Here is a 42745-nt window from a genome sequence, read left to right on the forward strand (position 1 = left end):
TCAATGTACTGGGCCTGCCGGTGGTCAACCTGACCCCGGTCGGGACACTGCTGGGCGGTCTGGGCGGCGCCACCACCGGCGGCAGCTCGCACCTGACCCTGATCGGCGGCGTGACCTCGGACAGCTACATCTACAACATCAACAACGGCAAGGCGAATGGCCTGCTGGGCCTGCTGCTGCCGGATGGCTCGCCGGCCTGGTCGAACCAGTGCGTGAACCTGCTGGTCGCCACCGTCGATTGCTGGGCGGTCAACGCGGCGCAGGACTACCAGGTGCTGATGGGCGATGGCGCCTATGCAAACGGATCTCGTGAAGTGGTGATCGGCGCGAACGCGCGCCATCAGCTGCCGCTGGTCGATGCCAATGTGGCGTTCCCGGGCGCGGGTGCGAACGATGCAACCGACCCCACCGGCGTCCCCACCGCCGATTACGCCGCGCGCATGGGGCATTCGGTGGTGGTCGGCGACAGTGCCAGTGGCACCGCCAACGGTCAGGTGCTGCTGGGTGCGGAAGCCACGTCCAACCAGGCCAACAGTGTCGCGCTGGGCTTCCGCAGCGCGGCCAACCGCGGTGCACAGGCCAGCTACACCGCCTACGGCCTGACCGCTGCGCAGGTCTCCGCCGGTGAAGTGTCGGTGGGCGTGGCCGGCAGCGAGCGGCAGATCAGCAATGTGGCGGCCGGCAGTGCGGCGACCGATGCGGTGAACGTGGCCCAGCTGCAGGGTGCGATCTCGCTGGTCAACGCCGCCGACATCTTCGCCGTGTCGTATGACGACGACGGCACCGGCCAGCCAAACTATGCGCGGGTGACGCTGGGCAATGGCGGCGGCCCGACCACCATCGGCAACCTGGCCGCCGGCGCGGTCACGGCCACCAGCACCGAGGCGGTCAACGGCAGCCAGCTGTCTGCCACCAACAGCGCGGTGGTGGACTACTTCGGCGGCCTGACCGCCTTCGACCCGGCGGCCGGGACCTGGACCGCGCCGAGCTTCCAGATCAGCACCATCTCCACCGGCGGCGCGGTCGCCCAAGGCGTGTACGACAACGCCAGCGACGCGTTCGCGGCGGTCGATGGCTCCCTGGTCAATCTCAACACCCAGATCAGCAACCTGACCAATGGTGCGGCGATGCACTACCTGAAGGTCAATTCCACTGGCAGCGACGCCGCCGCGACGGGCATCGACAGCATCGCCGTCGGTGAAGGTGCCACCGCCACGGCGGACGACGCGATCGCGGTCGGCGCCGGGGCGACGGCCACCCGCAGCCGCACGGTCTCGGTCGGCGCAGCAGGCAGCGAACGCCAGGTGGTGAACGTGGCCGCCGGCACCGAGGCCACCGACGCGGTGAACATGGCACAGCTGCTGGACACCAACGAAGCGCTGGTGACCTACCTGGGCGGCACGACCGCGTTCGACAGCGCCACCGGCCTGTGGACGGCACCGACCTTCAACATCTCGGCCTTCAGCCCGACCGGAGCCGCCACCACCACCGCGTTCGGCGACGTCACCGGTGCGTTCGACGCGGTGAACAGCTCGCTCAACGTCCTCAATACCCGCATCAGCCAGGCCCAACCCGGTTCGCCCAGCCCGTTCGTGCAGGTCAACTCGACCAAGGCCGGTGCCACTGCAGGCGGCGCGGACAGCATCGCCATCGGGCCGCTCGCCAACGCCAGCGGGGCAGGGAGCACGGCTATCGGCGACGGCGCCAGCGCCAGTGCCGACAACAGCGTGGCGCTGGGCAGCGGTGCGGTGGCCAGCGTCGGCGCGCAGAGCGGCTACACCGGCGCCTACGGTGCGGCCGGCGCCAGCAGTTCGGTGGGCGAGGTCGCGGTGGGCAGCACGGGTGCCGAACGCAAGGTCACCCATGTGGCCGATGGGTCGGAACAGTACGACGCGGTCAACGTCGGCCAGCTGCAGAACGGCGTGACCTACGCCATCGACCAGTCCAAGGCCTACACCGACACGCAGATCAACAACATCAACAACGGCACGTCGGGCATGTTCCAGGTGAACAACAGCAACGCGCTGGCGGCACCTGCGGCCAGCGGTGCGAACTCGGTGGCCGGCGGTGCGGGCGCCAGCGCAGCCGGCGCCAACAGCACGGCACTGGGCAACGGTGCCAGCGTCACCGGGGGCAATGCCGTCGCATTGGGGGCGGGTTCGGTGGCCAGCCGCGACAACACGGTGTCGGTGGGCAGCGCCGGTGCAGAACGCCAGATCACCAACGTCGGCGACGGCAGCGCGGCCACCGATGCGGTCAACCTGCGCCAGCTGCAGGCATCGCAGCAGGGCACCATCCGCTACGACAGCACCGTCAACGGCGCGACCAACTTCAACAGCGTCACCCTGGGCAGCAGCGGTTCGGGCCCGACCACCGTGCACAACGTGGCGGCCGGCACGGCCGGCACCGATGCGGTCAACGTGGACCAGCTGCGCGCCGGGATGAACCAGACGCTGGACTGGTCCAAGGCCTACACGGACGAGCGCATGGACGGCTTCGACCGCGACCTGCGGCGCACCGACAACCGCGCATCAGCGGGTGTGGCGGCGGCCATGGCGGTGGCAGGTCTGCCGCAGCCCTACGAGGCCGGACGCAGCATGGCCGCGGTCGCGGCTGGCAGCTACAACGGCGAGTCGGGCGTGGCGGTCGGCATCTCGGGCGTCTCCGACGGCGGCCGCTGGATCTACAAGTTCAGCGGCTCGACCAACAGCCGCGGGGAAGGCGGCGTATCGGTCGGTGCCGGCCTCCAGTGGTGAGCCCGGGCGGTGGCCGGCCCGGCCGGCACCACTCGAACCAGAGCAGCCTTGTTCACAGGGGAACACGATGACCGCTCCACTCCCGCACGAACCCACCGCGTTGCTGCGCTCGTTGGCGCTGGGCCTGGCCGTATTGCTGTTCAGCGCCTGCGCCAGTGGCGGCGCAACGCGCGCCGCCGCCACCGACACCCCCGCGTTTCCCGATCCCGCGCGTGCCTCGGTGAAGGAAGGGATGTTCGTCGATCTCGACAACCTGCGCCTGTTCGCGCGGGGCATGAGCAAGCGCCAGTTGTACGCGCTGCTGGGCACGCCCCACTTCAATGAAGGCATGTGGGGCGTGCGCGAATGGAACTACCTGTTCAACTTCCGCAGCAGCCCCAACGGCGACTACTTCACCTGCCAGTTCCAGGTGCACTTCGACGACAAGGGCATCGCACAGGCCGGCTACTGGAAACCCCAGGCCTGCGCCGCGCTGCTGCAGCCGCCGGCCCCCGCGCCGGCGCCCACGCCGATGCCCGCCGAGCCGGTGCGCCTGGCCGCCGATGCACTGTTCGGGTTCGACAGTGCGGCGTTGACCCCTGCAGGCCGGCAGAGCGTGGACGCGCTGCTGCAGCAGGTGCGCAGCGCCAGCCAGGTGCAGACCATCCAGGTGGCCGGCTACACCGACCGCATCGGCCCCGATGCCTACAACCGGGCGCTGTCGCAGCGCCGCGCCGATGCGGTGCGCGAGGCGCTGGTGCAGGGCGGCGTGCCGGCAACGGCGATTGTTGCCGAAGGACGTGGCAGCACGCAGCCGCTGGCGCAGTGCGGCCCACTCGCGAAGCCGGCCTTGATTGCCTGCCTGGCGCCCAACCGACGCGTGGAGGTCTCCGGCGTGGCCCGAGCCCGTTGAACCGCGCTGCCGCATGCCGGCAGCGCCCCGATCCGCCCGATACCGTGGCCATCGCGCCGCGGTTTCGGCACAGCTTGACCTGGCCCGTTGCCGACTGCGGGATGTCTCCCCCGTCATCGCTCCGGTGGCGGCGGGCCAGGTCATCAGGTTTCACCGTTTACACGCGCACCCGCTGTCCGCCACGCCACTCTCTCCCGTGGCGGACAGTGCACGGCCTTGACCTGGCTCGTCGCCCGCTACGCGATGTCTCCCCCGTCATCAGTGCATGGCGGCGGGCCGGGCCATTTTTACTGCGCCGACGCGGCGCGTTCGCTGGTGATGACCGCGCCTTCGCGCATCACCAGGGTTACCGGGGTCTTCTCGACCACCTCGAGCAATCGCTGCCACTGCGCGTCGCTGAGCACTCCGCTGGCCTGCAGCACGCGGTGCACCAGCAGCTTGCCGGCCTCGTCGCGCGACGAGGACAGTTCGGCACGGAACTCGCCCAGTACCCAACCCTTCTTTTCGGCGTACATGCGCAAGGTGATGGCCGTGCACGCGGCGAGGGCGGCAAGGTAGAGCTCGAACGGCGCCATGCCGGCGCCCTGGCCGCCCAGCGTGGCCGGCTCATCGGCCAGCACGGCATGCGCGCCACTCTGGATGCGGTGCAGGTAATTGGGGCCCTCGGAAACAATCTGGACCTGTGCCATCGGTGATACCTCGTGCGTGTGGAATGCCGGCGCCGAGCATGCCACGACGACCGCCCCGGCACAGCCTATTCAACCCCGGGTATCTTCACCGCCAGCGCGGTGGTTTCGGCCTCGCAATCCTGCGCCTGCACGCCATTGCCGCGCAGCGCATTGATCTCGGCGCGGGCCGCGGCCATGTCGGCGTTGAAATCGGCATTGGCGTGCAGGCTGGCCACGGCGCCGGCCGCCACCGCGCGTCCCTGCAGGATGTCGCTCTGCCAGTGCGCGTTGCAGATGAGCCGGTTCTCGCCGAAGGCGCGGCCGCGCGCGAGCAGCGCGTTGGCCTGCCCAGGACTCAGTTCGGTGAGCAGCAGGGCCCAGGCCCAGCCGATGGCGGTATGCCCGGACGGATAGGAGCCATCGGTCCGCAGCTGGGCCTCGTCGCCGGGGAAGCAGGTGGCCTCTTTGTAGAACACGAACGGCCGCGTGCGCTTGTAGTGATCCTTGGCCGCGTAAGTGGCCAGCCCGGCATCGACCAGGCTGCGCTGCAGCAGCAGGTAGAGGCGTGGCGTATCCTGCTGGCTCACCGGCACGCCGAGCGCGCACGAGAAGGTGCTGGCCACGTGCGGAAAGCGCAGGTCGGCATCGCGGCTGGCCAGTGCATAGCGCGGGCTGCCCTTGAGCTTCTGCGAGGCGCGGCTCACCGCCTGGTCGCGGGCGAATCCAGGCGAGCCCTTGGCGGGCGGCGGCGGCAGCAGCGCGAGGCTGTCGGGAAGGGCGCGGCCGAGATAGCCCGCCGGGACGCCAGGACGCAGCTCCGGCACCGGTGCCGGGGGCAGTGCGGCGGCAGGAATCAGGGCCGGCGACGGACTGGTCAACGGCCCCGTCGCGCAGCCCGCGAGCAGAGCAGCCACGATCAGCAGCGACTTCTTCGACTCAGCAACCATGGCGGACTCCCATCCGGACGCGTTGCTGCAATCTGTCGCCCGCCGGCGCTGCGCACAACCGCCTTTCTACGTGGTGCGCGTCAGTAGTTCTACTGGGATGCGCCGCAGCGCGCGGCATCCGGCAGCGGAAAGCGTACTTCGATCCGCGTGCCGCCCAGCGGACTGGCGCCGACAAGGAGGGTGCCGCCAAGCAGGCGCGCGCGTTCTTCCATGCTGATCAGTCCCAGCCCGGGCGCCCGCGCGATGCGACCGGCGGGAATGCCGATCCCGTCGTCGTCCACCCGCAGCAGCAGGTGCTGTCCGCGCACGCAGACCAGCACGTCGGCCACGCTGGCACGTGCGTGCTTGTCCACATTGTTGAGCGCCTCCTGGACGATGCGGAACAGGCTCAGCTCCTGGTCGTCGGTGAGGCGCGGTGGATCTTCGATACTGCAACGCAGGCGCAGGCGTCCGCGCGCATTGCGCTTGATGCAGAACGCATCCAGCGCGCTGGCCAGGCCGGTGAAACGCAGGATGCTGGGATGCAGTTCGTGCGAGATCGAGCGGATGTCGTTGGACACCGCCAGCAGCTGGTCCTGCAGTTCCACCACGCTGGGCCGCTCGGCGGCCGGAATCTGGTTGCGCAGGGTACTGAGCCGGATCGATATCGCGGCCAGGGACTGGTTCACGTCATCATGCAGGTCGCGGGCGATGCGGGTCCGCTCCTCCTCCTGCACCACCAGCATGCGGCCGGTCACTTCGCCCAGGCGCTGATAGGCGCGCTTGAGCTTTATCCGGTTGGAGAGTTTCTGGTCGGACAATGCGCCAAGGAACAGCAGGGCGAAACCGGTGCACAGCGTCCACGCCTGGCCGGTAAGCAGGTTGCGCGGGACATCCCAGAAGCCGAACGGCCCGATGCCAACCACGCCCAGCTGCATGCCGAGCAACGCCACCATCAGCATGCAGATCGAGGCGCCGGCGATGCCAAACACGATCAGCGTCCAGACCAGCAGGGGAATGGGTGCCAGGGTCAGCAGCGGGGTGACCACGCCGTCCTGCCAGTTCACGGTCCACAACACCACCAGCAGCGCAAACAGCAGCAGTGCCATGGCGGCGGTGCGCCAGTGCCATCCATGCCTGCGCTCGGGTGCCTCGACGATGCGCGCCACATTGACCAGCACCGGCACCACCAGCAGGTAGCTGACGCTGCTGCTCAAGGCGACCGCGCGCATGGCCTGCGGCGCCAACAGCGCCGGGCGCCCTCCGGATGCCAGCGCATACCACCATGCACTGCACAGCGGCAGCAGCACGCAGGCCAACAGCATGAACAGGGTGAGGTCGCGGTAATCTTCCAACCCGGTGCGTTCACCGCGCCAACGCAACAACAGCCACGCCACCACCGACACCATGGCGAACTCGCCGAGGCTGGCCAGCAGGCGCGGCACGGCCGACATGGGGACCAGCAGCAGTGACAGCACGGTGCCTGCGCACGCCGCAAGGATGCAGCCGCGCCACTGCGTGCGGGGTGTCATCAGCAGCCAGCCCAGCAGCAGCGGCCCCGGAAGCCAGAGCACCTGATGATGCAGCTGGGTGACCTGGGAGATGGTCGGCAGCCATTGACCCAGCAGGCAGCCGAAGAGCAGCGGGAGCGCGTTTGTTAATAGGGTGCGCACGTCCAGTGGAGAAGATGTGAAGCGTTTGGGTCGTGGCGCAGGGAGCGGGTTGCTGGCACTGTGGGCGGCGATCGCGCCTGCCCGGTTCACCTGGCTGCTGGCCTGCACTAATCACCTCTTCGGTGGGCTGCCAGATCCTGTGTTGCGATCATGCGGCCACAAGGTGGGACGGCTTATCTGGTGAGCAACGTGCTGCGGGTGGTCATGCGGCCACCCAGCGAGTACGGCTTGTCCCCGCGCCGCATGGGCCCCACAATCGCGCCGATGAGAACAGGTTGAGCGAGTACGCGCTATCCACATTCCGACTGACGCGGGAGTTGGCAATGGACGAACCGATTTCTCCCTACAGCCGCTTCGTCGTCGATGGTTTTGACGCGGATGCATTGCTGGGGGTCGTGCGAGATACGCGTTTCGAGCAGCGGCTGCTGTCGGCCGGCCATTTTCGCGCCTGCGTCCAGCGCCTGGTGTTTCCGGAGTTCAGCCTGGACAGTGGGGCGTACACGCTGCCCATCTTCGCCAGCGGCAGCTTCGGCCAGGGCATGATCGCACTCGCACTGGCGGTGACCTGTGCGCAGCCGATGTGGGCCAACGGGCGCTGGATCGCGGCGGGCCAGGTGATGGTGTTCGCCGAGGACAGCGAATTGAATGTGCGCCCCAGTCCGGGTGGATGGCAATGGGCCGTGCTGTTGATTCCACGCGAGGTGCTGCAGCGCGAAGCGGCCGCCCGTCTGGGCCGCGAATTGCGGCTTCCCCGGGTGGGGTGGTGCAGCCGGCCGGCCGCGCCACGGGATGCGAGCAACCTGCGCGAAGGGGTGTTCAAGGTGCTGCAGGAGGCCGCGGACTGGGAAGGGCTGGTGGCCCCCGAGCAGCTGGCGGCGCAGGCCGGTCTGCTGCTGGGCGTGTTCATCGACGCGGTGGCGGCGGCCGATGGCGGGCCCGAACGGCGCGGCCTGAGCAGTTGCACCGAGCGCCGTCGTGACACGATCGTGCGCCAGGCCGAGGAATATCTGCGGACCCAACTGGAAAGCGTGTATGACAGCCGGGCGCTGTCGGCAACGCTGGGGGTCGGCGAGCGCCAGCTGGAGCGGCTGTTCCGTGACGCCTACGGTCACGGGCCCTGCCACTGGCACCAGATGGCCCGGCTCAACCTGGCTCGCAGCGCGCTGCTGCACGCGCGGGGCAGCGTCGGTGTGACCGAAATTGCCACCCGGTTCGGCTTCGCCCACCTCGGTCGGTTCTCGGTCATGTACCGCGACGTGTTCGGGGAGAGTCCGCGCGAAACCCTGCGTGCCTGAACGGTTGCGGACGGCGATCACACCTACCGCCGGCATCACGGTGCCATCACGATGGGGGAAGCATCGTCGGGCCGTTGTGCAGGGCCGGCGCCCTGCCGGTCCGCAGAGCACTTCAATCAGGGGACGATTGATGCCACGGGAGACGACGAAATGCAGGTTTCGTATTCGACGGCGGAGAGCCGGTATCGCAGGGTAGTGCTCGCTGACGACCACCGCGTGGTGGCGCAGGGCATCGAGCATCTGCTGGAAGACCAGTTCGATTCGATCGAGTTGGTGTCGTCCGGAGACGCGCTGGTAGAGGCGGTCCGTCGCGACCCGCCCGACGTGGTGGTGGCCGACATCAGCATGCCGGGGCTGAGTGGCATCCAGGCATTGCGTCGCCTGCGCGAAGAAGGCTACGTCATGCCGGTGGTGTTTTTGACCATGCACGACGAATCGAGCATGGCGGCCGAGGCGATCCGCGCCGGTGCACGCGGCTATGTGCTCAAGAGCGCGGCGGGCGATGAACTGGTGCGCGCCCTCAACGGGGTGATGGGCGGCAACACCTACGTAACGCCGTCACTGGCGGCCGACGCCATTACCAGCGCCAGCCGACACCAGTACATGCTGACCGACAAGCAGCTGCGCATCCTGGAGTACGTGGCGCGCGGGCTGCGCTCCAAGCAGATCGCGTTCGAGCTGGGCGTGTCGGTGCGCACCATCGAGTCGCACAAGTACGCCATCATGCAGGAGCTGGGCGTGCACGGCACCCTGGAACTGGTGCGCAAGGCCGAACATGAAGGGCTGATACGGCACTGACGGCGGCCGGCACACGTACCCCGGGCAAGTAGATTTACTTGCCCGGGTTCCGTTGTTTTTCCCTTGTTACGGGCTGCGCGGCGGCACACCATCAGGGCACGCGTCGACCTGGCGGGAACCATGAATGCTGTCCGTGTGCTGCTGGCCGAAGATGGCTCTGCCATGGGGCGCCAGCTGCGTGGCTTGCTGTCGGAGCAGTTCGAGGTGATCGGACTGGTGCAGGACGGCGCGTCGCTGGTCAAGGCGGCGCAGAGCATGCTGCCCGACGTGGTGGTGACCGATATCGCCATGCCCGAGATCAACGGGCTGGAGGCGGCGCGGCGGTTGCGCCTGCAGCGCCCGGTGCTGGGCGTGGTGTTCATTACCGTGCACTCCGAGCCGCAGATGGTTGACCAGGCGATGGCACTGGGGCCGTGCAGCTACGTGCTCAAATCCGATGCCGGCGACGACCTGGCGCTGGCCGTGCTGGCCGCGCTGCGCGGTGAGCCATTCGTGTCGCGCTCGCTGTAGGTCCGTCCCGGTTGCGCTCAGACCAGCATCCCGAACAGCTTGGCCACCAGTTCGTCCACTGACATGGCCAGCAGCACCAGCGGCAGCAGCGGCGCCGCGGCGGGCAGTGCGATCCACAGCAGGTTCCAGCGTGTCACCGGAATGACCGACATGGCCACGACACCCTGGTAGACCCCACTGAAATCCGCATAGGCCGAGGCGTCGTTATGGTCGAGCAGCGACTCGGCCCCGGCGGTGACCTCGCTGGCGGCCTGCCAGCGTTCCTCGAAGACGTTCGCGGCGCGGTTGCCCAGTGCGTCGAAGCGGTACAGCGCGTGGCGCCGCGCGCGGATCAGCGAGGGCGCGAGCAATAGCAGCGGTGCCACCAGCAGCAGGGTCACGCCGACCACATAACCGGCCAGCAGGTGGCGCAGGCCATACAGCGTTTCGCCCAGGTAGGTGATCTGGTTGAGGCATGCGCCGGCCAGCAACAGCCCGCCAGCGGCGCCGAGAATGCTGAAGCGTTCCTGTGCCAGCCCCAGGAACGCCAGGCCGCCGGTCCGGTCCGGGTGTTCGGCGTGCAGCACCAGCCCGACCGAGGGCAGGCGCCACAGCAGCATCGTCCACAGCACGAAGCGCCACAGCCACAGCAGGACCACCAGCCGGAACAGGGGCATGCCCACCCACGCACTCCACTGGCCGGCGGGGGTGAGGGCGTCGCCCTGCAGGCGCCAGTCGGGGATGCCAGGCAGCAGGCTGACCACGCCGCCATGGAAATAGAGCGGTGCGAGTGCGAGCACGATGCAGGCCAACTCGGGCCACCAGCTGTCGCGGCAACGGCGGACTCGCTGCAGCAACAGCTGCAGACGCGGCTGCCGATGGGCGGGCACCAGGCTGGCATGGCTGAGCTGGCGCAGCGCGTTGCGCAGCAGCGCATCGGCGCGCGGCGCGGCCAGGATCAGCAGCGGCAGTGCCAGCAGCAGCCGTGCCAGGGTGGCGTAGTCGCCCAGCAGGGCCATGGCGTGTGGGCGGGGCCAGAGCATGCCTGCGGCGTTTGCAAGCAGCAGCATCGGCAGCAGGCTGAGCGCGACCAGCGCGCCTGCCAGCCACCACGACAGCCGGCGGCCGTGCAACGCGCCGGTGGCATGCAGCAGCCGGTGTACCAGCCCGCCGCGCATCAATGAATAGCGTTCCTGGGTCATGCCGCGGCGTCGCGCAGGGAAGGGGGGCGCACCGAGCATACCCCCGGCTGCGGCGGTCCCTGGCGCAGTAAAAATACTGATGTCGGTGCAGTACCTATCCCGATGTGCGGGGTGGCGGCGGCCGCCAAGCTGGTCACCTGTCGCAAGGAACCTGGCAATGCTCCTGGTCATCGACTTTCTAAGCCGCTTCTGGACGGACATGATCGCTCGCACCGACGGTCCGATGACCTTCCGCTTTTTCCTGCAGCCCACCATGGCGCTGATCACCGCGCTCATCGACGGGCGGCGCGATGCGCGTGCCGGCAAGCCACCGTATGCGTGGCTGATGGCCCACAGCACGCCGCAGGCGCGCCTGACCGCGTGGCGCGAGGGCGTCACCGCGACCACGCGCATCCTGCTGCTGGGTGTGGTGATGGACCTGATCTACCAGATCCGGACGTTCGGCGGTTTCAAGTACCCGCTGGAGGCCTTCGTGCTCGCGGTGGTGCTGGGCCTGGTGCCGTACGTGATCCTGCGCGGGCCGTTCAACCGGCTGTTCCGGCGTTTGTTGGGGACCCCTCCATGACCGAAAAAGATCCTGCACGGGCGCTGTCGGAGCGCGCCATCACCCTCAAGCAGGCCGAGCAGACGCTGGGCAGCTCCGACGCGGCGTCGCTGGAGCTGTCGTCGCGGCGCACCGGCATGTCGTTCCAGCGCACGCGCATGAGCGCGGACCGGACGTTGATGTCGATCATCCGCACCGCGCTGTCGCTGATCGGCTTCGGCTTCACCATTTACCAGTTCTTCGGCCACATGCTGGAGGTGCCGGGTACCACGTTGCGCCCGCACGCGCCGCGCAACTTCGGCGTGGCGCTGGTAGCGCTGGGGCTGGTGCTGTTGACGCTGGGCATCGTCTACCACATCCGCTACATGCAGGGCCTGCGGGCCGAACGCCAGCTGATGATCGGGGAGGGGCTGATCCACGGTGAGAGCCACTACCCGGTGTCGCTGACCCTCATAACGGCCGGGCTGCTGTGGCTGCTCGGCGTGCTGGCGATCGCGGGAATGACCTTCAACCTGGCGCCGTTCGGATGAACGGCGCCGCCACGGAGAGGACTGCATGAGTGCCGTTGCCGACACGATGATCGAGCTGGACGGAGGCCTGTTCCTGATGGGCTCCAATGACCACTATCCGGAAGAGCGGCCCGCGCACAAAGTGCGGGTGGCACCGTTCCGGATCGATCGCTACCCGGTGACCAACCGCGAATTCTCGCGCTTTGTCCGCGCGACCGGTTACGTGACCGCTGCCGAGCGGCCGGCCGACCCGCGCGACTATCCGGGCGCGGACCCGGCGCTGCTGGTGCCCTCGTCGGTGGTGTTCGTGCAGCCGTCGCATCCGGTGGACCTGTCCAACACGCACAACTGGTGGCACTACGTCGCCGGCGCCGACTGGCGACATCCGCGCGGACCGTTCACCGGCCTGGATGGCCTGGATGACCACCCGGTGGTGCATCTCAATTACGCCGATGCGCAGGCCTACGCGGCGTGGATTGGCAAGGACCTGCCCACCGAGGCGGAGTGGGAGTTTGCCGCGCGCGGCGGCAACGACAGCGGTGAGTTCGCCTGGGGCGACACCCTGACGATTCGCGGGCGGCACCAGGCCAACACCTGGCAGGGCGAGTTCCCCTGGAACAGCCTGGACGAGGACGGCTACCGCTGGACCTCGCCGGTGGGCAGCTACGCCCCCAACGGCTATGGGCTGTACGACATGATCGGCAACGTATGGGAGTGGACCAGCGACTGGTACCAGCAGCATGACCAGCTGCCGAGCAAGCCCTGCTGCGCGATCGACAATCCGCGCGGCGGCGAACGCCAACGCAGCCATGACCCGAACGACCGCAGCGCGGTGCCGCGGCGGGTGATGAAGGGCGGTTCGCACCTGTGTGCGCCCAACTACTGCCGGCGCTACCGCCCGGCGGCGCGCATGGCCCAGCCCATTGATACCTCCACCTGCCATGTTGGCTTCCGGTGCGTGGAGCGTTGACCCCCTATGCGAGCACAGCACGAGGTGATTGCCATGCATGGACCATCGATCTCCCACTACCGCCGGCACAGCCTGGCGTGCGCCGTCCTGCTGGGCGCGCTGGCCGTGGTGGCCGCGCTGCCCGCGCACGCGGTGGAGGGCGGGCTCGGGCGCTCGATCACCGCCATGCAGATCACCTCGTATGTCGGCGTCATTCCGCCGGAACCGGGCATGCAATGGTCGCTGAGCTACGTGCAGTACGACGGCAAGATCCGCGGCAGCCGCCCGGCACCGATTGCCGGCCAAGTGTCGCTCGGGCTGGAGGCGGACGTGAGCCTGACCGCAGCCACCGGTGTTTACGTCTGGCCGACCAAGACCGGCAAGTGGAACTTCGCCTCGATGCTGACGGTGCCGTACATCACCGCCGATGTGACCGCCAACCTGCAGGGCCCGCTGGGTAACCAGGTGCGGACCACGGACAGCGCGTCCAACCTGTTCGACGTGTACTTCGCGCCGGTCATTGCCGGCTACCACATCGACCCGGTCCAGCACCTCTCGTTCGGGCTGTACGTCTATGCACCCACCGCCAAGTACACCCCGGGCAAGCTGGCCAATCCCGGCCTCAATGTCTGGACCGTGTCGCCTGCGGTCGGTTACACCCACCTGTTCCAGAAGGGCACGCTGGAGTTCAGCGTGATGGGCGGCATGGACTGGTACAGCCGCAACGACGATACCGATTACAAGAACGGCCTGGTGCTGCGTACCGACGCCCTGCTGGTCAAGCGCACCGCCAGCGGCTGGGGCTTTGGCGCGGCCGGTGGCTGGATACGGCAGGTGCAGGACGACGACGGCGATGTTGCCGACCGGCTCGGCGGGTTCAAGGGACGCTCCCTGGGCCTTGGCCCGGTGCTGACCTATGGCAAGAAGTGGTCCGGCGGCGAGCACGTCGACGTGTCGTTCCGTTACATCAGCGAGTTCAGCGTGCGCAACCGCTTCGAGGGTGACCCTTGGAGCGTGTCGATCAGCGCCGGCTTCTGACCCCCCCCTTGCGTCTTCCTGGAGACACGCTCATGGCTACACACGCACGTTTGCTGGGAGGTGGCGCCTGCCTGCTGCTGGTGCTGTACGCGGCACCCGTACTGGCCGCCGCGCCGGCAAAGGCGGTGCCGGCGGCAAGCGCTGCGGCAAGTGAACGCGACCCGGAGGCGCTGGCGGCGCTGGACCGCATGGGCGCGGCGCTGCGCGGGCTGAAGCAGTTCTCGCTGACCTCCGACGCCAGCACCGAGGTAGTGCTGCAGGATGGCCAGAAGATCGAACTCGATGGCGTGGTGACCTACAAGGTGAAGGCGCCCAACCAGCTGTTCCTGGAGCTGCGCAGCGACCGCCAGCTGCGCCAGCTGATCTATGACGGCAAGATCCTCACCGTGTACTCGCCGAGACTGAAGTACTACGCGCAGGTGGACGGGATGAGTGCCACGCTGGGCGAGCTGGTCGACAATGCCGCCACGCGCTACGGCATTGAAATGCCGCTGGCCGACATGTTCCTGTGGGGCACCGACAAGGCCCCCAAGACCGCCATCCGCAGTGCGCAGCATATCGGCGGCGGCACGGTGGACGGCGAGGCGGTGGAGCAGTACGCCTTCCAGCAGGACGAGGTGGATTGGCAGATATGGATCTCCAAGGCCACGTCGTTGCCGCGCAAGCTGATCATCAATTCGCTGGATGACCCGGCACAGCCGCAGTACCGCGCGCAGCTGCGTTGGGACACGCGGACGCCCGTGGACACCACCGCGTTCCAGTTCAGCCCGCCGGCAGATGCCGCGCGGATCAAACTGATGCCGGTCGAGGTGGCGGCGGCGGGACCCGACAATGACCAGGAGAAGTGACATGCGCGCATGGCAGAGGATTCGAAACGCAGGTCTGGTCGTGGCGGGGTGCCTGCTGCTGGTGCTGGCAACGGGCATCCAGCCGGTCAATGCCCAGCATGGCCACCGCGGCGGCGGCGCGGCGCGCGGCGGCGCGCACACCAACATCAACCGGCCGGTGCAGCGGCCGCAGGGCGGCATGGGCAATCGGGACCATAACGTGAACCACACTGTCGACCGCAACGTGAACCGGAACGTAGACCGCAACGTAAATCGCAATGTGAACGTCAACGTCGATTACCACGACCATGACGATCACTGGAACCGCTGGGACGACCACCCATTCGCCACCGCGGCCGCGGTCACCGCAGGGGTGGCGGTCACCTCGGCGGTGATCGGGTCCATCGTCAACTCGGTACCGCCCAGCTGCGTGACCACCGTGATCGACGGCATGGCGTACCAGCAATGCGGCAGCACCTGGTACGAACCCCGTTACGCCGGCACCACGGTGCAGTACGTGGTCATCAACCCGCCGCGCTGAGCATTGCGGAGGGTCCGCTGCGGGTGATCGCGTTGAAAGGGGGGTAGTCAACGGAGATTCCACATGCATGGTGTCCCGCACGAAGACAGGCCCGGGAGGCCCGAATGGTCGCGTTGAGCCGTGAGGCAGGAGAGGGCACGCGCGATGAGAAGCAGCTGCGGGCGGTGCTCAATGCATTGCCCATGGCGCTGCTGCTGATCGACCAGCAGGGCATTGTCCGGTATGCAAACTACCGTGCGGCAGCGCTGTTCGACCATGCACGCGACACTATGCCGGGAAGGGCGGTCGCAACGCTGCTGCCCGATGCCACTGGCGAAGCCTGGTCGCGGACCTGCAGGGCCGAGCCCGTCGACGGGCACCACGCCTGCCACGATGCTACGGCGCTTCGGGGCGGTGGAGCCCTGTTTCCCGTGGAGTTGTTGTTCAACACGCTGCGGCTCGATGGCGCGCTGTATGTGGTGATCGCTGTCAACGACCTGACCGGGCAGCGGCAGGCCGAGCAGGAGCTGGCGTTCGAGCGCGAGAGCATGGCGCATATGTCGCGGGTCACCCTGATCGGGGAGATCTCCGGCTCGATGGCCCATGAGCTCAACCAACCGCTCGCGGCGATCCTGAGCAATGCCCAGGCCGGGCTGCGGATCCTGCGCCGCGACCCGGGCGATGTCACGGAAATCCGCGAGATCCTGCAGGACATCGTCGACAACGACCAGCGGGCGGGCGAGGTGATCAGTCGCCTGCGTGGCCTCTTGCGCAGGGAGTGCCGCAGCTTCGGCACGTTGACGGTCAACGACCTGGTGCATGACGCAATACGGATCATCCGCAACGACCTGATCAACCGCGGCGTGGAGTACCGGCTTGACCTGGCCGTGCCATTCAGCCGCATCCACGGCGACGCGGTACAGCTGCAGCAGGTGCTGTTGAACCTGATCATAAACGCCTGCGATGCCATGGCCGACAGTCCGCGACGCGTGCTGACCGTGCGCACCGACAGGCCGGTGTCCGGGTTCATCCGCATCGAGGTGCGCGACACCGGCCCGGGAATCGCGGTAGAGCGCCTGGAAACCATCTTCGCGCCGTTTCACACCACCAAGCCCAATGGCATGGGCATGGGACTTGCCATCTGTCGCACGCTGCTGCGGGCCCATGGGGGAGATATCCATGCCGGCAACGTTCCGGATGGAGGGGGCTGCTTCCGTATCGAACTTCCTCTGCTGGAGTGATGCCATGACCGCTGTCGTACATATCGTTGACGATGACCCCGGCGTGCTGGTCGCGCTGGGACGCACGCTGAAGGCCGACGGGCTGGAAGTCGCGCTCAGCGCGTCGCCCGAAGACTTTCTTGCCCGTTACGATCCCACCCGCGCCGGGTGCGTGGTGCTGGACCTCAACATGCCGGGGATGGACGGCCTGGCGCTGCAGCGCCTGCTCGGCGATCGTGGCCAGCCACCCGTGTTGATCTTCGTCAGTGGCGAGGCCGATGTCGCCAGTTGTGCCTGCGCGATGCGTGCCGGCGCGCTCGACTTCCTGACCAAGCCTGTCGACGCCGGCCTGCTGTTGGACGCCGTGCTGCGGGGGATCGACGCCGACGCCAGTGCGCGTACCCGCCGCAGCGGCGAACAGGGGGCCGAGCAGTGTTACCTGGCCTTGACGCCGCGCGAGCGCCAGGTACTGCCGCACATCATCGCCGGCCGGTTGAACAAGCAGATTGCCGGCGACCTGGGCATTTCGCTGAAGACCACCAAAGTGCACAGGAGCCGGATCATGGTGAAGTTCGGCGTACGGTCGGTGGCCGCGCTGGTGCGTGCGGCCGAACTGGCGCACGTGGATCCCCGCAGTGGGTGAGGACCGCGGCGCGCGCCACGCTCACGCGAAGGCGAGCACCATCACCGTGCCCCACGTGGTCAGCAGCACGTGGGCGATGGCGACCGAGCCGGAATAGCCGATCACGGCGATCGAGCTGCCGGAGCGCTCCTGCAGCGCGGCCAGTGCGGCGGTGAAGGTCTGTGCGCCGGAGATCGCGCCCAGCAACAGCACCGACGGGATCTTCAGCACCTTGTGGCCGAACCAGAGGCCGCTCAGCAGCGGGGTCATGGTGACGACGATGCCGCCAAGGAACAGGCCCAGTCCATGCTCCTGCACGGCGGCGACGAAGTGCGGCCCCGCGCCCAGTCCGACCATGGCCACGAAGGCGGACAGGCCGTACGACTGCATGAGCTTGACGGCGCTGTCGGGCACCCGGCCGAACAACGGCCTGCGCGCGCGCAGGTGTCCGACCGCGATGCCACCCAGCAGTGCGCCCACGCTGCTGCCGATGCTGACCGATACCTGACCCAGCGGCACCACGGTGACGATGCCGAACACCGCGCCGAGAAAAATGGCGAGGCCCACGACCGTGAAGTCGGTTGCATCGGTTGCGTGCATGATCTCGCCCAGCTCCGCCGCAGCGCGTGCCACGGCGGGTTCGGGCCCAATCAGTTCCAGCATGTCGCCGCGTTCGATCACGGTCTGCGTGCCGATCGGCATGGACTGTCCGTTGCGCCGGATCGCGCGCAGGAACACCGCGCGCACGGCATCGGCGCGGGCGATCTCCTCCAGGCGGTGTCCCGCCCAGGTGCGCTTGTTGACCAGGACCTGGTGCGAGGCCATCGGAATGTCGAGGAGTTCGGGGTCGTCGACCTCCTCGGCGCGATCGCCGAGGACGTTCACCAGTGCCTGGCGCGGGCCTCCAATGGCAATGAGATCGCCGGCGTGGAGGCGGGTCTCGGGGCCGGCGTCGACCAGCACCTGGCCACGGCGGAGGCGGTACACGAACAGGCGCAGCCCCGGCAGCAGGCATTCGGCCTGGTCCACCCGCAGCCCGGCGATGCGGGTGCCGGCGGCGATACGGTAGGCGCGGGTGTCGAACGGCTGCCAGGCCGATGCGATGCCGGCCCGCACGCGCTCGATACCGTACTGCCGCTCCAGCGCCAGCGCCTCTTCGACCAGCCTGGCGCGCAGCAGGCGTGGGCCGATCACGTTGCAGGTCAGGATCACGCCTAGCGCACCGGCGACGTAGCACAGCGCATCGGCGACGCCGACGTGGGCCAGATAGCGGGCTTTCAGGGTCTCGTCGATGGGCAGGCGCTGGATCGCCTCGGTGGCCGTGCCCATCGCCGGCGATTCGGTCAGCGCGCCGGACATCATGCCCGCCGCAAGCCCAGGGTCCAGCTTCAGCGCGCAGGCGACCGCCAGCGCGGCGATCAGGCCCACGACCGGCATGAAGACCGCCAGCACGGCGTAGCGCCAGCCGTCGCCCTTCATCGCAGCCAGGAACCGCGGGCCGACCTCGTAGCCGATGCCGAACAGGAACAGCAGGAACACCAGCGATTTGGCCGTGGCCGCGACCGGTACATGGAAGGCCCAGCCCAGCAGCATGCCGGCCAGCAGCGAGCCGGTGACGCCGCCCAGGCTGAAGCCCTGCACCTTGACACTGCCGAGCCAATGACCCAGCGCGAGCGCAAGGTACACGGCCAGCTCCGGGTAGTGGTTCAGCAGCGATGCAATGCCATCCATGTGCGGCTCCAGAGCGGTGCGCGGATCAGAGTCCAGGCGGGTCGTAATAGACCAGCAGGCGCAGGTCGTCCAGGTTGCTGGACTGCGGACCCTTCTGGGTGACGTGCGCATAGCGCAGCCGCATCATCAGACCCTTGAGCGGCCCGTCGGCCACCGCCCACTGCGCATTGAGGTTGTACTCGTCCTTGGCGTATTCGTTGGGTGCGTCCGGATCGGAGCCGTCCACGTACAGCGCGTACAGGCTCAGTCCCTTGACCGATTGGAAGGCATAGGAGGCCCGTAGCAGCCAGGCACCTTCGCCATTGCGGTTGAAGTCCTCCACCTGCACGCTGGTATAGCCTGGATAGCCACTCCACGGGTTCTGCATGTTGGTCCCGCCGCTGGCACGGGTATAGCCGGTGGTGAACAGCGCACCCTTGTACGCCAGTTCGGCTTTTGCGCCCCACTGGTGCGCGGAGAATTCGTCGCCCTTCAGCAGGTTGTCACCGGCGCTGTCCTGGTCGGAATACTGCAGCGCCAGGTTGAGGCGGGCGGTGTCGCCGACGGGGAGGGCGTACTTACCCTCGGTGTAGAAGATGCTGATGATGTCGTTGCTGTGGTAGTAGATCGCACCGGCGCTGAGTTTGCCCTGGGTGTAGTTGGCGCCGAGGGTGTAGACGCCGCGGTCGACCCACGCAGGGGCACCGGCGTCCTTGGCCATGGAAACGAACGTATCCGAGTTTCGTTCCTTGATCTTGTCGAAGTAACCGGCGCCGAACTTCCATTGTGGCGTGCCGTCGTCGCCCCCGTAGACACCCTGCACGGCGAGCGCCTGGAAGGTATTGGGGGTCATGCGCGCATCGTTGCGGTTCACGTACGGGGTGTCGATGCCGAAGCGCCCGAGCTTGAGTCGGGTGTCCTGGTTGAGCAGGAATTCACCGTAGACCTCGCCCAGCACGGTATAGCCCTTCTGCCCGGGCTTGAGCAGCAGGGTGCCGTCCTTGTCGTCGGGGCCATACAGCCGCTGGGAGGTGTAACCGGTCGCGGCCAGTGCCAGGCGCTCGCGGAAGTAGCCGGTCTTGAACCCGGCAGAGCCGCCGAGCGCCCAGGCGCTGCTCTGGCTGTCGTCGTACTTGTCGCGGTCCAGGTAGAACGTGCGTGCCTGCACATCGAAGGTGGTGTCCTTCCACGCTTCGCGCCGGGTTTCGCGGATCCATGCGGCGCGATCGCGTGGCACGAAGGCCGCGTCGAGCGGGGTCTGGCCCTGTTCGGTGGAATCCGGCGGGGCGTCAGAGGGCGCGTCCGGGGCCGTTGCAGGCGTCTGGGCCTGCACCCCTACCGGCAGCCAAGCCGCTGCCACCGCTGCCAGCACACGTGCGATCGGCTTCATCTCGGTCTCCTAGTTCGACAGCACCATCGCGAAGTAGCCGAATACCGTGTAAAGCACACCTGATACGGCATAACCCACCGGGAAGCCCACCCACGGCACGGTGCTGTCGATCTCCTTGGCGGCCTCGCGCGCGGGACCGGAGTGCGAGCGCGAACCGGCCACGCCGCCCATCAGCACGGCCGGGTTGATCTTGAAGAAGTGGTAGCCGACGGCCCAGGTGATGAAGGGCGGGATGGTACTGGCGACGAAGCCGGCCAGGAAGATCTTGACCGCGATGGCACCGGTCAGCTGCTCCAGCAGGGTGGCGCCGGCATTGATGCCGACGATGGCAATGAAGGTCACCAGGCCCAGGTCCTCCAGGATGTTGCGCGCCGCATTGGGCGTACTGCCGAAGAAGCGCAGCCGCGACACCACCGAGGACACCAGGATGCCCGAGAGCAGCAGGCCGCCGGCGTTGCCCAGCCCGACCGAGAAGTCGCCGATCGGCACGTTGATCTTGCCGATCAGCAGGCCGAGCACCATGCCCGCCGAGAGCGTCAGCAGGTCGGTGGTGGTGCTGGGGCGGGCGATCTTGCCGAGCAGGCTGGCGGCGCGGTCCACCGCGCTCTTCAAGCCGGTGACATACACCACGTCCAACCGCTTGAGCTCGGTTTCCGCGCCCGCCGGAATGGGCTCGCCAGAGCGTTCCAGGCGGGTGACCTGGAGTTGGCCGGCGAAGTCTTCACCAGCAAGACTCTTCAACGGCTTGCCGGCGAACTCCTTTTCGGTCACCAGGATCTCGGCCTGGTCCAGCGGAATGTTCAGTGCCTTGGGGTCGTCCACTTCGGCACCGACCAGGCCGATGTTGGCCGTGAGGTCCTGCAGGCGTCCACCGAGTGCGATCACATCGCCCTGCTGCAGCACCAGGTCGGGGTCGGCGCCAAGAGTGTCGTCGCCGCGCCGCACGTTGACGATGCGGTATTGCGGGTAGCTGCGGCGGAAGTCGGCGATGCTCTGGCCGGCGGTGCTGGCGTTGTCGAGCCGATACGCGCGCAGGCCACCGCCACGGTAGCCGGAAAGCGCGGCGTCGTCGACGTTGCGCACGCCGTGTTCCTGTTCGTACTCACGGGCCGCCTTGCGCGCATCCACGCCCCACCAGCGCGGCAGGTACTTGCAGATCAGGATGATGCCGACCGTGCCCCAGATGTAGGTGACACCGTAGCCGAGCGCGATCATGCCCGACACCTGTTCGGCAGTCGTGCCGGGTGGCAGTTTGTACGCGCCTTGTTCGACGGCCATTTCGGCGGTGCCGATCGCCGCGGACATGGTCTGCGAGCCGGCCAGCACGCCACCGGCCGCGCCGGACGGCAGGTCGAGCAGTCCGGACATCAGCACCACCAGCAGCAGGCCGAGCACCGCGCAGATCACGGCCAGGATGGTGAAGGTGATGCCGTCCTTCTTCAAACTGTTGAAGAACGCGGGGCCGACCCGCAGGCCCACGCCGTACATGAACAGATAGTAGAAGAGCGACTTGGCGAAGTTGTCCAGCTGCAGCTTCACCCCGTAGGTGGAGGCCCAGGTGGCGAGCGAGCAGCCGACCACCACCGCAGCGGCGACCATGCCCAGGCCGTAGCCCTTGACGGAGAACTTGCCGACCAGCACCGCCATGCCGACCGTGAAGAACAACAGAATGTAGGGGTTGTCAGCCAGAAACTGGAAATAGCCTTGCATGATGTGTGCTCCTGTCCGGAAGACGGCGGTTCACTGCAGGGAACCGGCACGCAGGCCGGCCAGCGCATCGGGTGTGATCAGCTTGATTCCCTGCGCGGCGTGATAGCCGTGGATCTCCTTGACGTCCAGCTTGCGCATGAAGGCAATGGTGTCGGCGGTGATGACCTGGCCGGGCACCATGATCGGGAAGCCCGGCGGGTAGGGGATGACGAAGTTGGCCGACACCATCTCGGGGCCCTCGGCCAGGCGTCGGTCCACCTCCTCGCTGTGCAGCCGCACGAATTCGCAGTTGGCTTCTTCGTAGGCCATGAAGAAGGCCGGGCGCATGTGGCCTTCGTTGCTGGCCCCGTCCGGCGCCTCACGGAACGCGTCATGGAAGCGGCTGAAGTTGGGCAGGTCGGGGACGTCGGTCATCAGCGCGCGTACCCGGTCGGCGAACACCTGGCGCCCGCCGGCGCCCTCCTGCGCCAGCCGCGACTCGATCTCGCGTGACAGGTCGGCCAGCGCCTTGATCAACAGCGCGGCATCGCTGTGGGTATTGTTGATGTTGGTCTGTACCAGGATGCTGTTGCGCGAGGTCTTGTTGATCTGGATGTCGAAGCGTTCGGCGAGCAGGCCCTTGAACTGGGTGCCGTCGAAGCCGGCCGCGCCGCAGATCACGGTCAGGCGGGTGGGGTCCAGCGCGAACTCGTCTTCGTTCCATGCCTGCAGGGTGTCCACCCAGCTGGCATTGGGAGGACCGTAGTCCCGCAGCCCGGAGGCGCGATATTCGGCCGGAATCATGTCTTCCGGCGTGGCCACGTGGAAGTACGTCGAGATCAACGGATGGCTGTTGATGGTGCGGCGCAGGCGCAGCGCCAGGTCGGTCATCTTCAGGGTCAGGCCATAGCCTTCCAGCTCCATCTGCCGCCGTGCCAGGTCGAGCGATGCGATCAGCTGCAGGTTGGGCGAGGTCGAGGTGTGCGCGAAGAATGCCTCTTCGAACGGGCCTTCCACCTCATGGAAGTCCTCGTCCCACACCAGCATCATCGAACCCTGGCGGAACGCGGACATCGACTTGTGCGTGGAGTTGGTCTGGTAGACGCGGATGCGCACCCGGTCGGGGTCGGGCAGCAGGTGTTCGTCCAGCTGGGTCGGGTCGCCCGGGTCGACCTCGCCCCGGCGCGCCTTCCAGGCGTCGTACTGCTCGCGATAGGCCTTGCTGCGATAGCGTTCGGTCAATGCCGCCGCCGCACCCAGACCGGTCCGCCGACGGTGCAGCGGGCTGAACCGCGCGAAGCCGAACCAGGCCTCGTCCCACAGGAAGATCAGGTCCGGCTTGATCGCCAGGCATTCCTCCATCACCCGCTGCGGGTTGTACATGTGGCCATCGAAGGTGCAGTTGGTCATGTCGATGACCTTGACCCTGTCCAGCTTGCCGCCGGCGCGGCAGTCCAGCAGCGCCTGTTTGATGGTGCGCAGCGGCACCGCGCCGTACATCGAGTACTGCGTCAGCGGGAAGGCTTCCACGTAGTAGGGCTGTGCGCCGCTGAGCACGAAGCCGTAGTGGTGTGATTTGTGGCAGTTGCGGTCGACGATCACGATGTCGCCCGGCTTGCACACGGCCTGCACCACGATCTTGTTCGAGGTGGAGGTGCCGTTGGTGCCGAAGTAGGCACGCTTGGCGCCGAAGGCGCGGGCGGCGGCGGTCTGGGCGCGTTTGATGGTGCCGGTGGGTTCGAGCAGGCTGTCCAGGCCGCCTGTGGTGGCGGAGGACTCGGCGAACAGGATGTTGGTCCCGTAGAACTGGCCCATGTCGCGGATCCAGTTCGAGCCGAAGATCGACTTGCCGCGCGCGATCGGCAGCGCGTGGAAGGTGCCGACCGGACGCAGCGCGTATTTCTTCAGATTGTCGAAGTAGGGCGTTTCGTACCGGTCGGCGATGCCATCGAGCAGTGCCAGGTGCACCTCCATCGGCTCTTCGACATGGTGGAACACGCGGCGCAGGGGCGCGGCTTCGTCGCTGCCGGCAAGCCGCTCCGGCGAGCGGTCGGTCAGCAGGTACAGGTCCAGTTCGGGGCGGAAGCGCTTGATGGCGCCGGCCAGCGACGTCGACAGCGCACCGGCCGCGGACGGTTCGGGATCCTCGCCAAGGCTGCGGGCGAGATACTGTTTGAGATCCGGCACATCGAGCAGCGAGGCGTAGCGGAAGCCATCGACGATCACCACCGCCTGCAGGTCCGCATTGACCATGGCGGCCAGCGCGGCGTCCTCGTAACTGCCGGCGTGGGCGACGGCGTAATGGAAGGCGTCATCCCCACGGCGCAGGGCGCGCATCTCGTCGCGGGCGCGTTGCCACAGTGCCGGCTCGTTGGGCGTGACGATCAGCACTTCGAAGTAGGGCTTGTCCGGGGCACCCAGCAGGTCCGGCGGCACCGCATCGAGCAGGGTGCGGTCGCCGTCCTCGTCGGCGTTCCAGGCCTGCTCGTCGCGCCGGTAATCGCCAGACAGGATCGCTGCGGAAAGCTTGCGTGCCAGCCGCGCGAACTGCACGGCATCGTTGCCGTCCAGCGCGGCGCCCAGCGCCGCCAGCAGGCGTTCGCCCGGATACGCCCAGCACTGCTCCAGGGGGCGCAGATCGGCCAGGGAGTTGGCGCAGGCGGTGCGCCGCCCGCCGCTGTCGGTACCCCCGTCGGCCCACGCCCGCGCGTACGCATTGAGCTGGCGCCAGTGATCGGCGCGCATCGAGGCGGCGGCCAGCACCGTGGACAGTTCCGGCTGGGCGGCAGGGTCGGCATTCATGGCAAGGCTCCGGTGAGGTGACGGAAGGAATCGAGCGCGCGCCACGAGGCGGGCGCGGCGGCCACTACGGGGCGCAGGCTAGTCCCCGCCCACGTGCACTGGAATTGGCCCTTGGGGCCATGCCGGGCTATGGCCCCAAGGGCCAATTGCGGGTGCGCCGGACCGCGCCTAGCGTGGTCCACCATCCCCGTGACGGAGCCGACCCATGTCCACGCGCACCTTGCCCCGCGCCACTGCCTGCATGCTGTTGCTGCTGGCGTCCTTCACCGCGCTGACCGCGGCCGCGGCGGATGCGGACAGGACCAAGCTGAAGGGCGTCATCACCGCCGTGCAGGGCGACACCATCACGGTCGTCGACCAGAGCCACACCGCGCACGCGGTGCACGTGTCTGCCGACACGGTGTACAAGAAGACCAAAGGGCTGACCAATGTCATCCACGAGAAGACCGACGCCAGCGTGCTGGCGCCGGGCCTGCCGGTAACCGTGGAAGGCAGCGGCGACGGCAACGCGCTGGCGGCAAGCGAGATCCGCTTCCGTTCCGAGGACCTGCGTACCACCCGCCAGATCCAGGCGGGCATGGCACCGACCAAGGCAGAGGTCGGCGCGATGAACCAGCGCATGGATGAGTTCGGCACGTACGAACAGCTGGACGCGGCGGAAGTCACGTTCGGCTCGGGCAGCGCCGCGCTCTCGCCCAAGGCGCGCGCCGACCTGGATGCATTCGCCGCCAAGGCAAAGCAGACCCACAACTATGCCGTGGTGCTGCAGGGCTTCACCGATTCCACCGGCAATGCCGCCGCCAACCAGCGGCTGAGTACCCAGCGTGCCGCGGCGGTCGCCAACTACCTGCAGCAGAACGCCGGGCTGGCCCCGGGCCGGGTGCGTGCCGGCGACGGCATGGGCGTCGCGCCCGATGCCGGCAGCGGCAGCAACGGCGCGGCACGCAAGGTCGTGGCCAAGCTGGTGGTCGACAAGGGCGTACAGGCGGGCGTCAAACCCTGACCCCGCGCTGCGGGTGCACTGCGCATTGGAGTGGAGGTCGCATGCTTACCTACCTGACATGGGCGAGGGTGCCCACGCTGCTGCTGACGCTGGCCTGCGCGTCGCTGGCGGCAGTACCCGATGCTGTCGCCGCACCGGCACCGGCACCGGCACCCGCCAAGACGGGGTCCGGCGAAGCTGCATTCACGCGCGAGCAGCTGGACCAGATGCTGGCGCCGGTGGCGCTTTACCCGGACGCGTTGCTGGCCCAGGTGCTGATGGCGTCCAGCTATCCCGGCGATGTCACCGACGCGGTGGCGTGGTCCAAGGCCCACCCGGATGCCAAGGGCGAAGACGCGGTACGCCAGGTGGCCAACCAGGCCTGGGATCCCAGCGTGCAGTCGCTGGTCGCGTTCCCGCAGCTGCTGGCGGTGCTGGGGCAGGACCCGGCCTGGGTGCAGAAAATGGGCGATGCGTTTCTGGCCCAGCCCGACGCGGTGATGGACGCGGTCCAGCGCCTTCGACGGCAGGCGCAGAGCGCCGGCCACCTCGACTCCAACGAACAGCAGAAGGTCAGCGCCCAGCCCGGCGTTGCCTCCGCCCCGCAGACGATCGTGATCGAGTCGGCCGATCCGCAGGTGGTGTACGTGCCCAGTTACAACCCCAGCGTGGTGTATGGCAGCTGGGCCTATCCGGCGTACCCGCCGTACTACTATCCACCGCCGCCGTATTACTACCCGGGCGGCGCGCTGCTCAGCTTCGGCATCGGGGTGGCGGTCGGCGGTGCGCTGTGGGGCGACCTGGACTGGGGGCACGGCGACATCGATATCGACGTGAACCGCTACAACGAATTCAACAGCAACCGCCAGATCAACCGCAACGACAGCAAGTGGAAGCACAACGCAGCCAACCGCGATGGCGTGCCGTATCGTGACGGCGCCACCCGCGAACGTTTCGACGGCGCGCGCGACGGCGCCCGCGATGGCGCCGCCCAGCGGCAGGCCTACCGTGGTCGTGACGATGCCCGTGCGGCCGACCGCGACCGCGCACGCCAGTCGCTGGAGCAGCGCGGTTTCGACACGCCGGCCACCAGCAACCGCGAAGCGCGCGACCGTGCCGGCGCCTCGCAGCGCGAGCTGGGCCAGCGCCCCGCCGGTGCGCAGGGGCGGGCACACGCCGGTGACAACGCGTTCCGCAACCAGGGCGGGGCCAACCACGGTCGCCCGCCGGGCAGTCGTCCTGAGAATGCCTTCAGTGGCACGCGCAATCCCGGTCAGTCGATGGGCGACGCCAATCGCGGGCATCGCAGCGTGCAGAGTTCGCAGCGTCCCGCCGCCGCGCGCCCGCAGGGGCGGCCAATGAGCCGGCCGGCCGCTCCCCGTGGTGGTGGTGGCGGCGGGCGCCGTCGTTGATCGGAGATCTGCCATGAGTGTTCGTCTTTCCGCATTGACCGTGGCCTGCCTGCTGCTGGCTGCGCCGGCGTGGGCACAACAGGCCTATCCCAGTGCCGCCGCCGTGGCCGACGCGCTGGTGACGGCGCTGCAGGCGCGCGACCAGCACCCGGAACAGGTGTCCGTCGTGCTGGGCGCCGACTGGCAGGACTACGTGCCGCGCGACGACATCGAGCGCAAGGACGTGGACACCTTCATCAGCCAGTACCAGCGCCACCACGCGATCAAGCCTGCCGATGACGGCCACGCGCAGCTCAGCGTGGGCAACGAAGGCTGGACCCTGCCGGTGCCGCTGGTGAAGAACGCCGACGGCTGGGCCTTCGACCTCGCGGCCGCCGCCCCGGAGCTGCGCGCGCGCCGGATCGGACGCAACGAGCGCGAGGCGGTGCAGGCCGTGCTGGCCTACCAGGATGCGCAGCGCGAGTACGCGCGGCAGGACCGCAACAACGATTCACTGCCCGAGTACGCCACCCGGCTGCGCAGCACCCCCGGCAAGCACGATGGCCTGTACTGGCCGGCGGATGCGGCGGGCGAGAGCCCGTTGGGGCCCCTGTTCGGTGGCGAGACCCCCGACGACGAATGGCATGGCTATCACTACAAAATCCTGCTGGGACAGGGGCCCTCCGCGCCGCGCGGTGCCTACCCCTACACGGTGGCCGGCGCCATGACCCGCGGCTTCGCGCTGGTGGCCTGGCCGGCGCGTTACGGCGACAGCGGGGTGATGAGTTTCACCATCAGCCATGCCGGCCAGGTCTATGAGAAGGATCTCGGCCCGGACACCGATCAGGAAGCGCGCGCCATGACGCTATTCGACCCGGACAGCAGCTGGACCGAGGTCGATACCCCGGACAGCGGTGCGCCCTGAGCACGTCGCCTAGCGCGCGTCGTCCGGCGGCAGCGGCCGGCCCTCCCAGTAAGCCTTCGGCACCACCTTGGCCTGCTCGGGGTCGCCCTCGTAGTTCGGCGACATGATCTGCACCCCGGCGGCATTGAACGCATCCTGGATATGCGCGTGCAGCGCACTGCGCACCTGCCAGCGGCGCTCGACCTCGGTCACGCGTACACGCAGCACGTAACGCACCGCCATCTCGCCCAGCTCGGACTGGGCCACGTGCGGCGGCGGTTCGGCGAGCACGCCCTCGGTGGCGGCGGCGGCCTGCAGCAACAGCCGATGCACCTGCCGCCACGGCGCGTCGTAGCCGATCGTCAGCGCACTCTCCAGCCACAGCCCCGGACCCTGGGGATCGCGCGAATAGTTGCGCAGCTCGCCCGACAGCACGACGTTGTTGGGAATGCTGATCTCCACCCCCAGCGGCGTACGCAGCCGGGTGGTGAACAGGCCGATCTGCAGCACCACGCCTTCGGTGTCGCCCACGCGCACCACATCGCCGACCATCATGGTGCGCGAGTACAGCAGGGTGAAGCCGCTGGCGGCCTGGCCGACGATGCTCGACGCGCCCAGCGAGACCATCAGGCCGACGAACACGCTCAGGCCCTTGAATGCGTCGGTCTCGGCGCCGGGCAGGTAGGGGTAGGCCATGGCCAGCGCGAACAGCCAGATCATCACGGTGATGATGCGGCGGGTGGGCTCGGCCAGCGGCTGGTCGATGCCGACGAACTGGAAGCGGCCGCTGGCCACTCCGTCGAACACGATGCGCACCGCCTGCACCACCAGCCGCGCGGCCAGGAAGATCAGGGCGGCGGTGAACAGGTCGGGCAGGGCCTCCACCACACCACGGCCGAACCGGGCGAACCGTTCGGCGATCCAGCCGCCCATCGCCTGCGACCACGGCTGGGTATAGGGGAATCGACCGAACACGAAGCGCAGCCACTCCTCCAGCACCACCAGCACCACCAGCCAGCCGACCAGCCGGCCCAGGCTGCGGGCGCTGGTCACCAGCCCCAGCAGCAGTTGCCGCGCCGACACGCTGCGCAGCTGCTGCACGCGCTGCTGGACCCAGCCGTCCACGCGTCGCCGCAGGCGCCGGCTGCACCAGCGCAGCAGCCACAGCACGCTGCCGGCGACGGCCGTGGCCAACAGCGCCCACGCGGCCCCGGCCAGCAGCCGTTGCGGCAGGCGCGCCTGTTCGGCGGCGCTCAGTGCCGCCTGCATCTGCGCCACGGTGCGGTCACGCAGTTCGGGCAGTGTCTCGTTGCGCAGCGCGTTGCAGTCGGCCGGCGTCAGCACGGTGACCAGCTGGCCACCGGCCAGGATCACCACGCCCTGCGCCACGGGTTGGGTCTGCAGCGTGGCCTTGCCTGGGAGGTCCACGATCCGGTCCAGGTTGGCCTCGGTCGCGCGCGCCCGCATCGTGGGAGTGTTGCCATACAGCGGCGCGCGGAAGGTCACCAGGTCGCGGTTGAACCAGCGTGCCGTGGCGGGCGGTGGCGCGGCGCCGGCGATGAAGGCGCAGGCCAGCAGCCAGCACCCCAGGGCGACGCGCAGCAGCATGCCGGGCAACCTCATGGCGATCAGAACCGGTAGATCACACCGACCCGCACGCCGCTGTCGATGAAGCGCAGGTTGCCGTCCAGGCGGGAGGCATCCACATCCGCTTCGATGCGTCGCACCGTGTAGTCGAGCGAGAAGCCCCAGTTCTCCCACGGGAAGTACTCCACGCCACCGCGACCGAAGGTCACGTCCGCGTCCACGTCGTTGAGGCTGGCACTGAAGTAGCCGGCATCGGCGCTCAGCCGCCAGTGGTCGGAGGGCGCCCAGCGCCAGCTGCCGCCGATGGTCGGTGCCGGCAGGTCGGCGTTGACGTTGTTGCCGGCGCGGGCGGTGAGCGGATTGCCGTTGACGTCGGCGGTGGCCGACAGGTCCAGGTCCATCTGGTACCAGATCAGGCCGACGCGCGGGCCCAGCGCCCAGCGTTCGTCGCCCCATGCCCACCACGTGTAGTAGCCCTCGTAGGCGTCCAGATCGAATTTGGCGCGGATGCGGGTGTGGGTGGCGTAGTGCTCGCCGTTGAAGTCGATGTCGCGGTCGGTATTGCGCTCGGCGTCGGCACTGTCGCGGTACCAGGACAGGCCGAACTCATGCTTTTCCCAGGGACGCCAGGACAGCGCGACCACGCCGATGGCGTTGTTGTTGTCCAGGCCCAGGTCGCGATTGAGGTCGATGCGGGTCCCTTCGCCGGTCTGACCATCGGCGCGCACGCGGGTGTCGAAATCGGTGATGTAGCCGCCGACGCGGACACTGAAGGTGTCCAGGGGTTCGACTGCCCAGCAGGGGCCGCTGGCCAACAGCAGCAGGAAAGAGGGCAGCAGGTAAGGGTGTTTCATGACGGGCTCCCGGATGCGCGGTGGGTCATGGGGACCGGTCGGCGCTGCGCAGGCCGACCAGGCGGGCGACCAGCAGGGCCAGGTAGAGTTGGCCGGCAATCGCTTCGAGCGTGGCCAGCCCGCGCGCGACCTGGCTGACCGGGGTGATGTCGCCATAGCCCAGCGTGGCCAGGGTGACGAAACTGAAGTACATCGCCGTGCCGATGCCCAGGCCGCCCTGCGTGCCCTGGCCGGCAACGGCCATGGAGGCCGGCGCGATCGCGGAGAGGGCGGCGAACACTACGCCGCCGCACACGCCCAGCAGCAGGTAGGCACTCAGTGCGGCGGCCAGGTGTTCGCTGCGCACGCGCGTGCTGGACAGCGAGAAGCGCACCGCGTGCCAGGCGGCGACCGTGGCCAGCAGGCCCCACAGCACCGCACCGGTCATGGCCACCGCGCCGCCGGCGTCGCTGGCCCACCAGCGCAGCACCTGTGCCACCACCACCAGTGCCAGCAGCACATGGCGCTGAAGGCGCTGCCCGATCGGGAACAGCGCGGCCAGCAGGCTGGCGCACAACAGGCATTCCATCAGCCGGTGGCCGATCGACAGCGCTTCCAGCAGCGGGCCAAGCGTCACCGTCACCAGCAGCGCACCGAACAGGAAGGTGTAGCGATGGCGGTGGATCAACAGGGCGGGCGACGGGCGCATGAGGGGTCATGTTCCTGCGTCCGGCACGAACCAGAACAGCGTCGCCAGGATCACGTAGAGGCCCAGCAGCTGCACGCCGCGCAGCCAGTCGGCACGGCCATCGCTGGCGACCTGCCCGGTGATGATCACCGCCACCAGCACGCTCAGCACCAGGCCGGGGCCGAACAGCAGGCTCATCGGCTGCGGACCGACCACATAGCTCAGCAGCACCAGCAGCGGGGCGACCAGCAGCGCCAGCTGCACGCCCGAGCCCAGTGCGATGGAGAGGCTCAGGCTCATCTGGTTGCGGCGCGCGGCGACCAGCGCGGTGGCCTGTTCGGCGGCCCCGCCGATCACCGCCAGCACGAACACGCCGGTGAACGCGTCGGAGAACCCGAGCTGCTGGCTGGCCGGCTCGACCACGCCGACCAGGATCTCGCTCATCCAGATGATGCCGATGCTGGTGCCGGCCAGCAGCAGCATGGCACGCCCATTGGACAGGCTGGCATCGTGCGCGTGGCCTGCGGCGTGGTCGCTGTCGCTGTGGGCGCCGGCACCGCGCAGGGTGAACACCACGGTGGCCAGGTACACCAGCAACAGCAGCACCGACAGCACCAGGCTGATCGACTGCAGTGACGCTTCGGCACCGGGTACCACCGCCCGGTAGGACGCGGGCAGGATCAGGGTGATCACCGCCAAGGTCAGCATGGTGGCCTGCATGCGCGCGTTGGCGGCGTCGTAGCGCTGCTGGCCGTGGCGCAGCCCGCCGAGCACCATGGACAGGCCGAGCACGAACAGGATGTTGCCGATAATGGTACCGGCGATGGAGGCCTTGACCATGCCATGCAGGCCGGCGCGCAGCGCGGCCAGTGCGATGATGAACTCGGCCGCGTTGCCGAAGGTGGCATTCAACAGCCCGCCGATGCTCGGGCCGAGGCGGGCGGCCAACGCCCCGGTGGCGCGCGACATCAGCGCGGCCAGCGGGACGATCGCCAGTGCGGTGGCGCCGAACACAAGCAGCGCGTTGCCCGGCATCAGATGGTGCAGGACGATCGCCAGCGGAACCAGCAGCAGCATCCAGTACATGCGCACCTCAGTCCGATGACGGCGAAGGCGGCGCGCTGGCCGCCACGGGGTCCTGCGCGGCGTGGTCGCCGCCCAGTGCCAGGTACAGATCCACACGGCGGCTCAGCCGCTCGCGGCGCACGCCCAGCAGCGCCGAACGCGCCGCCAGTGCCTGCATCTCCTGGCTGGTCACCGCGCGGTGGTCGGCGCGGCCGATCCGCTCGGATGCGCGGGTCTGCTCCACCACCTGCTCGTTGTTGGCCAGCACATCGCCAAGCAGCTGTTCGCGCTGCGCGAGCACGCGCTCGGCGGTCAGCGCGTCCTCGACCTCGCCCAGCGCGAGCAGGGCACGGCGGGCGTAGTCGGCCACCGCCTGCTTCTGCTCGGCCGTTCGCAGCCGCACCTGGCCGGTGAGCGCGCCGCCGGTGTACAGCGGCATGATGCCGGTCGCCGAGACGCTGGAGGTGGTCTGTTCCAGGTCGTCGCGGGTGCGTACTGCGGCATTGCTCAGCCGTCCGTAGCCGGCCGAGAGCGTGAGCGTGGGCAGCATCGCCGCGCGCGCTTCGCCGACCCGGTCGAAGGCGGCGGCGACGCGGCGTTCGGCCGCGTACAGGTCGGGCCGCCGGTTGAGCACGTCGATCGGCATGCCGGCCGGCACCTCGCCGGGCAGCGTAGTGAGCGCGGCCGGCGCGGCAAGGGTCGCGCCGGGGTAGCGGCCGAGCAGGATCTCCAGTGCACGGGCGGCACTGTGCGTGGCCAGGTCGGCCTGCTGCCGCGCGTCCAGGTAACCAGCCGCGGCGGCACGCGCGGCCAACGTTTCATTGGTGCTGCCGGCACCGACGCGTTCGCGTTGCGCGGCCAGGCCGACCAGCTGTTCGCCGCCGGCGGCCATCTGCCCGGCGATGTCGTACTGCAGGCGTGCCTCGGTGGCGGTGAACCAGGCGCGTGCCACGCTCGCCGCGAGCGATTGCTGGGCATAGCGGTAATCGGCATTCTGCGCGTCGCTGGCGGCCATTGCCGCGTTGCGTGCATAGCGCAGCCGGCCCCAGAGGTCGATCTCCCAGCTCAGGCGCAGCATCAGCCCGCTCAGCAGCGGCACCAGGTCGGCGATGGGCTTTGAGCCGCCCCGGCCAATCAGCCCGATCGCCGGGCGCAGCTGCGCCTGGGCCATGTCGACCTGTGCGTTGGCCTGTTCGACCCGCGCCGCCGCGATCAGCAGATCCGGGTTGCGCGCCAGCGCCTCATGCACCAGTGCGGTGAGCTGCGGGTCGGCGAAGGCATCCAGCCAGCCACGATCCACCTGTGCCTGGCTGGCGAGCGCCGACCAGTTCGGCGGTATCGCCACCGTGGCCAGGGCCTCGCCACGGATCTGGTCGCTGCCCGGTTCCGGCGCGGTGGCGCACCCGCCCAGCACGAGGGCGAGCGCCAGGGCGAGCTGGCGAAGCCGGGCAGGGCGATGGTGGCAGCGCGACGGGGTCATGTCAGTGCAGCTTGAGAACCAGCCAGTCCAGCTTGCTGCCCACACGCAGGATCACCCGGCGCACGATGTGGATCAGCGTGCCGTGCTCGGTATAGATGGCACCCTGGCCCTGCGCGCCCATCGCGATGAACACGTCGCGGTCGCGGCCGTCCGGGCGCAGGCGCACCGCGATGCGTCCCGGCGGGAGCGGGGTGGCGCCGGTCTGCGGAATCATGCCGCTGATTGGGAGCTGGCCGGTGCCCGAGGCCCAGACCACCGAATCGACCCGGCACTTGATGATGCGGTTCGGGTACACCTTCAGCGCGATCTCCGCCTCGTTTCCCGGCGCGACGTTGCCCAGTTCGTTCTGCGAGAACATGGCCAGGATCCACTGTTCGCGTTCGACGAAGGTCATCACCGGCGTCAGCGGCAGGCTGGCGGCGTACGAGCCCTCGCGCAGCTGCAGGTTGATCACGCTGCCGTCGGCCGGCGCCCGCACCACGGTCTGCTCCAGCTGCCAGCGCGCCTCGACGATCTGGGCCTGCAGCTGGACCATGCTGGCGCGGGCCTGGGCGACCTCGGACAGTTCGCCCTCCTTGGTCTGGGCGGACAGTTTCTGTTGAACCTGCGCCATCTGTGCGGTGGTGGACACCAGGTCGGCGCGCAGGCTGGCCGCTTCGGTCTGCGCCTGCTCATGGTCGAAGCGGCTGCCGGCGCCGCTGCTGGCCAGTTCGCCGGTCTGGCGCTGGCGGCGTTCGGCCAGCTGCAGGCGTACCACCAGTGCCTCGCGGGTGGCGCGTGCACCACGTAGCTGTTCGCCCAGCTCGCGCTGGTAGGCATCGGCACTGTCCACCTTGGCCGACAGCTCCGGCAGCTTCGCTTCCAATGCCGCCAGCTGCTGCTGGTAGGGCACCGGGTCGATGCGGAACAGCACGTCGCCCTTGCGCACGGGGCGGTTGGATTCGACCGGCACCTCGATCACCCGCCCGGTCACGCGCGGCACGATCTGCACCACGTAGTTGATCGCACGCACGTCCGACGACGACGGTGCCACCACGTTGAGGATGAGGATCAGCGCGGTCATCGCGAAGATGGGCAGCGAGATCACCACCACCTGCGAGACGAAGTTCCACGGTAGCCACTTGAACTTGAAGAAAATCAGCCAGACGAAGAAGGAGTAGATGAGCAGCAGGATGACTTCCATGGCTCAGTCCTCCGCCTGCGTCGGCGAGCGCGGCGCCGCGCCATCCAGGGCGGCCAGGCGGCGTTCGAGCGCTTCCACCCGCTGCCGCCAGGCGGCCTCACCGACCGGCTCAGGGTGCAGTGGCTCGGGCGCATCCACCCGGGCATCGTGCAGCGGTGCCAGCGCGGCGTCGCCGTCGCCGTGGTCCACCGTGTCGGTGCCGTAGGCCAGCTTGTGCAGTACCGGCCGGGTGTAGGCCCACAGCCAGGCCAGCGGCCACAGCAGGCCGCCGAACAGCAGTGAGAGCAGGCACAGGGTCTTGATCGCATCCAACTGCGGGTGATGGCGCTTGTGGGCGATCTTCTCCGGCAGGATGTGCACCATCCAGAACACCGCGATCAGGACCACCGGCACGACCAGCAGCGCCAGCCAGGCGATGACGTTGGCCGCGGTGTCCAGCGCCTCGCCGCTGAGGAACGATGCCTGCGCCGGCGGGGCGGCGAACAGCGCCGCCGCGGCCAGCAGCGTCGTGGCGCGCGGAAAAATGCCGAAGGGTCCGGGGCGGTTCATGGCGGGTCCTGCCGGCTGTTCGTGGGAGGCGGGCGTTTCCGGGCACGGTGTTCGATGGCGGCCTGGGTGGCATTGATCAGCGCATCGCCATCCACCGGCTTGCACAGATAGCTGGCGGCGCCGAGTGCCAGCGCCTGCCGGCGGCTCTCGCTGCTGTCATCGCCGGTCAGCACCACCACCGGGATCGACAGCTGCTGCGCATGCAGCGCCGTCTGTACGTCGAACCCGCTGGGCCCGGGCATCCGCAGGTCCAGCACCACGCAGTCGGGCAGGCTGCGAGCGGCATGGCGCAGGAATTCCGACCCCGATTCGTAGGCCAGCACGTCGAACCCGGCCGAGCGAAGCAACCGGCGCAGCGCGAGCCGCACGTCGTCTTCGTCATCGACCACCGCAACCACTGGCGCTCGCTGTGTCATCGCGGTCCAAGATCGCCGCTTGCGGGCCAGGGCAGCAATTGGCCCTTGGCCCCATGCCGGGCCGGCAACCGGTAGTTTTTCTGGCCGGGCTGCGTAGTTATGCGGATGCCCCGGTGCAGGGGCGGGCGCTAGGCTGGGGCCCTGCCCACCCCGCTGGAGTCGCGTGCGATGAGAGCCTTCGCCCTTGTTCTGGGCGGGCTGGCCTGTGGCGCGCCGGCATGCGCACAGAACACCGACCCGCCGCCGCGCGCGATGTTCCGTGATGCCGAAGACGGCCGCTTCGACATGTCGCGGTGGCTGCTCGAACATCGCGGCTTTCTGCCGGTGCCCATCATCATCACCGACCCCGCGCTGGGCAATGGCGGCGGGGTGGCGCTGGCCTTCTTCCAGCGCCCGCATGACAGCGCTCCCGCGGCGGGGGACGGGCAGGGCGGGGTGACGGTGACCCGCCCCAATCTGTACGGTGCGGGCGCCATGCGCACCGCCAACGGCAGCGAAGCTTACGGCGCGGGGGCGTCGCTGCACTTCGACGAAGACCGCTGGCGCTACCGTGGCGGGCTGGCCAAGACCTCGATCAACCTCGGTTACCACACCCCGGGGACGCTGCGGCCGCCACTGGAAATCGAGTACAACGTAGACGGCGTGATGTCGTTCCAGCAGGGCTTTCGCCGGCTCGGCGCGCGCGATCTCTACGTCGGGCTGGCATGGATCTACATGGACCTGGACATCGGCTTCGACGTCGCCTCGGACCGGGACCGGTTCACGCCGCGCGAGCTCGGCTCGAAGAGTTCCGGATTGGGGCTGTCGCTGGAGTACGACAGCCGCGACAACACGTTCACCCCCTCCAATGGCTGGCTGGGCATGATCGAAGGCAACGCCTACCTGCCCGGCATCGGCAGCGACACCGCGTTCCAGAGTTACCGCGGCCACGCCTACGGCTACTGGCCGCTGGGCAAGCGCGTGGTGCTGGGCGGGCGCGTGGATGCGCGCTGGGCCAACGGTGACATCCCTTTTTACCGGCTGCCGTACATCGACCTGCGCGGGATCGGCTCGGCGCGTTACCAGAACACCCGGGTCGGCGTGCTGGAAACCGAGCTGCGCTGGAACCTGACGCCGCGCTGGGCGCTGATCGGCTTCGTCGGGGCGGGTCGAACCTGGGGCCGGCACAACAGTTTTGCCGACGGTAGCGACGAGGTCGCCAAAGGCGCCGGGGTGCGCTACCTGATCGCGCGGCAGCTGGGCATGCATGTGGGCGTGGATTACGCCTGGGGCCCGGAAGATGACACCTTCTACATCCAGGTAGGCAGCCCATGGCGTTGACCCCCCTTCGTTGGATCCTGCTGGCGGCGCTGTGCTGGGCGGGCACCGCGCAGGCGGTGGAGACCGTCAACATGCCCACCGGCAACAGCTGTGGCCACCGCGAACCGGGCGATACCCGGCCGCGCATCGGCGTGGCACTCGGCGGCGGTGGCGCGCGCGGCATCGCCCATGTGCGCATCCTGCGCCAGCTCGAGGCATTGCATATCCCGGTGGACTGCATTGCCGGCACCAGCGCGGGCGCGCTGGTCGGTGCGCTGTATGCCTCCGGCAGCAGCCCGGAACAGATCGAGAAGGTGGTGCTGGAAACCCAATGGATGACGATGTTCAGCGATACGCTGCCACGCCGTGATCGTTCGTTGCAGCGCAAGGCCGACGACTACGCGCAGCTGGCCCCGATCGGCATCGGCCTGGGAGGTGGCCAGGGCAAACGCGTGCAGCTGGCCGGTGGCATGTCGCAGGGCGAAAAGCTGATCGGCCTGTTCGAGCGGGCGACCGGTGGCAGCCGGGTCAGCGGCGACTTCGACGCGCTGTCCATTCCGTTCCGTGCCATCGCCACCGATATCAACACCGGGCAGGCGGTGGTGCTCTCACAGGGCAGCCTGCCGATGGCGATGCGCGCCAGCATGTCGTTGCCGGGCATCTTCCGCCCGGTGGCGATCGACGGGCGTGTACTGCTGGATGGTGGCGTGGCCAACCAGGTACCGATTGACGTGGTGCGCGCAATGGGCGCCGACCGGGTCATCGCGGTGGACGTGGGCACGCCGCTGAGCGAACTGGACCGCGATGCCAGCCTGGTGGATGTGATCGGCCAGCTCAGCGGCTTCCTGACCACACGCAATGCCGCCCAGCAGCTGTCCACGCTGGGGCCGCAGGACCTGTTGATTGCCCCGGAGCTGACCGGCAAGGTCGCGACCGGCGATTTCGACAAGGCGCCCGAGGCACTGCAGATCGGCCAGCAGGCGGCAGACCGCGCCGCGCCGGCATTGCGCGCGTTCTCCCAGCCGCCGGAGGTCTATCAGCGTTGGCTCGCCGCCCGCGAGCAGCGTGGCGTGCAGGGCGCAGCGGCCGACATCGCGTTCATCGAGGTGGAGAACCACACCGGCTATGCCGATGAACTGCTGCTCTCTTACCTGCCCTTGGAGGTGGGGCGACCGCTGGACAGCAAGGCCATGCAGGCCGGGCTGCTGCGTGCCTACGGCATGGATACGCTGGCCAGCATCAGCTACGAGCAGGTCCAGCGCGACGGCAAGGTGGGCGTGGTGGTCAGTGCCTACGAAAAGCCCAATGGTCCGGCCTACCTGGAGGCCGGCTGGACGCTCAGCAACGACCTGCAGGGCAATCATGAGAGCAACCTGCGCGCCGGCCTGCTGTTCGCGCCGCTGTCGCCCTACGGTGCCGAAGCCCGGGTCACGCTGCAGGTGGGCAGCGAGCCGGCCCTGACCGGCAGCTACTACCACCCGTTCGACCTGCGCAACCGCTATGCCTTCGAGGCCCTCGGCGGGTTCCAGACCCGCGCCTTCAACGTGTACGACGACGAGGGCAACAAGACGGCGCGCTTCCGGGTGCGGCGCACCGGCGCCGAGGTGAACCTGGTGCGCAACGTCTCCAACGTGTTGTCACTGCGAGCGGGGCTGGAACGCTACACCGGCAGCGCCTCGGTGGAGATTGGTGACCCGACCTTGCCGCGCACCGATTTCCAGGAAGGCGCGCTCACCGCGAGCGCCACCTACGACAACATCGACAGCCTGTACTTCCCGCGTGATGGTTTCCTGGTCAACCTGGGCACGTATCAGTCCCGCGAAGGCCTGGGCGCCGACAGCCGCTTCGGCCAGATCGACCTGGACGCGGTGGGCGCCTTTCCCTTCGGCCAGCACGCGGTGCAGCTGGGCCTGCGTTACCACGTGACCGCAACCGGCACCGCGCCCGTGCAGAACCTGTACCGGCTGGGCGGGCGCTGGCGGTTGGCCGGGTTCCAGCAGAACCAGCTGACCGGCCAGGACTATGCGTTGGGGTTTGTCGGCTACACCTACGAACTGGGCAAGGTACTGGGGCGTTCGGCGCAGGCGGGGGGCACCGTGGAGTATGGCAATGCATGGCAGCGACGCAGCGACATGTCCCTCACCGATGGCATCTGGAACGGCAGCCTGTTCCTCGGCTTCGACTCCTGGATCGGTCCACTGATCTTCGGGGTGGGGCTGCGCGAAGGCGGCGAGCGGGTGGTGTTCATCGAACTGGGGCAGGCCCTGTAGGGCTGTGACGACGCGAACCGGTAGTTTTGCTGTCCGCCCTGCGTAGTTATGCGGATTACGCGCCGAGGCAGCCGCAGTAGGCTGTCAGGAAGAGACACCTTCCCGATACCGGAGCCTGCGCCATGAAAGCCTTTGCGATTGCAGTCCTTGCCACCTCGCTCGTGGCCTGCGCGACCACGCCGACCGTACACACCGACTTCGATCCGGGTGCCAACTTCGCCTCGTTCAAGAGCTACAGCTGGGCGATGAAGCCGCAAGGCGGCTCGCCGCTGGTCCAGCAGCGCATCGTGGATGGCATTGATGCCCGCCTGCAGGCCCGCGGCTGGACCCTGGCGCCGAATGGCGGCGATGTGGCGCTGGCCGCGCATATCGTGACCAGCCAGCGGCAGACGCTGGATACCTTCTACAGCGGCAGCAACATGGGCGGCTGGGGCTGGCGCGGTGGCGGCTGGGGCGGCGGCATGGGCATGGGCACCGCAACCACCACGGTGCGCACCTACGACGTGGGTACGCTGGTACTGGACATGTTCGACGCGAAGAGCAAGCAGGCGGTCTGGCGCGGTACGGCCAGCAGCACCGTGCCGAGCTCGCCCGCGCGCGTGAACGCGGCCGTGGAATCCGGTCTGGACAGGCTGTTCGCGAGCTTCCCGCCGGGCAGCGCACCCGCAAAATAACGCAGTAGCCGAACCCTTTCGTGTTGTGCCGCGCGGCGGCGTGCCGGGACCCTCCCTCCCATCCGGTGCGACGCCGCGCTTTTTATGTGGACGCGGGTGGGAATCACCGTACCTGCGCCAGGACCACGCCGAGTGCGCCGATCCAGCAGACGATCACGAACCAGGCCAGTACCGCATTGGCGCCGATGCCGCGACGGCGGGTCAGCAGGCTGACCACCAGGGCCGCCAGCAGTGGCACCAGGAACAGCGCGAGAATCCAGAACCAGGGATGGTTGGGCATGGTGGCACCTGTGGGTCGAGGGGAAGGGGTCAGTGCACGCGTTCGATCTGTGGCGAGGTCCACCCGCCATCCAGCAATTCCGGTTTCGGCCAGTAGTAGCGCATGCGCGCGACGAACGGGCCGTCCGGGGCGGGCAACCAGTTGTGGCGTTGCCCGCCAGGGGGTGGGTCGTGCTGCAGGTAAAGCGTCAGCCCGCCGTCGGCATCGCGCCGCAGTTGCGGCAGCATGCGGGAGTCGATCTGGTGGCGGTCGATCGCATTGGCCACACGCCGTTCTCCTGGCAACGCGTACAGGCTCAATGACCAGAACGCATTCACCGGCGGCCATCGGTCGCGGGCGAAACGCATGGTGTAGCGGTGGCGGCTGCCGTCCAGCAGGACGCCGTCGGCGTCGGTATCGAACAGCGGGCGCAGTGCTTCGTCGCGCGAGGTTGCCGCAGCGTCGGCCTGGCTGCCGGCAGCGCGGGCGACCAGGTCACCCTTGAGCAGATCGCGGCTGCCGTACAGCGTATCGGTGCGCCCGGCCAGCGCGGCGCGGCGCTGGTCGATCTCGCGCTGTCCGTCGGCCATGCCCTCGCGCAGCGCCGCCAGCGTGTCTGGCGGTAGTGCGTGCAGCGGCAGCGCATGCCCGGGCTGGATGCCGATGCCGGCCAGCCGCGCACGCAGTGCGCGCTCGCTGGGGTGGGTGGGGGCGAACTGCAGCAGGAAGGCGAGTTGATTGAAGAAGGCCGGCGAGCCGCGCAGCGCGTCCGGCGCCAGCGGGACCGGCCAGGCAACCGCCGCAGGCGGATGCGGCGCGGGCCGGCCGAGGAACATCGACAGCGGCTGCAGCCGGTAGCGCCCCTGCAGTTGCTCAACCCGCGCCCGATCCTGGGCATCGAGCAGCTGGATGCCTCCCGACAGGCTGACCAGCCGGGTCTCGGCGCGCATGACCTGGGTGATGCCGGCGGGCACACGACCGTGCCAGTCCGGACCGGCAATCAGGTAGTGCCCGCCCAGATTGCCGGTGCTGCGGCTGCCGATGTAGGCGAAGTGGTAGCCGTACAGATCCACCAGCTGCAGCACGAAGTAACGTTCGGGCTCCATCGGCGGCACGCTGATGACCACCGGCTCGGCGCGCAGGTCGAGCGTGGCCGAGGTGGATGGCAGGCCGGCGTCGGCGTCCTGTGCGTCGGCGTCGCCGGGCATGTCTGTACCACCGTGGCTGAGCTGGTTGAACGGGCCCCGGTATTGGTCGCCGTCAGTGTCGATGCTGAGCGCATGCAGCTGCCGGTAGCGGGCGAGCATCGGCACGCCGTAGACATAGGCTTCGCGTGCCACGGCGCGCAGCGCTGGTAGCGCGTCGTGCTGAAGATCCGTGCCGGAGGGCGCAGGCGTGGTGGCCTGGGGAGCGGCGTCGGGCCGGCAGCCGGCCAGCAGCGCCAGCAGTGAAACAGTGCCGATCAGGGCGCTCAGCGACTGGCGCATCGGCATGGTGGGGCACGCTCCATCGCAGCGCGGCCTACTCGGGAAACACCAGCGTGACGGTAAAACGCGCGCTCCAGCGATTCGCATACTGCGGCCGGTCCACGTTGTAGAAGCCGCCCACGCCGAGGCTGAGCGGGGTCTTGCCCAGGTGCAGCACCTTGGACACGGTGGCACCCAGCGGAACGGTCCAGGCGTCGCCGCTGGCGGCCTTCCAGTTGTAGCTGGTCTCCGAGGTCACGCCGACCGACCAGCCGCCGGGCAGGTTGCGGGTAACGAACGGCTGCACGCTGGTGCTGCTGACATCCTCGCGGTCGCCATCGCCGCCCACCGACCACACGTGGTTGGCCAGCGCGCCGATCGTCCAGTTGCGGGTCTTGTGCACCAGGATGAAGGCCGGGCCCAGCGAATATTTTCCGGTGCCCAGGCTGTCGTGCGAGGCGGTGTCGAGCAGCGCGGCCGCGCCGAACCCGACCTCGGTGCCGCGCGCCTCGGCCGCCGTCTTCGGAATGTAGTAGCCCTGCACGAACAGGTCGCCGGTGCCGCTGCGGTCTTCGGGAAACTGGTTCCACTGGATGGGAAGGATGGGGCGGAGGATGAACTTGCCGTGCTCGCCCACGAACGGAATCACCGGTTGGATCTTCAGCTGCTGGTTGCGGAAGTCACCGCCGGGGCCGACCGAGCCGAGGTAGTTGTACTGGAACGGCACCGAGATCAGTGCCGCGCCCGGGTCGGCGAGTTTGCGTGCGATGTCGTCGGTGGCCGACGACGTCGACGCGCTCTGTGCGTTTGCGCTGGCACAGGCCAGTACGCCAGTGAGCAGCAGTGTTGTCGACGCTCCCGGTCGTCTCATCGCGGAGCATCCACCACGATGTACTGCACGGTCGTGCCCACGTAGCGCGGCTGGTACCAGCCGTCGCTGCACTGCTGGTAGCCGATGCCATCCACCACGATCGTGCTGCAGTCGACCGGCAGCGTGTACACGACCGAACCGATCGCGGCGGCGGTGAGCGCGACGCCTGCGGTGACCGCGGCGGCGCCCCAGAACGGGTGGTCCCAATAGGGCGGGGGCGGTGGCGGATACGGGTGCGGCCCCGGGCCCGGCGGCGGGCCGGGGGGATGCGGGCCGGGGCCGGGACCAGGGCCCGGCCCAGGGCCGGGT

General features: G+C 68.6%; 38 protein-coding genes and 1 pseudogene. 19 read left to right on the forward strand and 20 right to left on the reverse strand.

Annotation, left to right across the window (positions count from 1 at the left end; genetic code table 11):
• Nucleotides 1-2756: YadA family autotransporter adhesin (locus ACREPD_RS10405; protein ID WP_431599265.1), on the forward strand; the 2756-nt coding region annotated here is incomplete at its 5' end.
• 67 nt (nt 2757-2823) lie between these two features.
• The gene (locus tag ACREPD_RS10410; protein ID WP_431599266.1) at nt 2824-3648 is read left to right on the forward strand and encodes an OmpA family protein; all 825 of its coding nucleotides are present in this window, start codon (nt 2824-2826) and stop codon (nt 3646-3648) included.
• Between the two features lie 287 nt (nt 3649-3935).
• Here the strand turns inward: ACREPD_RS10410 and ACREPD_RS10415 are convergent, their stop codons facing one another.
• The 3 genes from ACREPD_RS10415 to ACREPD_RS10425 all read right to left on the reverse strand — a co-directional run bounded on the left by ACREPD_RS10415 (nt 3936) and on the right by ACREPD_RS10425 (nt 6915).
• Nucleotides 3936-4337, reverse strand: coding sequence for an OsmC family protein (locus ACREPD_RS10415; RefSeq protein ID WP_431599267.1), 402 nt, complete (start codon nt 4335-4337; stop codon nt 3936-3938).
• Nucleotides 4338-4402: 65 nt separating this feature from the next.
• Nucleotides 4403-5263, reverse strand: coding sequence for an acid phosphatase (locus ACREPD_RS10420; RefSeq protein ID WP_431599268.1), 861 nt, complete (start codon nt 5261-5263; stop codon nt 4403-4405).
• Nucleotides 5264-5352: 89 nt separating this feature from the next.
• A complete protein-coding gene (locus ACREPD_RS10425) occupies nt 5353-6915 on the reverse strand; it encodes a sensor histidine kinase (protein WP_431599269.1) in 1563 nt (520 codons plus the stop codon).
• Nucleotides 6916-7238: 323 nt separating this feature from the next.
• Here ACREPD_RS10425 and ACREPD_RS10430 point away from each other — a divergent pair, with 323 nt between their 5' ends.
• The 3 genes from ACREPD_RS10430 (at nt 7239) to ACREPD_RS10440 (ending at nt 9518) form a co-directional block, all read left to right on the forward strand.
• The gene (locus ACREPD_RS10430; protein WP_431599270.1) at nt 7239-8210 is read left to right on the forward strand and encodes a helix-turn-helix domain-containing protein; all 972 of its coding nucleotides are present in this window, start codon (nt 7239-7241) and stop codon (nt 8208-8210) included.
• A 195-nt stretch (nt 8211-8405) separates the two neighbouring features.
• Nucleotides 8406-9008, forward strand: a complete 603-nt coding sequence (locus ACREPD_RS10435) for a response regulator (RefSeq protein ID WP_431599271.1) — start codon at nt 8406-8408, stop codon at nt 9006-9008.
• Between the two features lie 120 nt (nt 9009-9128).
• Nucleotides 9129-9518 (forward strand): response regulator transcription factor, encoded by a 390-nt coding sequence (locus tag ACREPD_RS10440; protein ID WP_431599272.1) that lies wholly within the window; start codon nt 9129-9131, stop codon nt 9516-9518.
• Nucleotides 9519-9535: 17 nt separating this feature from the next.
• Here ACREPD_RS10440 and ACREPD_RS10445 read toward each other — a convergent pair whose 3' ends face one another.
• On the reverse strand, nt 9536-10699 hold the full coding sequence (locus tag ACREPD_RS10445) for a hypothetical protein (RefSeq protein ID WP_431599273.1): 1164 nt from the start codon (nt 10697-10699) through the stop codon (nt 9536-9538).
• Between the two features lie 157 nt (nt 10700-10856).
• On the opposite strand from ACREPD_RS10445, the gene ACREPD_RS10450 reads away from it, so the two are divergent.
• From ACREPD_RS10450 to ACREPD_RS10485, 8 genes are all read left to right on the forward strand, one after another.
• Nucleotides 10857-11264 (forward strand): hypothetical protein, encoded by a 408-nt coding sequence (locus ACREPD_RS10450; RefSeq protein ID WP_431599274.1) that lies wholly within the window; start codon nt 10857-10859, stop codon nt 11262-11264.
• On the forward strand, nt 11261-11773 hold the full coding sequence (locus ACREPD_RS10455) for a YidH family protein (protein WP_431599275.1): 513 nt from the start codon (nt 11261-11263) through the stop codon (nt 11771-11773). Before ACREPD_RS10450 ends, ACREPD_RS10455 begins: the two co-directional genes overlap by 4 nt.
• A gap of 25 nt (nt 11774-11798) precedes the next feature.
• On the forward strand, nt 11799-12722 hold the full coding sequence (locus tag ACREPD_RS10460; protein WP_431599276.1) for a formylglycine-generating enzyme family protein: 924 nt from the start codon (nt 11799-11801) through the stop codon (nt 12720-12722).
• Nucleotides 12723-12755: 33 nt separating this feature from the next.
• Nucleotides 12756-13739 carry a SphA family protein gene (locus tag ACREPD_RS10465; RefSeq protein ID WP_431599277.1) on the forward strand — a complete coding sequence of 328 codons (984 nt, stop codon included), beginning with the start codon at nt 12756-12758 and terminating at the stop codon, nt 13737-13739.
• A 32-nt stretch (nt 13740-13771) separates the two neighbouring features.
• A complete protein-coding gene (locus ACREPD_RS10470) occupies nt 13772-14587 on the forward strand; it encodes a DUF2092 domain-containing protein (RefSeq protein ID WP_431599278.1) in 816 nt (271 codons plus the stop codon).
• Nucleotide 14588: 1 nt separating this feature from the next.
• Nucleotides 14589-15107 carry a hypothetical protein gene (locus ACREPD_RS10475; RefSeq protein ID WP_431599279.1) on the forward strand — a complete coding sequence of 173 codons (519 nt, stop codon included), beginning with the start codon at nt 14589-14591 and terminating at the stop codon, nt 15105-15107.
• Nucleotides 15108-15211: 104 nt separating this feature from the next.
• Nucleotides 15212-16327 carry a sensor histidine kinase gene (locus tag ACREPD_RS10480; protein ID WP_431599280.1) on the forward strand — a complete coding sequence of 372 codons (1116 nt, stop codon included), beginning with the start codon at nt 15212-15214 and terminating at the stop codon, nt 16325-16327.
• 4 nt (nt 16328-16331) lie between these two features.
• A complete protein-coding gene (locus tag ACREPD_RS10485; RefSeq protein ID WP_431599281.1) occupies nt 16332-16949 on the forward strand; it encodes a response regulator transcription factor in 618 nt (205 codons plus the stop codon).
• A 21-nt stretch (nt 16950-16970) separates the two neighbouring features.
• On the opposite strand, the gene ACREPD_RS10490 is transcribed toward ACREPD_RS10485, so the two are convergent.
• From ACREPD_RS10490 to ACREPD_RS10505, 4 genes are read right to left on the reverse strand one after another with little or no spacing between them, the layout of a single operon-like run.
• Entirely contained in the window at nt 16971-18659 is a 1689-nt protein-coding gene (locus ACREPD_RS10490; RefSeq protein ID WP_431599282.1) for a hypothetical protein, read from the reverse strand.
• Nucleotides 18660-18684: 25 nt separating this feature from the next.
• Nucleotides 18685-20028: an OprD family outer membrane porin gene (locus tag ACREPD_RS10495; protein WP_431599283.1), complete on the reverse strand. Its 1344-nt coding sequence runs from the start codon at nt 20026-20028 to the stop codon at nt 18685-18687.
• 9 nt (nt 20029-20037) lie between these two features.
• Nucleotides 20038-21738, reverse strand: coding sequence for an aspartate:alanine exchanger family transporter (locus tag ACREPD_RS10500; RefSeq protein WP_431599284.1), 1701 nt, complete (start codon nt 21736-21738; stop codon nt 20038-20040).
• Nucleotides 21739-21768: 30 nt separating this feature from the next.
• Nucleotides 21769-24519, reverse strand: a complete 2751-nt coding sequence (locus tag ACREPD_RS10505) for a hypothetical protein (protein ID WP_431599285.1) — start codon at nt 24517-24519, stop codon at nt 21769-21771.
• A 205-nt stretch (nt 24520-24724) separates the two neighbouring features.
• Between ACREPD_RS10505 and ACREPD_RS10510 the strand changes: the two genes are divergently transcribed.
• From ACREPD_RS10510 to ACREPD_RS10520, 3 genes are read left to right on the forward strand one after another with little or no spacing between them, the layout of a single operon-like run.
• Nucleotides 24725-25522 carry an OmpA family protein gene (locus ACREPD_RS10510; RefSeq protein ID WP_431599286.1) on the forward strand — a complete coding sequence of 266 codons (798 nt, stop codon included), beginning with the start codon at nt 24725-24727 and terminating at the stop codon, nt 25520-25522.
• Between the two features lie 41 nt (nt 25523-25563).
• Nucleotides 25564-26913, forward strand: a complete 1350-nt coding sequence (locus ACREPD_RS10515; RefSeq protein ID WP_431599287.1) for a DUF3300 domain-containing protein — start codon at nt 25564-25566, stop codon at nt 26911-26913.
• Nucleotides 26914-26926: 13 nt separating this feature from the next.
• On the forward strand, nt 26927-27817 hold the full coding sequence (locus ACREPD_RS10520; protein ID WP_431599288.1) for a DUF2950 domain-containing protein: 891 nt from the start codon (nt 26927-26929) through the stop codon (nt 27815-27817).
• Nucleotides 27818-27826: 9 nt separating this feature from the next.
• On the opposite strand, the gene ACREPD_RS10525 is transcribed toward ACREPD_RS10520, so the two are convergent.
• Genes ACREPD_RS10525 through ACREPD_RS10560 form a run of 8 tightly spaced genes read right to left on the reverse strand, consistent with a single transcriptional unit; the run spans nt 27827 to nt 35597 of the window.
• Nucleotides 27827-29404, reverse strand: coding sequence for a mechanosensitive ion channel family protein (locus tag ACREPD_RS10525; RefSeq protein ID WP_431599289.1), 1578 nt, complete (start codon nt 29402-29404; stop codon nt 27827-27829).
• Between the two features lie 20 nt (nt 29405-29424).
• Nucleotides 29425-30237 (reverse strand): hypothetical protein, encoded by an 813-nt coding sequence (locus tag ACREPD_RS10530; RefSeq protein ID WP_431599290.1) that lies wholly within the window; start codon nt 30235-30237, stop codon nt 29425-29427.
• 25 nt (nt 30238-30262) lie between these two features.
• On the reverse strand, nt 30263-30925 hold the full coding sequence (locus ACREPD_RS10535) for a potassium channel family protein (protein ID WP_431599291.1): 663 nt from the start codon (nt 30923-30925) through the stop codon (nt 30263-30265).
• 6 nt (nt 30926-30931) lie between these two features.
• Entirely contained in the window at nt 30932-31990 is a 1059-nt protein-coding gene (cax, locus tag ACREPD_RS10540) for a calcium/proton exchanger (RefSeq protein WP_431599292.1), read from the reverse strand.
• Between the two features lie 7 nt (nt 31991-31997).
• A complete protein-coding gene (locus tag ACREPD_RS10545) occupies nt 31998-33449 on the reverse strand; it encodes an efflux transporter outer membrane subunit (protein WP_431599293.1) in 1452 nt (483 codons plus the stop codon).
• 1 nt (nt 33450) lies between these two features.
• Nucleotides 33451-34632: an HlyD family secretion protein gene (locus ACREPD_RS10550; RefSeq protein WP_431599294.1), complete on the reverse strand. Its 1182-nt coding sequence runs from the start codon at nt 34630-34632 to the stop codon at nt 33451-33453.
• Between the two features lie 3 nt (nt 34633-34635).
• Nucleotides 34636-35181, reverse strand: coding sequence for a DUF3302 domain-containing protein (locus tag ACREPD_RS10555; protein WP_431599295.1), 546 nt, complete (start codon nt 35179-35181; stop codon nt 34636-34638).
• Complete coding sequence (locus tag ACREPD_RS10560; protein ID WP_431599296.1) at nt 35178-35597, reverse strand: response regulator transcription factor; 420 nt, start codon at nt 35595-35597, stop codon at nt 35178-35180. Before ACREPD_RS10560 ends, ACREPD_RS10555 begins: the two co-directional genes overlap by 4 nt.
• Nucleotides 35598-35765: 168 nt before the next feature.
• Here ACREPD_RS10560 and ACREPD_RS10565 point away from each other — a divergent pair, with 168 nt between their 5' ends.
• From ACREPD_RS10565 to ACREPD_RS10575, 3 genes are all read left to right on the forward strand, one after another.
• Entirely contained in the window at nt 35766-36917 is a 1152-nt protein-coding gene (locus ACREPD_RS10565) for a BamA/TamA family outer membrane protein (protein WP_431599297.1), read from the forward strand.
• Entirely contained in the window at nt 36908-39166 is a 2259-nt protein-coding gene (locus tag ACREPD_RS10570) for a patatin-like phospholipase family protein (protein WP_431599298.1), read from the forward strand. The genes ACREPD_RS10565 and ACREPD_RS10570 overlap by 10 nt, the downstream gene beginning before the upstream one ends.
• A 122-nt stretch (nt 39167-39288) precedes the next feature.
• The gene (locus tag ACREPD_RS10575) at nt 39289-39840 is read left to right on the forward strand and encodes a DUF4136 domain-containing protein (protein ID WP_431599299.1); all 552 of its coding nucleotides are present in this window, start codon (nt 39289-39291) and stop codon (nt 39838-39840) included.
• Between the two features lie 103 nt (nt 39841-39943).
• On the opposite strand, the gene ACREPD_RS10580 is transcribed toward ACREPD_RS10575, so the two are convergent.
• The 4 genes and pseudogenes from ACREPD_RS10580 to ACREPD_RS10595 form a co-directional block, all read right to left on the reverse strand.
• Nucleotides 39944-40120, reverse strand: a complete 177-nt coding sequence (locus ACREPD_RS10580) for a hypothetical protein (protein ID WP_421567235.1) — start codon at nt 40118-40120, stop codon at nt 39944-39946.
• 29 nt (nt 40121-40149) lie between these two features.
• Complete coding sequence (locus ACREPD_RS10585) at nt 40150-41592, reverse strand: DUF1254 domain-containing protein (RefSeq protein ID WP_431599300.1); 1443 nt, start codon at nt 41590-41592, stop codon at nt 40150-40152.
• A 28-nt stretch (nt 41593-41620) separates the two neighbouring features.
• Nucleotides 41621-42436, reverse strand: a complete 816-nt coding sequence (locus ACREPD_RS10590; protein WP_431599301.1) for a hypothetical protein — start codon at nt 42434-42436, stop codon at nt 41621-41623.
• Nucleotides 42433-42745, reverse strand: a pseudogene (locus ACREPD_RS10595) (hypothetical protein); the annotation flags it as partial. The gene ACREPD_RS10590 and the pseudogene ACREPD_RS10595, both read right to left, overlap by 4 nt.

This window comes from Stenotrophomonas sp., from assembly GCF_050737075.1.
Classification (GTDB): Bacteria; Pseudomonadota; Gammaproteobacteria; order Xanthomonadales; family Xanthomonadaceae; genus Stenotrophomonas.

What these genes read in the sequence shown, in the direction of transcription:
- ACREPD_RS10525 (WP_431599289.1), bottom strand. Translation starts at nt 29,404, where the DNA reads ATGCTGCTGCGCGTCGCCCTGGGGTGCTGGCTGCTGGCCTGCGCCTTC.
- ACREPD_RS10420 (WP_431599268.1), bottom strand. Translation starts at nt 5,263, where the DNA reads ATGGTTGCTGAGTCGAAGAAGTCGCTGCTGATCGTGGCTGCTCTGCTC.
- ACREPD_RS10465 (WP_431599277.1), top strand. Translation starts at nt 12,756, where the DNA reads ATGCATGGACCATCGATCTCCCACTACCGCCGGCACAGCCTGGCGTGC.
- cax (WP_431599292.1), bottom strand. Translation starts at nt 31,990, where the DNA reads ATGTACTGGATGCTGCTGCTGGTTCCGCTGGCGATCGTCCTGCACCAT.
- ACREPD_RS10475 (WP_431599279.1), top strand. Translation starts at nt 14,589, where the DNA reads ATGCGCGCATGGCAGAGGATTCGAAACGCAGGTCTGGTCGTGGCGGGG.
- ACREPD_RS10480 (WP_431599280.1), top strand. Translation starts at nt 15,212, where the DNA reads ATGGTCGCGTTGAGCCGTGAGGCAGGAGAGGGCACGCGCGATGAGAAG.
- ACREPD_RS10590 (WP_431599301.1), bottom strand. Translation starts at nt 42,436, where the DNA reads ATGAGACGACCGGGAGCGTCGACAACACTGCTGCTCACTGGCGTACTG.
- ACREPD_RS10515 (WP_431599287.1), top strand. Translation starts at nt 25,564, where the DNA reads ATGCTTACCTACCTGACATGGGCGAGGGTGCCCACGCTGCTGCTGACG.
- ACREPD_RS10440 (WP_431599272.1), top strand. Translation starts at nt 9,129, where the DNA reads ATGAATGCTGTCCGTGTGCTGCTGGCCGAAGATGGCTCTGCCATGGGG.
- ACREPD_RS10565 (WP_431599297.1), top strand. Translation starts at nt 35,766, where the DNA reads ATGAGAGCCTTCGCCCTTGTTCTGGGCGGGCTGGCCTGTGGCGCGCCG.
- ACREPD_RS10460 (WP_431599276.1), top strand. Translation starts at nt 11,799, where the DNA reads ATGAGTGCCGTTGCCGACACGATGATCGAGCTGGACGGAGGCCTGTTC.
- ACREPD_RS10550 (WP_431599294.1), bottom strand. Translation starts at nt 34,632, where the DNA reads ATGGAAGTCATCCTGCTGCTCATCTACTCCTTCTTCGTCTGGCTGATT.
- ACREPD_RS10510 (WP_431599286.1), top strand. Translation starts at nt 24,725, where the DNA reads ATGTCCACGCGCACCTTGCCCCGCGCCACTGCCTGCATGCTGTTGCTG.
- ACREPD_RS10555 (WP_431599295.1), bottom strand. Translation starts at nt 35,181, where the DNA reads ATGAACCGCCCCGGACCCTTCGGCATTTTTCCGCGCGCCACGACGCTG.
- ACREPD_RS10500 (WP_431599284.1), bottom strand. Translation starts at nt 21,738, where the DNA reads ATGCAAGGCTATTTCCAGTTTCTGGCTGACAACCCCTACATTCTGTTG.
- ACREPD_RS10535 (WP_431599291.1), bottom strand. Translation starts at nt 30,925, where the DNA reads ATGCGCCCGTCGCCCGCCCTGTTGATCCACCGCCATCGCTACACCTTC.
- ACREPD_RS10430 (WP_431599270.1), top strand. Translation starts at nt 7,239, where the DNA reads ATGGACGAACCGATTTCTCCCTACAGCCGCTTCGTCGTCGATGGTTTT.
- ACREPD_RS10445 (WP_431599273.1), bottom strand. Translation starts at nt 10,699, where the DNA reads ATGACCCAGGAACGCTATTCATTGATGCGCGGCGGGCTGGTACACCGG.
- ACREPD_RS10410 (WP_431599266.1), top strand. Translation starts at nt 2,824, where the DNA reads ATGACCGCTCCACTCCCGCACGAACCCACCGCGTTGCTGCGCTCGTTG.
- ACREPD_RS10580 (WP_421567235.1), bottom strand. Translation starts at nt 40,120, where the DNA reads ATGCCCAACCATCCCTGGTTCTGGATTCTCGCGCTGTTCCTGGTGCCA.
- ACREPD_RS10455 (WP_431599275.1), top strand. Translation starts at nt 11,261, where the DNA reads ATGACCGAAAAAGATCCTGCACGGGCGCTGTCGGAGCGCGCCATCACC.
- ACREPD_RS10450 (WP_431599274.1), top strand. Translation starts at nt 10,857, where the DNA reads ATGCTCCTGGTCATCGACTTTCTAAGCCGCTTCTGGACGGACATGATC.
- ACREPD_RS10530 (WP_431599290.1), bottom strand. Translation starts at nt 30,237, where the DNA reads ATGAAACACCCTTACCTGCTGCCCTCTTTCCTGCTGCTGTTGGCCAGC.
- ACREPD_RS10575 (WP_431599299.1), top strand. Translation starts at nt 39,289, where the DNA reads ATGAAAGCCTTTGCGATTGCAGTCCTTGCCACCTCGCTCGTGGCCTGC.
- ACREPD_RS10495 (WP_431599283.1), bottom strand. Translation starts at nt 20,028, where the DNA reads ATGAAGCCGATCGCACGTGTGCTGGCAGCGGTGGCAGCGGCTTGGCTG.
- ACREPD_RS10415 (WP_431599267.1), bottom strand. Translation starts at nt 4,337, where the DNA reads ATGGCACAGGTCCAGATTGTTTCCGAGGGCCCCAATTACCTGCACCGC.
- ACREPD_RS10545 (WP_431599293.1), bottom strand. Translation starts at nt 33,449, where the DNA reads ATGACCCCGTCGCGCTGCCACCATCGCCCTGCCCGGCTTCGCCAGCTC.
- ACREPD_RS10505 (WP_431599285.1), bottom strand. Translation starts at nt 24,519, where the DNA reads ATGAATGCCGACCCTGCCGCCCAGCCGGAACTGTCCACGGTGCTGGCC.
- ACREPD_RS10470 (WP_431599278.1), top strand. Translation starts at nt 13,772, where the DNA reads ATGGCTACACACGCACGTTTGCTGGGAGGTGGCGCCTGCCTGCTGCTG.
- ACREPD_RS10520 (WP_431599288.1), top strand. Translation starts at nt 26,927, where the DNA reads ATGAGTGTTCGTCTTTCCGCATTGACCGTGGCCTGCCTGCTGCTGGCT.
- ACREPD_RS10570 (WP_431599298.1), top strand. Translation starts at nt 36,908, where the DNA reads ATGGCGTTGACCCCCCTTCGTTGGATCCTGCTGGCGGCGCTGTGCTGG.
- ACREPD_RS10490 (WP_431599282.1), bottom strand. Translation starts at nt 18,659, where the DNA reads ATGGATGGCATTGCATCGCTGCTGAACCACTACCCGGAGCTGGCCGTG.
- ACREPD_RS10560 (WP_431599296.1), bottom strand. Translation starts at nt 35,597, where the DNA reads ATGACACAGCGAGCGCCAGTGGTTGCGGTGGTCGATGACGAAGACGAC.
- ACREPD_RS10485 (WP_431599281.1), top strand. Translation starts at nt 16,332, where the DNA reads ATGACCGCTGTCGTACATATCGTTGACGATGACCCCGGCGTGCTGGTC.
- ACREPD_RS10585 (WP_431599300.1), bottom strand. Translation starts at nt 41,592, where the DNA reads ATGCCGATGCGCCAGTCGCTGAGCGCCCTGATCGGCACTGTTTCACTG.